This is a genomic window from Ancylothrix sp. D3o (genome assembly GCF_025370775.1).
Lineage (GTDB): Bacteria > Cyanobacteriota > Cyanobacteriia > Cyanobacteriales > Oscillatoriaceae > Ancylothrix.
The window spans coordinates 113,532-171,202 of record NZ_JAMXEX010000009.1 but is presented as its reverse complement, the minus strand read 5'-3'; the positions used below and the strand labels follow the sequence as shown (position 1 = coordinate 171,202).

The following is a 57,671-nucleotide window of genomic DNA, read 5'->3' as shown; positions in this document are numbered from 1 at the left end:
GGAGTCTGATAATGTGGCAGTTCGTCAGGGTGCAGTTTCGGCGTTACGAACAATAGGAGAGCCTGCTGTCCCAAGTTTAATCAAAGCTTTCCAGTCAAAAAATGTGCGAGTGCGATGGAGTGCGGCTGATGCTTTGGGGAGTTTCTTTAACGAACATGATCAGACAGTAATTTCTGCTTTAGCAAAATTATTGAAAGACTCCGATGTTGGAGTACGCCGGCGTGCGGCTGAGTCTTTGTCATCAAATAGTCTGTTGTGGAGTTACAAGAATAATACAGCGCCAGCCGGCTTTGAGGCCGCCATCCCCCAGTTCGTGGAAGCTCTCAAAGACTCTGATGCCGCTGTGCGTAGCAGTGCTGCTGCTGTTCTGGGAAATATCGGCACAGAAGCCAAAGTTGCCATCCCCCAGTTGGTTGAAGCTCTCAAAGACTCGGATGCCGATGTGCGTAGCAGTGCGGCTTCTGCTCTGCGATATATGGGTACAGAAGCCAAAGTTGCCATCCCCCAGTTAGTGGAACTTCTCAAAGACTCTGATGCCGCTGTGCGTAACTCTGCGGCTTCTGTTCTGGGAAATATCGCCACAGAAGCCAAAGCCGCCATCCCCCAGTTGGTGAAACTTCTCAAAGACTCTGATGCCGATGTGCGTAACTCTGCGGCTTCTGCCCTCGGAAAAATGGGTACAGAAGCCAAAGCCGCCATCCCCCAGTTGGTGGAACTTCTCAAAGACTCTGATGCCGGCGTGCGTAGCATTGCGGCTGCTGTTCTGGGAGATATGGGCACAGAAGCCAAAGCCGCCATCCCCCAGTTGGTGGAACTTCTCAAAGACTCTGATGCCGATGTCCGTAGCTATGCGGCTTCTGCTCTGGGAGATATGGGTACAGAAGCCAAGGTTGTCATCCTTCAGTTAGTGGAAGCTCTCAAAGACTCTGATAACCGTGTCCGTAGCCGAGCAAGTAATATTTTGCCAATAATCGCTCTTAATCTTCAAGATAACCGCAAAAAACTGTCTTCAACCGACTTAGAAAAAGCAATAAAAGGCTTAGAAACCGCCCTCGAAATCCTAAAAAATTCTAAAGACGCATTCCCAGCAGAAAACCTCTCCCGATTAGAAACATCCCTCAGCGAACTCAAAGACGAAAAAAACAGCCGTCTTCTCACCATAATCCTCAAAAATCCTTGGATATGCGGCATCCTCATTTACCTAATATTCTTCCCCTCCCTGTGGTTTATTTTGCTACGAATTCGTCCTCTGTGGATATTAGCAATTAATGATGCCCTTATACCCTACGAATTTAAATTCCCCGAAACCTGGGGAGGAGCACCCGTGCGAATTCGTGACTTGACCTTTTTCATATTTTTTACATACCGTCCCCGCGTACTTGATGCCTGGGTTTCCAAACATATCAAAACCGCCCGCGAAGAATTCTACAAACTCGAAACCGTCAAAAACCGCAGCACCTACGTCCCCGTCGCCATTGAAATAGACACTAAAAAAGAACCCCAAATCACCGCCGAAAACCTGCAACCAATCTTCAGCAAAAAGCGAATTTGCCTGTTAATTTGGGGTGAAGGTGGAATTGGAAAAACCAGCATCGCCTGCCAAATAGCCCTAGCAGCAATGGAACCAGACGAAACCAAACGTCTTTGCAAACATTTAATGATTCCCGTATTAATAGAACAGGAACTCGACGGACAAATCACCCAAGGTAAACATCCTTTTCTGGATACAATTCGCGGCCAGCTAAAAGCCCTCACCCACCACCCTCGCCCCATTGATGAAACCTTGCTGAAAAAACTGCTCCAACAGCGCAGAATTTTGGTAATTGTAGACCATTTTTCCGAACTTACTCAAGCCACCCAAAAGCTAATAGACCCCTATTCTGCCGAGTTTCCCGTCAATGCTTTAGCCATCACAACCAGACTCGAAAACAGTCTTGGAAAAGCCAGCAAAACCACCATCCATCCCCTACGCATAAAAGGTGGAGAACTGGCTATCTTTCTCGAAAAATATCTGGAAAAGCTAGGAAAACCGCATTTATTAACCGAAGACAAACTTTTCCACCACTGCCGTGATTTAGCGAAACTTTTAGAAGTAATCCGCGCCCAAGGAAGAAGCACAACAGTTTTATTTGCCAAACTCTATACGGATCTACTAATTGCCAAACTAGAAGGGAACAAAGAAGAGAAATTGCCGGAAAATATTCCTGATTTGATGTTATCTTATATCGACGAACTTAACTGCGCTATTGCAGAAAATCCGTTAGATATTACCGCCGTTCAACGAGATGCAAAAGCGCTGGCTTGGAAGTGTTTAAAAAGTACCTATAAGCCGGCATCGATTAAACGACAAGATGCCCTCGCTGTCTTATCTGAGTTAAACTCCCAAGATGCAGAAATTCGCCTCAAATATCTCGAAGAAAAACTCCACCTCATTGAAACCATACGCCCCGCCAAAGAAAACATCCGTTTCTCGCTAGATCCGGTGGCTGAATATCTGGCTGGATTGCATTTAGTCGGAGACAATAAGAAAAATAAAGATAAATGGAAAGTCTTTATGAGCAAAGCTAATCGTATGTCATCGGAAGAAATAAAAGGGTTTTTGTTAGCAGTCCGCGATAGCTATTTAGCCGAAGAATGGGCAAAAGACAGTGATTATCTGCCAACAGAAATAGCGGGCCGGTGTATTCCTCAAACCACGCCGTAAATATTTGTTTTAGTGGAGCAGGCATCCTGCCTGCTCATAGCGGGCAAGATGCCCGCTCCACAGATAAGAATACCGGCCCTTTTACAGCACCAAACACCGGCCCCCATAACCCCCCCTTATCTGCTTAAATAAAACCCAACAACCGAACTAAAAAAAATAATGGCAGAAGCAGATATCAGCAGCAAAAGATTAATCAGCTTAAACCCCGATGGATGGGCACAATGGGTAACACAACGCCCCGACATAAAAGCAGGTGAACTCATCGATCCACAATTTCAATGGGTAAGCAGAGAAAGCGACATTATCATCAAAGCAACCGGCCCCGAAATCGGCGAATTTCTCATTCTCAACGAGATACAATTACGCTATAAAACCCGAATGCCTAAACGAATGAGAGCCTACGCAGCCCTCGCCGAAGAAAAATATAACCTCCCCGTCTATCCCGTCCTCATAAACATCCTGCCCCCAACCCCAGAAACACCAATCCCCAACCGCTACGAATCCAACTTTTTAGGATTACAAGCAACCCAAGAATATCGAGTTATAAACCTGTGGGAAGTAGAAGCAGAAATCGCCTTTCAACCCTCATTAAAAGCCCTACTTCCCTTAGTGCCGGTGATGAAAGGAGGAAACAACGAAACAACATTTCGCCAAGCCGTCCAAATCTTCCAAGCAGACAATCAATCCCAAGACCTGCTATCAATCCTAGCAATATTTGCTACATTTGTCTACACACCCCAATTCATCCAACAACTTATGAACCTAGCAATGGAAGCCTTACAAGAATCCCCCCTCGGTAAAACTATCGCCCAACAAGCAGAACAAAGAGGGCTACAACAAGGACAAGTTGAAGGAAAGAAACAAGAAGCCCAGCGCTATTTACTAAGATTATTAAACCGGCGTTTTGGAGCAATCCCAGCACCCATTCAAACCCAAATTCAAAACCTCACAGTCGAACAACTAGAAGAACTAGGAGAAATTCTTTTAACCGCAAATTCCCTCGAAGAATTTAGCGCCGCCATCCCCTCCCCAGAAAATCCATAACAAAGATAGGAAACGGGTTTCTTCCCAGATATACTATAGACAAGCAAGTTTAAATAGAAACCCGCTTCCTTTGTGTACACACCCCAATTCGTCCAACAACTTATGAACCTAGCAATGGAAGCCTTACAAGAATCTCCCCTCGGTAAAACTATCGCCCAACAAGGACGAGAACAAGGACAATTTGAAGGAAAGAAACAAGAAGCCCAGCGCTATTTACTAAGATTACTAAACCGGCGCTTTGGAGAAATCCCAGCACCCATTCAAACCCAAATTCAAAACCTCACAGTCGAACAACTAGAAGAACTAGGAGAAATTCTTTTAACCGCAAATTCCCTCGAAGAATTCAGCGCCGCCATCCCATCCCCAGAAAACCAATGATTAGCTAATAAATATTATTGAACTATAAACCGGTTTTCTTAAACAAAATCGGTTTCTTTCCCTAAATCCCCAAACCCTAAAACCTAACATCCAAAAACCCATGACAGAATCACTACAACAACGATACGAAAACCTCATAGACAACATCGTAGAAACCACCCTCAAAGGACAAATACGCTCAAAAGAACAAGTCTATCAAATGCTTGTCAAAGGCATAGAAACCGGCACCGGCGAAATCTTTGAACGCGCCCTCAGCCAACGCCTCACCACCACAGAAACCCAACTCAAAACCGAAACCGACGAACTCAAACAAGCCAAAATAAACCGCATCCAGCGCGCCCTAAAAACCATCCAAAGCGAATGGGAACGCTACCAAAAACAAAACCAAACAACCAACACCCTCAACACCGCCACCGGCCAAATTCTCAACAGCACAGAAACCGACCGCCTCACAACATTATTTCGCATCCTTGACCCCAACCAAAAACAACCACTTACCCTCGACCAAATCCAACAAATCGCCAAAACACTGCACCAACAAATCACCCAAAACCCGAACCCAACCACCCTAGAAGATATCCAAGAAATAATCACCGGCCTCACCGCAGGAATCCAATCATGGCAACAACTCCAGCCAGACTTAATTAGCTGGATATACGAAAATCCCAACAAACTCGGATTCACCGGCCCCGAACAAAACGGCCCCTGGGTACACTGGTCAAAAAAACTCAATAGCCCCCTACCCAAAAACCTCTTCAATACCATAGCCCTCAACCAACCAATCATCGAATTTATCGCCAAACAAACCGACATTACCCCCGCCCAACTAATCGAACTTGCCATCATCTTACAATGCCAACAACGCGGACTCGTCGAATGGTTTGATAAACTCATTTACGACTCAAAAACCGGCGCCAAACTCTCCATCTCAACCTTCCTCACCTACGCCGCCATCTGGAGTTTACTAGCCACCGGCTTTCAACACTCCACCACCCTCAACCCCCGCAACAAAGACCGGCTCATCAATAGCTGCTTTCAAATCACCCTCCAAATCCTCAGAACCTTCTCTCAACAGCCCTATTTCCCCCTCTACGGCGGCATATTTGCCTCCTTTTCTGGCAATTACCTCAAAAACACCCTCGACTACCTCAGCGAACCCCTACGCGAAGTTTCAGGAACCCAAGAAAAAGCCAGAATTTTAACACTACTAGGCTACTCCCAACGCGCCCAAGGAAACTACAAACAAGCCATTTCCTATCACGAAGAAGCCCTAGAAATTGCCCGCCAAGCCCAAGATCGCCCCTGTGAAATAGCCAACCTAAACCACCTCAGCCGCACCTACGTTTCCCAGAAAAACTATGCAGAAGCCATCAATTATAGTCAACGCGCCTTAATATTATCTCGACAAAGCGGCGACAAACAAGGCGAAGCCAACGCCCTCGCCAACTTTGGCTTTAGTGAAGTATTCCAAGCGAAACAAGACAACCAAAACGAACCGGAAATTTACGAAAGCGCCATCAACTTTTTACAACAAGGAATACAACTAGCCGAAAAATTAAACGACCGGCAAAGTCTAGCCCTATGTTACAGCAGTCTTGGCATTGCTAACGTCGTATTAGACCAACCCCAAGAAGCCCTAAACCATCTTGCAAAAGGCTTAGAAGCCGCCCAATTTTCCGGCGATTTATATCTGCAAGGTTTAAACTTTACCTACATTGGTCAAGCCTATTACAACCTAATGATTTTGCAAAAAGCTATAACCTACAGTTGTTTAGGAATGTATCTTTTAGACCAAATTGGTGCCGGTGAATCTCAACAACCGGCCAATCTTCTCAGCACCATCAAACGACAACTCTCAGAAGCATTTCCCAACGTCTTACAACAATGCCGGCCAGAAATTATCCCCTACATTGGCATCGATGGTTTTGACTATCTCCCGAAACTTTTGAACTAGGCTATACCCACCCAAAACAAAAACATGGGCAAAGTCATTACAAACTCTGCCCACCCAAAAAATAAAAGGTGGGTTTTGCCCACCTTACGTTATTACAAATCTACGCCAATTTCTTCAGCCGACCGGCGCAACAAAGAACGTTGCCGGTTATGAGAAGCGCGGAGATTATCTGCCATCAAAACACGCGCTTTTTCTTGAGTATCAGAATTAGTTGTAAAAGCTGATTCACGATTTACAGATTTCATAATTTTCGCCTCTGCTTGTTGTTGTGTTTGTCAAGTTGTTTGAGGCGCGTTCCTTCGGGACTTCTCCCTACTTCCGTCTCCCTTTTTAGTTCAGGAAGATGAACGATTTACTTTCTGTATTCATTGTTACCGTTTTTTCCAGATTTGTCAAGTATTTAATAAAACTTTACAAACAATCCCCTTGACACCCCCTAGGAACCGGCCCCCAATCCCCCATCGTCAACCTTTACAGGCTTCTAGCCCTGACACTTGCAGAAAACATCTGTAAAAATTCAGTTAAAACCCACACCCTAAAACTAAAAATGAAGACACGCCCTAAACTCATCGCCTGCTTTTGCATCAGCGCCGCCCTCAGCATCGCCCTTTCTTCCAACCACGCCGTAAGCGCGAAGGAATTAAGCGGAAAACTCAACACACCCCTGCAAACCCCCGTCCAACTCGCCCAAAGACAAAGCAACATCGAGGGTATTTGGAACATCAGCGAAGGCAAAAACCCCGAAGGAGAAGAATACACCGGCACCCTAGAAATCAAAGCCACCGGCACCGTAGACAACCTCTACAACGTCACCTGGAAAACCTCAGCCGGCACCTATAACGGACTCGGCTTATACGAAGATGGCCGGTTATTTGTTGGTTGGGCGCCGGTGGGCGAAATTTACGGCCTAGTTTTGTATCGCATCAGCAAAGACGGCATATTGCAAGGCGAATGGACTTACAGCGGCGCCAGAGGCAAAGTTTGGCAAGAAACCGCCACCCCCGACAAAAAAGACGACCTTGAGGGACAATACCAAACCACCGGCAGAGACAGCGGCGGAGAATACAATGGAAGTTTAACCATCAATAAAAGCGGAGACACTTACCAACTCACATGGAAAACCGATAACGACAGCTATAGTGGCGTAGGAATTCGTACCGGCGACTGGCTGGCCGTCGGCTGGGGGCCAACAGAAGATCTCGGCGTTTTAGAATATGAAATAAACGGCAACGAAGCCAAAGGCCGGTGGGCAATTCCCAGCACATCAGAACTAGGAACCGACAACATTAACCGCAGAACAAATCAAAGGAACGAATAACAAAATATGGCAGAAAAAAAAAGCGAAGGATTTAAAATAATCAGCGACAACCGGCAAGCCAGATTTCTTTATGAAATCCTAGAAACCTACGAAGCCGGCATCGAACTAAAAGGCACAGAAGTTAAATCAATTCGGGCCGGTAGAGTCAACCTCCGCGACGGCTATGGATTAGTTAGAAACGGCGAAATGTGGCTTATTAACTCCCACATTTCCCCCTACGAAACCGCCAGCGAATACTTTAACCACGAAGCCACACGCACCCGAAAACTGCTTTTACACAAAGCAGAAATTCGTAAACTTTTAGGCAAAGTAGAACAGCAGGGACTTACCTTAGTACCCCTAAAAATGTACTTCAAAAGTGGCAAAGTGAAAGTAGAAATTGCCCTGGGCAAAGGTAAGAAACTACACGACAAACGCGAAGACATTAAACGCCGCGAAGACAAACGAGACATAGAACGCGCCATGAAACGCTATTAACGATTGGTGATGGGTGACAGGGGAATCGGGGAGACAACCTCTCCCTCCGATTATCTTGCCCAAACAATTACCCACACAGCCGGCAAAGATAAGCTTTTCTTGTACTTTTCTGCAAATTTTGGGCAAGAAAAAAGCCGGTAAATCTTAAGAGAAAGCAGGGTAAAAAATAAACAAACCCCACCCCAAAATTATAAAGAAAGCAAACAAACCAATCATAATTTCCAAAGACCAGGGAACGTCAAGCGAACCCAGAAGCGGAGTTGCAGAAATTGCCAGGAAAATAAAGAAAACAAAAAACAGCCAAAACATAAGCCTGTCATCTCCTCAATACGAGATAGATACCTATATTTAGCTTACTGCAAAGCCTCCTATTTGGCTGGAAATTTAGATAAATTTAATTTTTTTGGGCAAACAAACAATCACCCGCCGCCTGTCAAAAAACAGGAACTCAGCCCCCCTACCAGCGTCAAACCGTCCTGCAAACCTTTTTCAACCTAATTAAAATGAACATCAAACTGTCAAAAACTCTCAAAATAATGCAGAGACTTGTAAAAATTACCGCCCCCCTAGCCATTTGTTTTAACCTATTAGCAACACCCCTACTTGCCGGTGATCCCTTTCGCAACAACAACCCCCAACCCATAGGCGACAAAACCGAAGCCGCCTTTAAAGCCTTATTTGTAGAAGGTAATTATAAACAAGCCTCCGACTACATCGACGAAGCCCTATCAAGCGAACCTAACGAACCCCTAGCCTATGCCATGAAAGCCTCCTTAGCCTATCTTTTAGAAGACTGGGGAACCCTCAAAACCTATGCCACAAAAACACGAGAAATTGGTGAAAAATTAACCCAATCAAACCCCTTACGCGGCAACCTTTATACAGCAGCCGGTCACTTTTTAGAAGGCGGTGCCCTATTAACCGAAGAAGGTACCGTCAAAGCCACACCTCAAGCCTTAGCCAAACTACGCCAAGTCTTTCAATATTTAGACACAGCCGAAAAAATTTCTCCTCAAGATCCCGAACTTAACCTGCTTAAAGGATACATGGATTTAATGTTATCTATTTACCTGCCTTTTTCCGAACCATCAGAAGCCATCACCCGCCTACAAAATTATGCCGCCCCAGACTATTTAGCCAACCGAGGAATAGCCGTAGGACAACGCAACCTTAAACAATATCAACAAGCCCTACAAGCCATCGATAGCGCCCTCAAAGCAACCCCAAATAATCCAGAAGTACATTATCTCAAAGGTCAAATTTTATTTAGCCTCAAAAAATACCCAGAAGCTAAAGAAAACTTCCAAGCAGCCTTAGCCAAACCCGACCAACTCCCCAAAAACCTCGTCCAGCAAATATACTTTGAAAAATGCCGCAATTTAAACCGCATAGACAATAAACCTCGCAACTGTGACGCACTCCGCGATAAAATTACAGAAGCCGCCGGAATTTGGTCACCGGGTGAACTGCCAAGCCTAGACTAACAAATTGAAAACTATGCAAATAACATTTCGAGAATTTGATCCCTTTGATCTCTGGATTTGGGTAAGATTTACCACCGTCCCCAGCCAACAAGAAAGATATTATCTGGAAGAAGTTTTTAACTCCTGGTTTTTTCTGGGAAAACTCGGAGGATTTAATGCAGAAAATATCCAAGTTCAAGAAGTCGGTGTGGAAATTAGTTACCTGGAATATGACCAAAACACCGCCGAAAATAGCATGATGGCACTCATGCACAACATGGGAGAATTTGAATATGAGGGAATATGGGGACGTTGCTGGTTTGACTTGGGAACCAGTGACGCTATAGCCATCGATATTTTAATCAATTCTCTGCAACAACTTAGCAAAGAATATGTGACGATTGAAGAATTAATTATTGGTGGCGAAAATTCCGACTGGCCGGTGGATAGAAATACCCGCGAATCTTCTTTAGCCTACAACAATTAACCTCTACTTTTCCTTTTTTCCCCCCAGTGGCGCAGGCGTCCCGCCTGCGGTTCTACCCCAGATCGCAGGCAAGATACCTGCACCACAACAATTAACAACCCACCCAATTCTCAATCAAAATCATCAAAAATATGCACAAACCTGGAGAAATTCGAGTCCTTGCTTTGGGAGTCATTCAAGATGGCAACCGCATCTTTTTATCCCAAGGATATGACCCCGTTAAACAAGAAACTTTTTATCGCGCAATGGGTGGCGGAGTCGAATTTGGCGAAACCAGCTATGAAGCCCTCAAACGCGAATTTCAAGAAGAAATACAGGCCGAATTAACAAATATTCGATATCTGGGTTGTTTAGAAAGCTTGTTTACTTTTAACGGCAAACCTGGACACGAGATTATTCAACTCTATGCCTGTGATTTTGCCGACTCAAAGTTTTATCAACAGGAGAAAATTACTTTTGCTGAAAAAGACCGCGAAAAAACAGCCCTTTGGGTTGATCTTGAACGCTGCAAATCAGGAGAATTACGAGTTGTTCCCGAAGTCTTTTTTGAGTATTTAAACACGCAGGTTTAATGAGTTGGGTGTGGTTGTGTTGCTCAACCCTACCCACTAATTTTTCCCCACCCCCAATATCCCAATCCCCATCCTGAGCCGGCATCTGAGTTACAGTAGAAATAAAGACTTTTATCTAAACTCAGAAAACTGTGACAGAAATTGCCGCTATAAAAATTAGCCCAAAAAACCGGCAGGTTTTACAGCGTCTTAAATTGGTGCTGAGTTTGGAGTTGCGCCGCTGTATCGGAATTGCAGTTTGTGATGATTTGCCGGTGCGTGATAAATTAGCGGCTTATTTGCAAGCGGAATTTGGCTATCCGCCATCAATTAAAAAAGCTGCCGGTTTGGTGAGTTTGCGCTTAAATATGCGCCATCCCGATCCTGTGGCCCAGATCGGTCACTGGTTAGGACAACATCCGGCGGTTAAAAATGCAGGAACTTTACCGGCTTTTCAAATTTTAGGCATTGAAAATTTAATGCGAGAACAGCCGGCATTACAATGGACTTTTTTAAGTAATTTACGCGAAATTGAACGCAATTTACCTAACTTAGAAGCAAACTTGTTATTGTGGGTAACAAGACCTTGGTTACGTTCAATTCAAGATTCTGCCCCCGAATTTTGGAACTGGCGGACGGCTATTTTTGAATTTGAAGGAGAACCGAAACCCGCCACAACTTTTGAAACCCCCTCAAATACCATATCTTCCGCTACAGCTTCCCAGAAAAAAACAGCGCCACAAGTTAACCCTACCCTCAATAAAAATCCTGTTCCATCGCTTCCGCCGGCCAAACAAAAAAGCGCCGTAGAGACAGTTATAAATCTCCCAACCGATGCCGAAATAGAAGAAGAATTATCTTCTTTTATTTTGGATGATTTTACCGCTGATTTAGAACCGGCCAAAACTGAAACCAGCCAAGAAACCGAAGTTAAACAAACTTCCGAACCCGCAATACAAATATCTGCAACATCTCACCCACCTGATTTTGACCTAAAGAGTGCTTTTACAACTTTAAAACAACAATCACCCGAAATTTCTGAACTCGTCGAGCTAATCGTCGCCACCACCACCCAAGAAATCGCAGCCGGTGCCCTCAATCATAGTTATTCTCCCATTTCAACCCTGCAAGAAATTGAGCAACTTTATCAGCAAACCCCCTCAAATAATGCCCTAGCCAGCGCCTATCAAATTTTGGGAGATAACTATCGTTTCCGTATTGAACGCGGCCAAATATCCCCAGAATACTTAATTATAGCCATTCGAGCTTATGAACAAATGCTCGAATATTTAGAACCGCACTCCCCCCAATCCCCAGATATTTTAAATGACATTGCCAACCTTTACTGGATGCTATCAAGATACATTGCCAACCCCGAACAAAAACTCCCCTACTTAGACCTAGCAATTCATTGCTATAACGCCGCTTTAATGAACATCCAAGCTGCCGAAAATGCCCAATCCTATGCCTTAATTCAAAATAACTTAGGAGCAGTTTATGGAGATATAGCCCGTTACCGGCACCCCGCCCAAAACTTACAACAATCCGTTTTATCTTATCAAGAAGCCCTGAGATATCGCCGGCCCGATCCAGAAAACCCAGAAGCCACAACAACAAAACAATATGCAGCCACCTTAAACAACATAGGAACAGCCTATTGGAACCTAGCCCAACATCAACAACCCCTAGGAAACTTAAAACAATCAATATCAGCTTATAACGAAGCCCTCCGCTACTATCACCCCGAAAAACAACCCCTAGATTTTGGGATGTTGCAAAACAATTTAGGAACAGCCTATTGGAACCTAGCCCAATACGAAAACCCCCAAGAAAACCTACCCCAAGCTATCAAAGCCTACGAAATAGCCCTAACTTATCGCACCCCAGAAAATAACGCAGCCGGATGCGCCGCCACCCAAAATAATTTAGCAACCGCCTACTGGCATTTAGCAAGCCAAACCAAAGCCAACCCAAAAGAATATTCTCAATTCTTAAAAAAATCCATCACCGCTTACGAAATTGCCCTAGCCATAGCCGCAGAATTAACCAAAGGAAACCAACCCACCCGCCTAACCTTTGACATTTTTGCAGCCCATAATAACCTAGGACTAGCCCACTATCAACTCGCCACCCACCCCCAAACAGAACTACAAAAACCCCAAAAAACCCAACACCTAGAAACCGCCCTCCACCATCACCTGCAAGCCCTCCAAGGCTGGCAAAATCAACCCGACTTTTATAAAACAGCCCTTAATTTTGTCATCCAAACCATCCGCGCATCCTACACAGAAACCGGCATTTCGGGACAAAACCTAGCCCTTTCAAAACTCCCCCCCAACCTATTACCAGAAATCCTGCCAAAACTTTAAAAAACTTATTAAAAACCAGAACAATATCAAAAAACCATCCTTTCCAAACAAACCATTAACCAATAAACAAACAGATAACTCATCTGCGTTTATCTGTAGTGGGGCAGGCATCCTGCCTGCCTTAAATCTGCGGTTCAAAAAAACCCCATCCCAAAACTCAACCACCCAAAACCCCCAAAAAAACACCCAACCCAAATCAGAAAAACCTATGAGACAAAACCCAAAACCCCGAAAATCCCCAACAACCCCAGACAAAACACTACAATCAGAGAGAAAAGCAACCCCCTCAAAAACCCCGACCTTTTCTCGTGCCTACCGTGCCTCAAAACCTCCAACAGCAACAACCCGAACTCAGCGCCCTCTTTCCCTTCGAGCTTGATGAGTTTCAGCTACAAGCTATCGCAGCCCTCAACAGCGGTCGCTCAGTAGTCGTGTGTTCCCCCACCGGCTCAGGAAAAACCCTCATCGGCGAATACGCCATCCACCGAGCCCTCAACCGAGGCAAACGAGTCTTTTATACCACCCCTCTCAAAGCCCTCTCTAACCAAAAACTCCGCGACTTCCGCAGCCAATTCGGCCCCGAACTCGTAGGATTAGTCACCGGCGATGTCTCCGTCAACCGCGACGCCCCAATCTTGGTAATGACGACGGAAATTTTCCGTAATATGCTCTACGGCACCCGGATCGGAGAAGTCGGAACCAGCCTCATCGGTGTCGAAGCGGTAGTTTTAGATGAATGTCACTACATGAACGACCGGCAGCGCGGCACCGTTTGGGAAGAATCGATTATCTATTGTCCGCCAGATATTCAACTTGTCGCTCTTTCGGCTACCGTCGCCAACAGCGGCCAACTCACGGACTGGATCTCTCAAGTACACGGCCCCACAGAACGCATTTACTCAGACTTTCGCCCTGTCCCCCTAGAATTTCATTTTTGTAACCCCAAGGGCTTATTCCCCCTCCTTGATGAGTCGGGCAAAAAAATTAGCCCCCGTCTTAAACCCAAACCGGGCAAACCGGCCCGCAGTCGCCCAGAAGCCCCCAGCATGACTTATTTGCTATCCCACCTCGAACAACGGGATATGCTACCGGCAATTTATTTTATTTTTAGCCGCAAAGGCTGCGATAAAGCTGTTACAGACTGTGCCGGCCTTACCCTCGTTAACGAAGCGGAATCTGAGCAACTGCGCGAACGCATTGATGACTTTTTGGAACGCAACCCAGATGCCGGTCGTGTCGGTCAAGTGGAACCGCTACGGCGCGGCATTGCGGCCCACCATGCCGGTATTTTACCCGCTTGGAAAGGTTTAGTCGAGGAATTGTTTCAAGACGGTTTAATTAAGGTTGTTTTTGCTACGGAAACCCTGGCGGCTGGAATTAATATGCCGGCCCGGACAACGGTAATTTCTAGCTTGTCTAAACGTACAGATGACGGTCATCGCTTGCTCAAAGCTTCGGAATTTTTGCAAATGGCAGGACGGGCCGGCCGGCGAGGCATGGATAAACTCGGTCATGTCGTGACGGTGCAAACTCCTTTTGAGGGCGCAAAAGAAGCCGCTTATTTAGCAACTTCTGGGGCTGACCCCTTGGTGAGTCAGTTTGCCCCCAGCTATGGCATGGTTTTGAACTTGCTGCAAACTCACACTCTCGACGAATCAAAAGAACTGATTGAACGCAGTTTTGGGCAATATTTAGCCTCTTTGGCGTTGCGGCCTCACCACGAAGCCATTAAGGAACTAAAGAAAGAATTGGCGCACACGGAAAGCTTTCTGGCTTCGGTGGATGTGAATCAGCTTCGCAGATATGAAAAATTATCTGAGAGATTGAAAACAGAAAAACAATTATTGAAAACTTTGCAAGAACAAGCCCAACAAGTCTCGGCAAGTGAGATTGCGGTGGCTTTGCCATTTGCGGCGCCGGGTACGATTTTGCGGCTAAAAGGTAAGAATGTGCGGGTAGGTGAGCCGATGGTAGCCGTGTTGGTGGCGCGGGTGCCGGGGTCTGGATCTCTGCCTTATTTGCTTTGTTTGGGGCGCGATAACCGTTGGTATGTGTGCGCCGGTGCCGATGTGGTGGGCTTATATCCAGAGTTGCCGCGATTGCAAGGTTTGGAGAGTTTGGAAGGCCCACCGGCGGATATGCCGATGAAGTTAGGGGCTGTGCGCGGCGGCTCGGAGGCGACGGCGGTGTTGGCGAAGAAGATGCCGGTGCCGGTCAAGGAGGGAGAGGCTCCAGAGGTGATTGAGCAAATGCACCGGGTGATTGCTGTGCAAGCGCAAATGGAGGCACACCCGATTCACAAATGGGGTGATCCGGGTTCTTTGTTGAAACGCCACCGACGTGCTGAAACGATGCGGGGTGAAATTGCCCGCTATGAGGCGCGGTTGCAGCAACAGTCTCAGCGTCACTGGCAGGAGTTTTTGGATTTAATTGATATTTTGCAAAATTTTGGCGGTTTGGAGAATTTGAAGCCAACTCGTTTAGGGGAGGCTGCGGCGGCAATTCGGGGAGATAATGAGTTGTGGTTGGGTCTGGCTTTGTATTCGGGTGAGTTGGATCACCTTGATCCGCATCATTTGGCGGCGGCTTGTGCGGCTCTGGTGACGGAGGTTTCTCGTCCGGGCAGTTGGGCCGGTTATGATTTGTCGCCGGAGGTTGAGGAGGCTTTGGGGACTTTGCGATCTGCGCGGCGGACTTTGTTTCAAATGCAGCGCCGCTATCGGGTGGCTTTGCCGGTGTGGTTGGAGGTGGATTTGATTAGTTTGGTTGAGCACTGGGCTTTGGGTGTGGAGTGGATGCCTTTATGTGGGAATACGAGTTTGGATGAGGGCGATGTGGTGCGAATTTTGCGCCGGACTTTGGATTTTCTTTCTCAAATTCCTCATGTTCCTCATGTTTCCCAGGCGTTAAAAATTAATGCTTATCGGGCAATGCAGTTGATTGACCGGTTCCCTGTGAATGAGGCTATGGATTAGAGGAAATGGCGGATGGGGAGTGCGGGTTTACAATTAAAGTCAGAAGTGTGTTTGCCTGAAGTTTAGGCAAGATTATGGCTTATAAATTTAACACCGGCACCGGCCAACAAGTTTTTATCGACAATCAAGGTACCCAAACTTTGATTACTTTGATGAGTTCTTCTGGTACGCAACAACAATCGTCTTCCACCGGCTTTACAACGGGTACCTGGATTTCTGTGCCGGTTGCTTTTGCAACGGCGGCGGGTTTTGTTTTGGAATTGACTACTGCACAAGGTAAGCATTTTGTCAATATCCAAGGTAATGTTATTAGTTCCCAAAATGAAGCGCCGGCTGTGGAGGGGAAGGTTTTATGTTTGGAGGAGGCTGTGGTGCCTGGGATGCAGCCTATGCAGCCTATGCAGCCTATGCAGCCTATGCAGCCTATGGAACCGATGCAGCCTCTGAAAATGGGGAATATGGAAATGCGTCTTGGGGGAATGCAGATGAGTATGGGTAATGATGTGTCGAGTTCAAAGGGAAAAAATTTTTGTTCGCAATGTGGTTCGCCTTTGCAACCGGCTGATCGTTTTTGTTCTCATTGTGGGCATAAGTTAATTTAAGAAATTGGCAATCAGGGAGGAGGGATTTGGGAATTGCTATGATAGTGTGTCCCAATTTCTAATCACTGATCAGTAATTCCCCAAATGACTAAAGTTGTTTTAAGGCATGAAACTCGTTATCAATATGACCGGCCTGTGCGTTTGGGGCCCCATTTTGTGCGACTGCGACCGGCACCCCATTGTCCTCTGCCTATTTCGGGGTATTTGTTGAAAATTTTAGGGGTTGAACATTCTCTGCATTGGCTACAAGATCCTTACGGAAATTTTCAGGCGCGGGTGACGTTTGCTGAACCCACTAATGAGTTAAATATTGAGGTTGAGTTAGGGGCGGAAATTAGGCCGGTGAATCCGTTTAATTTTTTTGTGGAAGCTTATGCTGATAAGTATCCGTTTAGTTATGATTCGGCGCTTGAAAAGGAATTAGGCTTGTTTTTAGAATGCACTGAATCGGGAGATTTGTTGCTAGAATATTTGGATAAGTTTGTTAAGAAAGATGTTTATATTACGGATTTTTTATGTTCGCTGAATCAAAATTTAAGGGAGGTTGTGGACTATTCAGCGCGTTTGGAGGAGGGTATTCAAACTTGTGAGGAAACTTTGGCAAAAAAGGTGGGTTCTTGTCGGGATACTACCTGGCTTTTGGTGCAAATGTTGCGGCATTATGGTTTGGCGGCGCGGTTTGTTTCGGGATATTTGATTCAGTTAGTTTCGGAAAGTTCGCCGGATGGGGTAAAAAAAGATTCGGCTGATTTGCACGCCTGGGCTGAGGTTTATTTGCCTGGGGCTGGATGGATTGGTTTAGATCCTACTTCGGCTTTATTGACTGCGGAAGGGCATATTCCGCTGGCTTGTACGGCGACTCCCGAAAGGGCTGCGCCGGTGAGTGGTTCGAGGGAGGTTTCTGATTGCCGGCTTGATTTTTCTTTGCAAGTTTCACGCCTAAATATGTAGGGGTTACTTCCACCAAAATCTCTGATAATAATCAAAATTTTAGGAAAAAACGCCCTGAAAATCGGGTTTCTAAAATGAGAACCTTGGTTTCTGACATAAACCTTTGTTCTCCATATTAAAACTTTTTTCGGATTTTCGTAAAGTTTGCCGAGGTGAAATCTATCGAAAGTAAGATTTTGGCTGGAAGCAAATTACAGTATAAGATAAAAGAATCCGTAAATTTTTTTTCAGGGGAGATAAAGTGGAAGTATGCGCTTAATGATTGCAGGAATAATTCTGAGTTTGGGGTTGTCTGCGTTGCCGGTACAGGCGCAAATTACGGATGCTAAAGTTGGTGCTTTGGTGGAAGCTTTGCGACAAGCGGCACCGAAAACCGGCACTGAAAATGACGGACTTTATAGCGAGTGGCAAATTAAACCAGACAATATTAAAAGGTGGTCGAGACTTTGCACCGGCAAAGAGTTAACGCCGGTACAATTTGAGAGAAGCCCCCAAACAGCTAGAGGAATTTTAGTTTGCGTGATGCGAGATATTTTAAAGGATGAATATAAGGCGGGGGGAAATAATGAAGACATGGCTGTGCGCCGTGCTGCGGCTTGGTGGATGACGGGAGATCCGACTCAGTATGGCAGGGAAAATATTGCGGGTTATACACAACAAGTTTTAAAGATTTATCAACAGCAACGCTCTACAGGTTCGGGTTCATCCAAATAAAGATGGTGGAAAATTTTCACGATTTTTAGGCATCTCTTAAAGGCGGATGAAATAAAAAGTCAGCGAAAGTAGGCTAAGTAAATTTGCGGATATTTACTTAAGTAAATTTGCGGATATTGCGAGGCGAGGAGTTTTGGACTTGACATCTATGGGTTGTAGAGCCAAAATCGTTAGTATTAGCTAAAAATTTTGCTGAAAAAAAACTGGAGATAAAATGACGGTGACAATTTCAGGCTATAACGTTGTGGCTAAACCGGTTCACGAAGGAATCAAAACAATTATTTATCGAGCCACAAACCAGTCATCTCAAAGCTCTGCCATCGTCAAAACGTTGAAATCGGAATATCCCAGCTTGGAAGAAATCACCCGATTAAGACACGAATATAAAATCTTGCAACATCTGCAAATCGATGGGGTGATTAGGACGTTGGGGTTAGAAAATAATCAAAACGGTTTAGCGCTGATATTAGAAGATTTTGGCGGAAGTTCACTCAAAGAATTTTGTACGGATAAAGAGATTTCGCTGAAATTATTTTTAAATATTGCTCTAATACTTGCTTCAGCGTTGGGAGAATTACACCAAAAAAATATTATTCACAAAGATATTAAACCTCACAATATTCTGATTAAACCTCAAACGTTTGAAGTCAAACTTATTGATTTTAGTATTGCCACGCGCCTGTCGAGAGAAACCGCAGCAACGAGCAATCCTAACTTATTAGAAGGTACGCTGGCTTATATGTCGCCAGAACAAACGGGACGGATGAATCGCTCAATTGATTACCGGACTGATTTTTATTCTTTGGGGGTGACTTTTTATGAAATGTTGGCCGGTAAATTGCCTTTTGAGGCGACCGATCCAATGGAATTAGTACACTGTCATATTGCTAAACAACCGCTGACGCTAGAGGAAATTAGGCCAGAAATTCCGCAGGCGATTTCGGCAATTGTGATGAAACTTTTAGAAAAAAATGCTGAAGATCGCTATCAAAGTGCATTTGGGTTAAAAGCGGATTTAGAAAGATGTTTAAAGGCGCTGGAAAGTACGGGAAAAATTGAAAACTTTAACCCCGGAGAGCGGGATAAATCAGGACAATTTTTGATTCCGCAAAAGCTTTACGGAAGGGAAAAAGAAGTCGAAATTTTACTAGATGCTTTTGAGCGCGTAGGGGCCGGTAAAAGCGAAATAATGCTAGTTTCTGGCTATTCGGGAATTGGCAAAACTTCGGTGGTAAATGAAGTGCATAAGCCCATTGTCCGGCAACGCGGATATTTTATTTCTGGCAAATTTGACCAATTTAAACGCAATATTCCCTACGCCGCAATCATTCAGGCTTTCCAAGAACTTATCCGCCAATTGCTAACAGAAAATTGCCAAAATCTTGCTCTGTGGAAAGAGAAGTTATTATCTGCATTAGGGCAAAATGCACAAGTGATTATTGATGTGATACCTGAAGTGGAATTAATTACAGGCAAGCAGCCAGCAGTTCCTCAATTAGGGCCGGCAGAATCACAAAATCGCTTTAACCGGCTTTTCAAAGAATTTATCCACGTTTTCACGAATAAAGAGCATCCCCTGGTTGTGTTTTTAGACGATTTACAGTGGGCTGATAGCGCATCTTTAAAGCTAATTCAAATGCTTGTTAGCGATGCAGAAAGTCAATATTTATTGATGATTGGAGCCTATCGAGATAACGAAGTTAGCCCCACCCATCCCCTCATTATAACCCTTGACGAAATTGAAAAATCCGACGTTATTATTAATAACATTATCTTGGAATCATTAAATAGAATCACCATCAATCAATTGGTAGCCGAAACATTAAATAAAGCAGAAAAATCCCAATTTTTGGCAGAATTAGTTTTTAATAAAACTCAGGGTAATCCTTTCTTCTTAACGCAACTTTTGCAAACCCTCAATGCAGAAAAACTTTTGCAATTTGATTTTAATGAGGGGTGTTGGGTTTGGGATCTTAAGCAAATTCAAGCCATTGGCATCACTGATTACAACGTGGTGGAACTGGTGGCGAGAAATATTCAAAAACTCTCTGATGAAACCGTGCAGGTTTTAAAATTAGCCGCTTGTATTGGCAATTCTTTTAACTTGGATGTTTTGGCAATAGTTAATGAAAAATCTGTGTTTAGTACCGCAGATGCTTTGTGGGAAGCACTGCAAGCCGGTTTGATTTTACCCCTCAGTAATGCTTACAAAATTCCTCTCTTTTTTGATCAAGAAAAACACGGCACTTTAATTATTGAAGATGTGCGCGTGGCGTATAAATTTTTACATGACCGCGTGCAACAAGCCGCCTACTCGCTAATTCCCGAAGAGGAAAAGAAAGCAACTCACCTAAAAATCGGGAACCTGTTGTTAGAAAAAATCCCCCCAGAAGCACTGGAAGAAAATATTTTTGATGTCGTTAACCAGCTAAATATGGGGGTGGAATTAATAACCAGCCAAGCTGAAAAAGATCAACTCGCTAAGTTAAATTTAATTGCCGGGAAAAAAGCAAAATCTGCCACCGCTTATGAAGCTGCTGTGCGATATTTGAATCTGGGGATGAGTTTACTGGCAGAAAATAGCTGGCAGACTCAGTACGATTTAAGTTTTAATGTTTATATTGAAGTCATAGAAGCTGAATATTTAAATACCAATTTTCCGATAGCAGCGAAGTTAGCTGAAATCGTTTTAGAACAGGCAAAAACTCCGCTAGAGCGCATTGAAGTCGAGCATCTAAAAATTCAGTTTTATATGGCTCAAAACCAAATGCAACTCGCTATAGATACCGGCTTGCAGGCGCTTGAATTACTGGGGGTGAGTTTAGACAATACCAGCTTGTCAGAATTGCCGGTTTTGCCAAAAATGGAAGATTTAGAAAATATCCCCGAACTTACAGATCCTTACAAACTAGCAGCCTTAAAATTACTACTTTCTTTAATTGCACCGGCCTATGTAATGAAACCTGAACTGTTGCCGGTCGTGATTTTAACCATCATCAATTTCTGCATCGAAAACGGACATTCTCCTCTCGCAGCTTACGCTTATGCTTGGTATGGTTTATTGCTGACCGGCGCTTTCGGAGATATCAACACAGGATATTATTCCGGTCAACTTGCTTTGCACTTATTAGAACAATTTAACTCCCAATCTTTTAAATGTAAAGTATATGACTTATTTTACAGCGGAATTTCCCCTTGGAAACAACATATCAAAGAAAGTTTGCCAGGTTTTCAAGAAGGCGTTCAAAGCGGTTTAGAAACCGGCGATATTGAATGGACAAGTTATAATTCTATGTTTTATTGCGCCTACCTCTTATTGATAGGCGAAGAACTGGAAACAATCGAAAAAAACCAAAGCGTATATATAAACTTACTTTTAAAACTCAAACAAGAAGCCGCAATTGCTTATGCAAAAGTCTGGAAGCAGTTAACTTTAAATTTGCTAGGCAAATCTACAAACAAAACCCACTTGATAGGCGAAAGTTTTGATGAAACCATCATGCTGAGCCAGTTAAAACAAACCAATAACGGCCTAGCCATTTTTGCAGCTTATCAAGCAAAATTGATGCTATTATACTTGTATAAAGATTACCCCCAGGCAATTGCAGCATCAAATTTAGCCGCAGAATATGCCGGTGCTGCCACAGGATTAGCAACAGTTACCACTTACAATTTTTACAGTTCTTTAGCCCTACTCGCTCACTATTCAAGCGTCAACCCAGACGAACAAAAAAACTACCTCCAGCAAATAGAAGCCAATCAAGAAAAAATGAAAATATGGGCCTCTCATGCGCCCATGAACTACCAGCATAAATATGATTTAGTTGCAGCAGAAAAAGCCCGAATTTTTGGGGATGTTTTAGAAGCAATTGATCTATATGAGATCGCTATTAGAGGGGCAAAAGAAAACGGCTATATTCAAGAAGAAGCCCTCGCTAACGAACTTGCAGCCGAATTTTATCTCGGTTTGGGTAAAGAAAAAATTGCCAAAATTTACATGACTGATGCCTATTATGGCTATATTCGCTGGGGGGCAATTGCTAAATTTAAAGACCTCGAAGAACGCTATCCGAAATTAATTATCCGCACACCTCGCACCGAAATTTCCGACCTCGAAATTACCCGCATCACCCACTCTACTACCGGCGGTTATTCGCAATGGTTGGATCTGACAACCGTTGTCAAAGCCTCGCAAGCACTTTCAGGGGAAATAGTCCTCGAAAATTTGCTAGAAAAATTAATGAATATTGTTTTAGAAAATGCCGGTGCTCGTAAAGGTTGTTTGCTTACTTTTCAAGACGATCAATGGTTGATTTCCGCAGAATGCAACCTCGATCAAGAAAATGTTGAAGTTTTGCAGTCTCTTTCGCTTCATGCCAAACAAAATCTGCCGATCTCCGTTATAAACTTTGTAGAAAAAACGAAAGAAACACTTGTGATAAACGATGCCACAAACGAACAACCTTTTGCCCGCGATGCCTATATTTCAGAGAAAAAACCTAAATCAATTTTAGGGCTGCCGGTGATTTATCACGGCAAACTCACCGGCATTCTTTATTTAGAAAATAACCTTACTTCCGCAGTTTTTACCGCCGAACGAGTCGAAATTTTAAAAGTTTTAACTTCTCAACTTGCCATCTCCATAGAAAACGCCCGTCTTTATCAACAAGAACGCGAAAAAACCCAAGCTTTAGAACAATCTCTGCAAAAACTACAGCAAACCCAATCTCAACTTGTCCACACAGAAAAAATCTCAAGTTTAGGTCAACTTGTGGCCGGTATTGCCCACGAAGTTAATAACCCCGTCAGCTTTATTTCTGGCAACCTCCACCACGCCACCGAATATCTCGAAAACTTGCTTGTTCACCTCAAACTTTATCAAGAACACCTCCCCAACCCCCCGGCAGAAATACAGGAAAATGCCGAAGATATTGATTTAGAATTTTTGCTTGAAGATTTGCCAAAAATGCTATCTTCAATGAAAGTAGGCACAGATCGCATCAGCGAGATTATGCAGTCATTGCGAAACTTTTCCCGCGTTGATGAAACCTTACCCAAACCGACAGATATTCACAGCGGTATTGATAGCACTTTAATGATTCTCCAACACCGACTTAAAGCAAAACCCGAACGTCCCGCCATTGAAGTTATTAAAAATTATGGCAATTTACCTTTGGTTGAATGTTATGCCGGCCAGCTTAACCAAGTTTACATGAACCTGATCGCCAACGCCATTGATGCAATAGATATGGTAACAAATGATGGGGCATTAGACCCCAGCAAAAAATTGCCTAAAATTCCTCAAATTATCATCCAAACCGGCCTAGAAAATAACCATGTTTTTATCAAAATCAAAGATAACGGCCCCGGCATGACAGAAGCAGTTCGTATGCGTTTATTTGAAGCTTTTTATACCACTAAATCTGTGGGCAAAGGCACAGGCTTGGGGTTATCTATTAGCTATCAAATAATCACCGAAAAACACGGCGGAAACCTCAAATGTATTTCAGCCCCCGGAGAAGGCGCTGAGTTTATTATCGAACTTCCTTTGTGCCCGTAGAGATATGGCAACGACAATCAAAAATCTCTATTCTTCGATTTAAAATCACCTTGCCTCTGGATTCTCGCTCCAAATAATGACAAAATGATTAATCTAACACTCCACAAAACTCGAAAAAAACTATGACCATCCCTACAACTCTCCAACGTGCCCTCGAAGCCGGCAACGCCCTCAAAATTATCAGCGGTTTGACAAATTTTGATGCCAACCGCGTCGCCTCTGTTGTTCGCGCTGCTGAACTTGGCGGTGCAACTTTTGTCGATATCGCCGCTGATCCCAATTTGGTGAAATTAGCCAAAAGCTTGACAAATTTACCAGTTTGTGTATCTGCCGTTGACCCACAGAAATTTGTCGAAGCTGTAGAGGCCGGTGCAGACTTGATCGAAATCGGGAACTATGACGCCTTTTACGCCGAAGGACGCCGGTTTGAAGCCGCAGAAGTCTTGCAAATCACCCGCGAAACCCGCGCCTTGTTGCCAGAAATCACTTTATCCGTGACCGTTCCCCACATTTTGGCCCTCGATGAACAAGTGAAACTGGCCGAAGAATTGGTCAAGGCCGGTGCAGACATCATCCAAACCGAAGGCGGCACCAGCAGCAACCCCAAAGCCGCCGGCAGCCTTGGTTTAATCGAAAAAGCCGCACCCACCCTCGCCGCCGCCTATGAAATTTCTCGTGCTGTGAGTGTGCCGGTTTTGTGCGCTTCTGGCATTTCCAGTGTCACCGCTCCTCTGGCCATTGCTGCCGGTGCTGCCGGTGTTGGCGTCGGTTCTGCCATCAACCGTCTTGACAGCGAAATTGCAATGATTGCAGCCGTTCGCAGTATTGTTGAAGCGCTTTCTACAGTTAGCGCCTCTGTTGCCAATGTTTAATTTTTAACCGCAGATAAACGCTGATAAACGCAGATAGGTTATGTGTGTCCATCTGTGGGGCGGGCATCCTGCCTGCCTTATATCTGCGGTTAATTTCAAAACTTTAAACCTTTTACTTTTATGCAAATTAAAAACATATTAACTTTCGGAATCCTCGTTTTACTAAACTTCAGCGTGCCGGCCCAAGCACAAAATGCACAACCAACTCAACGGCAAATGAAAGCCGATGAAGCAGGGGCAACAAGAGCAGAAGTTTCCTATGAAGAACAAGATTTTTATATCAATAACGTCCGTTTGTTCATTTTACGAGACGGTAAACCTATCTTAGAACAACCTATCGTCGTTAAACAAATTGATCCAAAAACAAACGCTGTCGAAGAAATTACCCAATTTTTAGGAGTCTCAGAACCCAAAGTTATTGATTTAGATCAAGATAATTATCGAGAAATTGCCCTTTCTCTTAGCACTCGTGGTGCTCATTGTTGTTCCTACACATTGATTTATACCTATAATCCAGCAAACGATAGCTACAACCGGCTACAAGTTGATTGGGGTAACTTTCCTAGCGCCGGCAAATTAGAAGATATCGACGAAAATGGCACCCAAGAATTTATTGCCAGAGATGACAGATTTTCTGGAGAATTTGCCGGTTATGCCGGTTCATTTCGTCCCATCCAAATTTGGCAATACCGCAACGGCAAAATGCTAGATGTCACCCGCAACTATCCCAAAATTGTCTATAACGACGCCTATCAATTTTGGCAATTTTATAACACCGAACTGCGCCGACAACCTAACCCTAACCTGCCGCAAATTCAATCCGTCTTCGCCGCCTATTTAGCCAACAAATACCTCCTCAATCAACAAGCAGACGGCTGGAAACGCATTAGAGAACTATATAATTTCAGTGACCGGCAACAATATTTTACCCGCCTCGAAAAATTCCTCAAAGATGCCGGTTACAGCCCCTAAACACCCTCAACCAAACCTACAAACCCTCACTTACCCAAACTTTTAACCAATTTTTTATCCGCGAAATTTGATAATGGAAAACACAAATCATCACCGTATAAATAAACAAAACCTGAGCCGCTAAAATCTGCCAAAACTCCCCAAATCCAACATAATAATAGCCAAAATAAAAATAAAAAACCAACATCCCCAAAACACCAACAAGCTGAACTGTAATCAACCGAAACGATAAATTAATCACCGTCCCCTCCCCACGACTCTCAATCGTTCCCCGCGTAATCAAAGTCCACTCCTTATGACCAAACGGGCCGGTTAACTCAAAAACATTGCTAGAAAAAAAGCCCGTAAAACGCTTTTTAGACCAACCCCGAAAACCCTCCCGCAACTCAATTTCACCCGTCTTTAACTTGTAGGACAAACTGCGGGAAACCAGACGAGGTTTTAAATCAAAATAAATCTCAGATTCCGCAACAGGAAAAATATATGAAACCCAATTTTTTAAATTCATAATCCTAATTATGCCCACCGGCCTCTAAAAAGGTAAACATAGCCCACCCTACATCATTAAACATTTCCAAAAACCTATGTGGGGCAGGCAGGATGCCTGCCTTTAATAAGCTTTTTTGGAGATATCTATTACTTAGCCGCCTTCGCCTCCAAAGACTCCAACCGGCTCTTTAACTCCTGATTTTCCTTCTTAAGCTCATCCACCTCCTCGCGTAACTGCTTGACCGCCTTATCAGCACCGGCATTTTTTTGCACCTTAGCAATCGCCTCCTCAGCAATCCGCTGCACTCGACCATCAGCCGTTTGATCCGCCAAAAACTGCAAAATTCCGATAGCCTTAATCGTTTCCATTTGCCCAAGTGCCACAACCACCGAAACCTGAGTTAAGAAAAACGACTCCCGCGCCAACACACTTAAACGCTCCAAAATGCGCTGCAAATTAACAGCATCCTGCCCAGTAGAAATCGCCCCCAAAGCACGAATCGCCGCCAAACGTAGAGGCTGCGGAACACCCAAATCCGTATAATTTAAAATCAAATCCAACGCCTCCTCCGACGTTTTCATTTGACTCAAACCCCCCATCGCACCGGCCCGCACAATCTCATTCCAACCGGCCCGATTTTCCAGCACCCATTTTAACAACTTCAAAACCTTTTCTTCCTTCGGCTTCTCCTTCAACTTAGCCCCAGCAATTCCCCCAATCGCACGACAAGCAGCAGCCTCCACATAATAACTAGCATCCCCCTCATCCACCAAAGGTTTCAAAGCCTTATAACTCTCATGCGTCTTAATAGTAGCCAAAGCCTCCACCACAGCAAAACGCACATCAGCACTCTTATCCTTTAACCCCTTTATCAAAGCATCAAAAGCCTGATCCAACTTAATTTCACCTAACAGCTTAGCCACCTCTGCACGCACACCCCAAAAACCATCATTTTGCAGAGCCTTAGACAAAGCCTTCACCGCCTCCAAACCACCTTTTTTTGCCAAAGCTTCCGCCGCAAAAATTCGAGAAAGCGGATCAGAATCATACTTTAACTGAGCCTTCAACTCCGGCACCGGATACTCCAGCGCCACAGTTTTTAACAAATTATTCCCCGCATCAAAACTAATAAACTGCGGCTTATCTGCCAACGGAAAATAAAAACTTTGTTCCCGTTCATGCACCCGCACCGTAAACGTTTTCAAACTCACCTTTTCCGATTTTTCTTCAACATAACCAAAACCAATCGGAAGCTTTAAATCAAACAAATCCTTACTATTACCATCCTTTGCCTGAGTTTGAGTAACAGTAACTTTCGCCAATTTACTATCCCCATCCCAAGCATAAGCCACCTTATAATCAGGATGACCACCGCGATAAACAAACTGGTCAAACAAAAACAGCAAATTGCGTCCCGAAGCCTTTTCAATAGCCCGCAACAAATCCACCGTTTCCACCGTTGCATGAGCATTATCTTGGACGAAAGTTTGCATCGCCTTAAAAAACAACTCATCGCCCAATTCAGCCCGGATCATGTGATAAACACAAGCACCTTTTTCATACAAATGCCGGTCATATAACTCAATCGCTTCGCGGTAAACATGAGTCACAATTGGGCGCCGATACCGGCCACTATCTTCTGCCAAATAATTGCGAGCTTCCTTAAGCCGGTAATAAGCCGCCTCCTGAGCCCCATACTCAACATCAGTCCACAAAACCTCAGAATAAGAAGCCATACCCTCCTTAATCCAAGCATGAGACCAATGCTTAATCACCACCAAATCCCCAAACCATTGATGCGCCAATTCATGCGCCACCAAACTTTCCGTAGAACGATTATCTAAAGCCGCCCTTTCATCTAACAAACAACGGTCAGTCAACAAAGTTGTAGAAGTATTTTCCATCCCCCCAAAAATAAAATCATCCACACAAACTTGCGCGTATTTCGGGAAAGGATAAGGATAACCGAAAATTTTACTAAAATACTCAATCATCTGCGGAGTTTTGCCCATACTCCGCAAAGCATCATCAGCCCGCCGTTTCTCCACATAATAAGTAACCGGCTTACCATTCCAACTATCAGAAAACTCCGCAAAATCACCCACCGCCAGAGTCATCAAATAAGTAGGGTGAACTTCTTTCTGTAACCAGTGATAAATTTTATCCGCACCGGCCTCCTCACAAGAAATCAACTCCCCATTAGAAATAGCCAAAAACTGCTTAGGAACCCGCACCCGAATTTCCGAAGTAGCCAACTGACCTGGATAATCAAAACAAGGAAACCAGAAACGAGAATCCTCATCCTCACCCTGAGTCCAAACCTGCACCGGCTTATCCGGGTAATGCTTAGTAGGGCCAACAAAATAAAGACCGCGCTGAGGATTTTCTACCCCATAAACAATATCCAAAGTAATAGAATCCCCCGCCACCGTAGACGAAGATAACTTAATTTCTAACTTTTCCCCATCATAATCAAACTGTTGTTCATCACCAGCCAACTTTACCGAATTTATCTGCAAATTCACCGCATCCAAAGTCAAAAAATCAATACCACTTCGCACCGGCTTCAAACGAATACTGCAAACTCCCTCAAAACTTTTCTCAGGAATATTCAAAATCAAATCTAAAAAAATATGCTCAACCTGTCCGGGCCGGTCAGGGTTATAATGCGGACGAGCACCCGGTAACTCAAAAGACTTGTGACCATTAGACTCAACATCAAAGTATGACTGCAACATGAGAAACTTACCCGCCTACAATAAACTCGAATAAAGCCAAATTACTTAAACATTTAACAGAATTCGTTATTTTACCAGAATAGCGCGAACCGGCCAAACCTTGCACCCCTCCAGCACCACACCTCACAAAACCGTATACAAGACGCCCAAAAAACATCTGTGGGGCGGGCATCTTGCCTGCCTAACATCTGCGGTTTATTTTATATTCCCCCTATACAAAACCCAAACCACATAAAAAAATAATCCTTATCATAGGAAAATGGACAAGCACCACTGAATGTAATAAAAGACCACCACAAAAAAACCAAAATGCCCGAACAAAAAAGACCCCTAATCATCGCCGCCGCAACCGCCGCACTTCTAGCCGGCACAGTAGCAGCCTACCTGTACATCAAACAAAACCTAGACAAACAAACAACCCCCTTAGAAAGCGCCAACCTAGTGCCCCAAGAAGCCCTAATGGCCGGCTTCATTAGCACCGACAACCAAACCTGGGCAAAACTACAACAATTTGGCACACCACAAGCCCAACAAATAGCCGCCGGCATCCTACAAAACCTCCAAACCCAAATCTTAACCGACAGTAACATTAACTTTGAAAAAGACATCAAACCTTGGATGGGAGGAATAATGTTTGCCCTCATGCCCCAACCAACCCAAACCACAGAACCAAACTTATTACTTATAATTGGCATTAAAAATAAAGTAGCCGCCCTAAACTTTGCCAACCGGCTAAAAACACAAAACCAAGCCACCCTCCAAGAAAAACAACATCAAAACATCACCTACACAAATATCACAGAAAAAGCCGGTAGCACTTACAATACCGCCGTTGTTGGCGAACATTTACTAATAGCATTTCAAGAAAAAACCCTCCTCAGCGCCATCGACACCTTCAAAGGAAAACCCTCCTTTGCCAAGAACACAACAGCCGCCCCACTATTAGCAAAAGGTGCCGGTTTAGCAAACCCCATAGCCCAATTTTACCTAACCGACTATAGCCAATTAATCAAACAATATTATCTCAACCAACCCGACGCCCCCAAAGTTTCCCCCCTAGCCCTCAAACAACTCGAACAAGTAAAAGCAGTTGTAGGCGGAATTGGCAGCGACTCAGAAGGCTTACGTTTCAAAGCCAACGCCCTCTTTAACCCCCAAACCGTCAAAAACGAATTTAAGCCCAGCCCCGGAAAAATCATCAACCAATTTCCCCCCCAAACCTTCGCCGTAATTACAGGTTCAGGGCTTAATAAATATTGGAGTGACCTCGTGCAAGAATCTCAAACCACTCCCGAAATTAAAGAATCTTTAGATGGCCTAAGAGAAAGCTTAAAAAATACTGTAAACCTCGATGCCGACAAAGAAGTTTTTAACTGGATAGATGGAGAATTTGCCTTTGGTTTTATTGCCTCAAACCAAGGAATATTATCACAATTTGGCTTTGGCAGTGCCTTAATTTTAGAAACCAGTAACCGCCAAGCTGCCGAAGCCAGTCTCAACAAATTGCAAACAATTCTGCGGCAAAACGTCCCCTTTCTTAGCAGCAGTCAAAGAAAACTCAACGGCCAAGAAATTACCGAATGGACAATCCCTCAAGGCACAGTTTTAACTCAAGGTTGGTTAAATGATAAATCAGTATTTCTCACCCTTGGCCCCTTAGCAGATACCTTGATGTCTGGCGGTAATTCTCTACAAACAAGCCAAACCTTTAAAACCACCACCGGCACTCTACCCAAACCCAATCAAGGATACTTTTACATGGACATGGAAAAAACTTCAACAGTCGTAAATAACCTCACCCAAACCGCCGGCGCCCCCCTTCCGCCAGAAACAAGCGCTATCTTAAACTCCCTCAAAGGAATTGGCGCCACCGCTAACTGGCCAGACAAAACAACATCTCAGGTAGAAATTTTATTTTCTCTCAAGAAAAAGTCCTAAAGCCCAAAACCCAGCGCCTCAAGAAGCCCCTCAAAAACAACCAAAACCTTCTTGAACCCTAAAGGAATATGACACTTTCTAGGTCAGCAAGATAAGATAACCATAAAGGTCGTTATTGGAGGGGCCAGCAACCTGGTCAAAAGCTCTATCGAAACTATCTACGGAAACTTACAAGGACTCAAAGCCAGCCAACTCAAACAACTAGAACGCCTCTATCACCAGCGCCTCCCAGGAGATCAAATTACAACAACCGAATTTGCCCAAAGACTCGCCGCCATCAGCACAGAAATTGACGAGCCGGTTTGTATTTACATTAACCGGCGCGGACAAGTGATCCGCGTTGGCGTTGGTACACCCCGTCAAACCCAAATTCCCCCTCTGGAGTTACCCCGTTATGGTGCAGGCCGGCTAAGCGGCATTCGCTGTATTGCCACCCACCTGAAATCAGAACCTCCCGGCGAAGCTGCTCTCACTTCAATGGCGCTACAGAGACTCGATGCCTTAGTATGGCTGACACTCACTGGGGCCGGTTTTGAAAGACGCGGCGGTGGCGCCACCGGCTACATTAAAGAAACCTATCTTGCCCATCTAATCCCTCTCTCAGACGAGGCCGAAAATGGCGCTGCTGATAATGCAATTAAAAATACATTTGTTTCAGCAGAACAAAGTTTAGAGAGCATTGCCAATCAAGATTTTTTAGAATTAGTCGATTCCTTAGAAGCAGAATTTGAGCGCGAATTTGTTGCTCAACAAGTCAGCGCCGATCAAGACCGTGTTTTGTTAGTAGGAGTAATGACTGACCATACAAGTCGTCAACAATTTGAGGATGGTTTAGCAGAGGTGGCGAGGTTAGTTGATACCGCCGGTGGAATTGTTTTACAAACCATGCAGCAGCGCCGATCACATCCTCATCCTCAAACCGTTGTCGGCGAAGGAAAAGTCCAAGAAATTGCCCTGGCGGCGCAAACAGTTGGCGCGAATTTAATTGTTTTTGACCGCGATTTATCACCGGCCCAAGTCCGCAATTTAGAAACCCAAATTGGCATTCGAGTTGTAGACCGGACTGAGGTAATTTTAGATATTTTTGCTCAACGCGCCGGCAGTGGGGCTGGGAAATTACAAGTTGAATTAGCCCAACTTGAATATATGTTGCCCAGGCTCACCGGCAGAGGTCAAGCCATGTCTCGTCTCGGTGGCGGTATTGGTACCAGAGGGCCGGGGGAAACAAAACTAGAAACAGAACGCCGTGCTATTGCTAAACGCATTGCTCGTCTGCAAGAAGAAGTTAATCAGTTACAGGCCCACCGGTCGCGTCTTCGCAACCGCCGGCAACATCAAGAAGTGGCTTCCATTGCTATTGTCGGTTATACAAACGCCGGCAAATCAACGCTGTTAAATGCTCTCACTAATTCTGCGGTTTATACAGCAGATCAATTGTTTGCCACCCTTGACCCCACCAGCCGCCGGTTGACCATTCCTGATGCAAACACCGGCGAACCTCACTCAATTGTATTAACAGATACAGTCGGATTTATTCACGAATTACCCCCTGCTTTAGTAGATGCTTTTCGGGCAACTTTAGAAGAAGTCACAGAAGCAGATGCTCTACTACATTTGGTAGATTTATCCCACCCCGCTTGGCAAAGTCAAATTCGTTCAGTAATGACAATTTTGTCAGAAATGCCCCTGGCTCCAGGGCCGGCTTTGGTGGCATTTAATAAAATTGATCAAGTAGACGGAGAAACTTTAGCGGTAGCACGCGAAGAATTTCCCAATGCTGTGTTTATTTCTGCCTCTAACGCCCTTGGATTGGAAACTTTACGCCTGCGTTTAGGTCAGTTGATCCACTTCGCCGTCTCCGGTGGCTAAAGAAATTTTCTCAGGTTGATGGGTGATCAGTTGGGAGTTTCTTCTGTCAAAAGAATTAAATATTCCTTCAGACAAGGGCCGGTGAAAAATCTTTCTGGGGCGGGATTCTTTTTCGTTACAAATCTTTTAATGTATGTATTAAGAACTTGGAGCAGTTTAGCCACCACACCGCCCCCTTGCATCAATGGTCATCCTTGATACCATTCTCCAAAAAAAAGCTAGAAACATAAGTCTTGAAACCCTTGTGGTCAAAGCACTTATCGCCCTCTAAACTCAAATCAGCGCATGGTATAAAATCACCCCCCTGATGCCAACGTCCACACCCCAACAACCAAGGTACTGACACCCACCCTTAATAAATTCAGCCAACTTTATGAAGATTTCAAAAAGCTTTGAGGAAGCTATAGACAGCAAGCGAACGGAAAAAGTAAAGTAGAGAAGGGGTAAGACCCTCACCCCATGTTGGTGGCTTTTTGCGATTTCACGTTCTCTCTGCCGGGTTATACAAAGTGTGGCTCCCACGCTACAAAGACCCTCAGCGGTTCCTGTGCATCCCATTTGTCCATCCAAACGCTCTATCAGTAGTCAACGGTTCAAAACAATGTTTAGGTCATCCTTACAACTCACCCTTGCTTCTGCTGTACTCGCAACAGCGGGAATTTGGGCCTTGGCTGCTTCTACCCCCGCGTCAGCCTTTAACTTTAACGGCAGTCGCGTTCGAGTGGATGCTACCGACGTCGGTCAGACGTTTAAAGCAACGTTTGACGGCAAAGTAGGGGAAAACCAAGTTCAAGGTCTTTCTTCGGAAGCAACCTTTAAGTTTCTGGGTTTGACAACCTTGGCTGACACAACTGAGGCAAACTTTGAAATCACCATGCTTAACAATTCCAGCGGTAACATTTTATCAAGAACGACCGCCCTGGGATTTAATCTGACAGATTGGCAAGGCAATAAACTTGACTTGGTTGGAGTTGGCAACGCTGGTGGCAACCCCAGCGGCACTACTCGTTCTCAAGGGCAAATTTTTAGAAGAGACTTCAGCGGCCAAATGCCTAATGTTGGCGCTGTCGATGTTTGTTTTACTGATGCCAATGCCTGTAATGCTAACACCGCTAATGGCGTAGATAATGATTCCAGAACCAGGCTAAGTAACCAAGCAACTTTTACAGCAACAGTGGCTTTTACGGGTGCGGTTAAGCAGTTTGCTTTGAGTAATTTTGGTGTTCGCTACGAAAATATTAATGGCGAAGGTTATGTGGGTGCAAGCGGGGCCGGAGAGTTTAAAATTCCAACTCAACAAAAACAGGCAATTCCTGAACCGGCCACAGTGGGGGCAGTTTTACTGGTGGGTATGCTTATGCTCAGTCGTCGCCGGTTTCAACCCAACTCATCGGCCCCTTAAATTCTTGATGGCTTCTAAAAAAAACAAACCCGGTTTCTAGCATAGACCGGGTTTTTCGCATTTTTACAAATTACTTTCTGCCCTAGAGTTTAAAATTAAAGTTATAAAACTTAATGTAGGAGAAAACAATGGCCGCTACAGTAGAAATTTATACCTGGCAAACTTGCCCGTTTTGCATTAGGGCCAAAAATTTGCTCAAAACCAAGGGCGTAGAGTTTACAGAATACAGCATTGATGGTGATGAACCGGCCCGCGCCAAAATGGCCGTCCGCGCCAATGGCCGCCGGTCTGTTCCCCAAATTTTTATCAACGACCAACACATCGGCGGTTGTGATGATATTCACGCCCTAGAGGCTGCCGGTAAGCTTGACCCTCTGCTTGCCTAACAGCAAACACCAATGGGAAGGGGTTTTTCCCTTCCTAGAAGCCGGTAAAAAAAACTAAAATAACCCGATCTAAAAACTCAAATTCAATTTCCCGCTCCGTGATATTTCGGAACCAAAAAATAGTAAAATCTAAAATCTAAAATCTAATTTGGGAGAGTTGCTGTGAAATTTGCCTTTATTCTTGACCCAATTGAGAGCCTTGATCCGGGCCATGATAGCACCGTAGCAATGATGGAAGCAGCCCAACAATTAGGTCACGAAGTTTTAATCTGCCAACCCCAGCATTTAAGCGTAGTGGAAGGCAAAGCACAAGCAACATTACAAAGCGTTAAATTAACTCCTTTAGAACTAGGCGAACAAGGCTGGCTTAGAATTCCAAACTGGTATGAAATTGGCGAACGTCAGCCATTTTTCCTAGAAGAAATGGATGCAATTTTTATGCGAAAAGACCCGCCGGTGAATGTTCCTTATCTTTATTCAACCTACATTTTAGATTATATTGATCCGACAAAAACTTTGGTGATGAATGCCCCCCAAGGACTGCGGGCCGCCAATGAAAAAATGTATGCTTTACAGTTTAAAAATGTCATCCCTGAAACCATTGTTAGTCACAGTAAAACAGTAATTCGGCACTTTTTAGAAGCCAAAGGAAAAGCCGTTTTAAAACCCTTGGGAGGAAAAGCCGGCGAGGGAATTTTATTTTTACAAGACGGCGATCCAAACTTTAACTCCATCATCGAAATTAGCACCCAAAATAGTTTAGTGCCGGTGATGGTACAAGAATATTTACCGGCAGCCAAAGAAGGAGATAAACGCATTATTTTGCTAGACGGACAACCCCTCGGTGCCATTAATCGCATTCCCACCGGCAGCGAATTTCGCGGCAATATGGCAGTAGGTGGTCGAGTTGCGGCAACAGAAATCACCGAAAGAGAGTATCAAATTTGTGCCGAAGTTGCCCCGAAACTCCGCGAAGATGGCTTATATTTTGTCGGTTTAGATGTCATCGGCGGCTACCTCACAGAAGTGAATGTAACTAGCCCCACCGGCATCCGCGAAATTGACAGATTTAGCAATACTCGTTTAGGAGTTCAAGTCATAGAATGGGTAGAAAAAAATGCCCCTTCTAAAAACTAAAAAATCTCCAATGCAATCAATTAATCCCATCACCAATACCCAATTATGACCAATACAATAGGCGTCGCAATTGTTGGCACCGGCTTCGGTCAAAAAGTCCACCTGCCGGCTTTTCAAGAACATCCCCGCACCCAAGTTCTAGCAATTTATAACCGCAATTTAGAAAAAGCAAAAACTATCGCAGCCACGAATAACATCCCCCACGCCTGCGATAGCATTGAAGCAATTGTTAATTTGCCAGAAGTTAACGCCGTTAGCATTTCCACACCGCCATTTTTGCATTATGAAATGGCGAAAAAAGTCATCGAAGCCGGCAAACATTTACTCCTAGAAAAACCCACAACTTTAACAGCCAATGAAGCACGGGAACTCTACAAAAGAGCCAAAGCTAAAGGCGTAATTGCTGCAATGGATTTTGAGTTTCGATTTGTACCGCAATGGCTACATTTTGCTGAGTTATTATCACAGGGATATGTAGGCAAAAAACGGTTAATTAAAATTGATTGGATGGTGTCAAGTCGAGCAGATGAAAGCCGGTCTTGGAATTGGTATGCTCAAAAAGAAAAAGGCGGTGGAGTTTTAGGCGCCACAGGTTCTCATGCTTTTGATTATATCCGCTGGTTATTTGGGCCGGTGGGCCGGCTTTGTGCATTATTAAGTACAGCAATTCCTGCCCGTCCAGATCCAAATGAGGGAGGAAAATTAAAGCCGGTGGATGCAGATGATACTTGCACTTTGATGGTGGAATTAGCAGATGGTACACCTTGTCAAGTGTGTTTAAGTTCAGTTACATATCAAGGAAGAGGACATTGGATAGAAGTTTATGGAGATAAAGGAACCCTGGTTTTAGGAAGTGATAATCAGCAAGATTATGTACATGGGTTTCGGGTTTGGGGTTCTCAGAAAGGTCAAGCTTTAGCCGAAATAAAAACTCCCGAAAATTTAGAATTTCCCTGTGTTTTTCCAGATGGCAGAATTGCCCCAATTATCCGAGTAATTGAGCAATGGGTAAATGCAATAGATGAAGGAAAACAGCCGGTTTCGGGGTTATATGAGGGCGTTTATTCGCAGTTGTTGATGGATTTAACCCAAGAATCTCATGCAACTGGAACTTGGGTGAAAGTGCCAGATTTTGAGGATTTTATTAAAGGCCGGTGATTTACGTTTCTTGACAGTGGCGCAGCCGTCTCCCCTGCGCCACTCGCAATAATCGATTTTCCCCTGTCATCTTTGCCTAATGGCCGGTTGACAAATTACCCGGAATATGCCACAAATAAAGCCTACATTCTTCTTCAGCCGTTGCAATCATAATCGATTTTTCAGGCAACCAATCACCCATATCAAAATCCCGCGAAACAATCCGAGAATTAGGCTTTAGTTGTTGTAATAATTGCGGTTTTAATTTTAAATTTAGATGCGGCAAAAGATATAAAAAAACCACCGTAGCTTCTGAAAAATTGCAGGTAAATAAATCATCTAAACGAAACTCCACCAAATTGCTAACTTTCGCCTGCAAAGCATTTTCCTGAGCTTCTTTAATTCGTTGGGGATCGATATCAATTCCCACCGCCTGAGTGCCAAACTGTAACGCTGCGGAAATTGCAACTCTTCCATCCCCACAACCTAAATCATAAATAACATCACTGGGGGTAATATTTGCCAAAGCAAAAGCCGCCTGAATCATTTCAGGTTCGGTAGGAATAAAACCAATATCAGGCCGGCGATTTTTAAGCATTTTTTTAGGTAATTCAAAACAAATAAGCGAAAATTATCAACCTCATAGCAATTTTAACTGATTTGAACAACGAACACCAGACAAGCCGCCTTTCTTTAAAAAATCCGCTTTTGCGCGCCGCAATTTTTTCAAATTAATTAAAAAATCTATATACTCAAATGCCCCATAAATAGGATACTCAAACCAAACGCAAAAAATCTAAACAGCCAAAATGACCAGCACACCCAAAATCATCGTACTTGACGACGACCCCACCGGCTCCCAAACCGTCCACAGTTGTCTCCTCCTCACCCGCTGGGATATCGACACCCTACGGCTTGGTTTACGCGATGAGTCGCCCATTTTCTTCATCCTCACCAACACCCGCGCACTCACCCCGGAAGAAGCCAGCAACATCACCCGCGAAGTCTGTCACAACCTCAAAACAGCCATCGCCCAAGAAAACATCCAAGACTTCCTGATCGTCAGCCGTTCCGACTCCACCCTACGCGGACACTACCCCATCGAAACAACCGTCATCGCCGAAGAACTTGGCCCCTTTGACGCCCACTTTCTCATCCCCGCCTTTTTTGAAGGAGGGCGCATCACCCGCGACAGCATCCATTACCTGATAATTAACAACAAACCCACCCCCGTCGCCGAAACAGAATTCGCCAAAGATTCCGTTTTCAGCTATCATCACAGCTACCTACCCGACTATGTAGAAGAAAAAACCCAAGGTCAAATTAAAGCCGGCGAAGTTGAACGCTTTTTACTATCAGATATTCGTCAAAATTCTCTGGAACGCTTATTAAAATTAACCGGCAATACTTGCTGCTGTGTTGATGGCGAAACTCAAACTGACCTCGACAAATTTGCCACCGATATTTTAACCGCCGCCGGCCAAGGAAAACGCTATTTATTTCGCAGCGCCGCCAGCATTTTAACTTCCCTGGCTAACCTCGGCCCGCAGCCGGTGGCACCCGAAAACATGGCACAATATGTCCGTAAACAAAAACCTGGTGCTGTTATTGTTGGTTCCCACGTCAAAAAAACCACTCAACAACTAGAACAACTACTCAAACAACCAGGAATTACCGGCATCGAAATAGACGTTTCTCTCTTACTCCAAGACTCCCCCACTCAACGCCAAGAACTCCTCAATCAAACTCTCGAAAAAATCCACAACCTCCATAACACCGGCCAAACACCAGTCATCTACACAAGCCGTCAAGAACTAACCTTTGACGACGTAGAAACCAGGCTAAAATTTGGCACTGATGTCTCCGCCTTACTGATGGATATAGTACGCGGACTGCCCAAAGATATCGGCTTTTTAATCAGCAAAGGCGGTATCACCTCCAACGACGTTTTAAGCACCGGCCTCTCCCTAACCGCCGCCCGCTTACTAGGTCAAATATTAGCAGGAGTTTCAATGGTTAAAACAAGCGCCGAACATCCCCTTTTCCCAGACTTGCCGGTGGTATTATTTCCTGGAAACGTCGGAGATGAAAACGCCCTTGCCACAGCCTATCAACGCCTCAAAAGTTAATTAATTATTAGCCCATCAACAGCAAACATTCCAGCAACAACCAGGCCGGCCTCCCCGACACCGGCCCTTTCCTCAACTTTGGTATTTTCTGACAAAAAATATCTGGTTTGCCCCTTGACAAAATCAGCAATTTCTCTTAAAAACAAAGCAGACAGAAACTCAAAAAAATGCCAATTTACCCACAAAACTTAAGCCTAAAAAAAACATTATGAAATCCAAACATCTAGCCCTAGCAACTTTTCTAACAATCCTCAGCCTCACCCCACCCCTTGCAGCCCTAGATAACGAAGTCGTCGGTCAACTTCTCACCACCAAAAGATGTGTGAGGTGTGTTTTAAACAACCTGCAACTTTTGACCAGAGACATGACCAACTCCCAACTCCTCGAAGCCTCCTTAGAAAACGCCATGTTAGACGGCGTAGACTTTCGTGGTAGCAACCTGATGGGCGCAAACCTCAAAAACGCCAAACTCCGAGGAGCCATCCTCAGAGGTGTTAATTTAAGAGATGCAAACTTAAACGGAGCCGACCTCTCTGGCGCTGACCTCACCGACGCCAACCTCACCGGCGCTTCCATGATTGGAGCCACATTAAATAATAGCTGTCTGCGGACAAATGCCTTTATTGACGTCAACCTCAAAGACGCCAACCTCACCGGCGCAGACCTCAGCCGCAATACCCTTTACCGTGTCAAACTAGACGGCGCCATTCTCACAAACGCCAACCTAAGTTACACCGTCCTCAGAGACAGCAGCATAGACGCAACCACAAACCTGATCCAAACCAACTTAAACAACACCGTAGTCAGAAACCCAAACGCCCAACAAGCAGCCATTTACGGCCCCTCAATTCAACCGCGAGGCGGAATGGGAGTCTGCCAAAAAGCGCCCCAAGTACAATAAATAGTGAGACGGGGAAACCAGGACGTTAACTTGAAATGCCATAAAATCAAACATTGAACCTTTCCCCATCGATCAGCAGCATGATGTCAGAAACCACGCCATCCCCCATCCCAACAGAACCCGAAGCCTTAGCCGAACCCTCAACCGAAACCTTAGCCGAACCCTCAACCGAAACCTTAGCCGAACCCTCAACCGAAACCTTAGCCGAACCCTCAACCGAAACCGACCGAAACCAGCAAGTCTTACTCAAAAGCGAAGACGGAAAACTTTACATCATCTTACCGAGAGAAGCAGATACCACCGGCCCTCAAAACCCTGGTGCCACAAACTGGAATGACCTCTGGCAACAAATCAAACAACGCCTCAACGCCGGAGAGAGATTTTGGCAACCGAACACCGAAGTCTATCTTAAAGCTAATAACCGGCTCCTAGATAGCAGACAACTGCAAGCCATCGCAGACGCCCTCAGCGACATTAAACTGCAACTCGTGCGAGTCTACACCAGTAGACGGCAAACCGCCATCACCGCCGCCGGTAGCGGTTACAGCGTCGAACAACTCTCAAGCGCACCCCCCCTCAACCAAACAAAAACCCGCGCCTTCGCCGACCCCCTATACCTCGAAACAACCATTCGTTCCGGTACAGAAATAAGACACCCCGGCACCGTCATAGTCATGGGAGACGTCAACCCAGGCGGAAGCATCATCGCCGACGGAGACATTTTGATCTGGGGAAAACTGCGCGGAGTTGTCCATGCAGGGGCCGGTGGCAAAACCGACTGCATCATCATGGCTTTGGAAATGGAACCCACCCAAATACGCATCGCCGACATCGTAGCACGCGCCCCAGAACCGCCCAGCCAATACTATCCCGAAGTCGCCCACATCAGTGCCGGCGGAATTCGCATCACCCCAGCCGCCGGCTTTTACCGTGAGTCCAGCAGCGAAAAATCCAAATAAATTACAGCAAACTACACTTGCCACGCTCAGACTGTGGTAAATTTAATCCTCTGCCGGTAGACCCGAATCAACCGGGACAAACCCAAGTCAAAGCGGAAAACAAAACACAGGCGATCTGGTTGAGCGTCAAAGCCAAATCTGTCTTAATAACCAGTCAGTTCGTAAGTTCTACAGTACATGAGTCGCATAATCGTCATCACGTCTGGTAAAGGAGGGGTGGGCAAAACCACCTGTACCGCTAATCTGGGAATGGCTCTAGCAAAACTAGGTCGCCAGGTGGCTGTAGTCGATGCAGATTTCGGACTAAGAAACCTCGACTTACTATTAGGTTTAGAAAACCGCATCGTGTACACCGCCGTCGAAGTTTTAGCCGGAGAATGTCGGCTTGAACAAGCCTTAGTTAAAGACAAACGCCAACCCCGTTTAGTCTTATTACCGGCAGCCCAAAACCGCATGAAAGATGTCGTCAGCCCCGACCAAATGAACACCTTGGTCAGCGAACTGGCAACAAAGTATGACTATATCCTGATTGACAGTCCCGCCGGCATCGAACAAGGCTTTCAAAACGCTATCGCCGGTGCAAAAGAAGCCCTGATCGTCAGCACCCCAGAAATTGCCTCTGTGCGAGATGCTGACCGCGTAGTAGGCTTACTCGAAGCCAACGGCATCAAACGCATCAGATTGATTGTCAACCGGCTTAGACCTGCAATGGTACAAGCCAACGATATGATGTCAGTACAAGATGTCCAAGAAATTTTAGCAATTCCCCTCATCGGAGTCATTCCCGATGATGAAAAAGTTATCGTTTCCACCAACCGGGGAGAACCCTTAGTTTTAAGCGAAACCACCTCCCTCGCTGGTACCGCCTTCGATCATATTGCCCGCCGGTTAGAAGGTCAAAAAATCGAATTTCTTGACCTCAATGGACAACAAGATGGCTTTTTTTCCTGGTTCCGTAAACTTTTCTCTAAAAACTAATCGCTTTCTATTCGATACCCCTAAACGCCATGCTCAGCGAACTTCTGGACAGAATTTTATTTCGCGCCGGCACTGATACCAGTCGTGAAGAAGTCAAGCGTCGCCTCAAATTGGTGATTGCCCATGACCGCGCCGCCCTCTCTCCAGAGATGGTACAGTCCATGCAGAAAGAAATCCTAGAAGTCGTTTCCCGCTATGTCGAAATCGATACCGAAGCCTTAGAATTTTCCCTCGAAAGCAATCAGCGAGCTACCGCCCTCATCGCCAATTTACCGATCCGCCGAGTTCGGGCAAATCCTGAGCCTGAAGTTATTCCCGACACCCCCATCGAACCTTAACCGGCCTCTTTTTTCCCTAAAAACTACACAAATTCAATAAATTTCGCGCCTAAATCAACACAGAGCAAGGCTTGGCCTTTTGTGGTTATAGCTATAGCGCTTTTCTGCTACATGAAGTAAACAAAGCAATTCTAAAAACCCGGTTTCTTGATGGGAGACCGGGTTTTTCTGTTCCCTAATCATAAAAAACCGTATATACACTCGTTTTCAAGCCCGACAAAACATAATTCTCATCATCTCCTGCGGAAAACACGGGCTCGACCGTGCAATTTCTTTAAATTTTATTAAAGTTTGTAAAAATTTTCCTTAAAGTTAAGACCGTTTTACTCGGTTGTGGCAAGCTAGACACAAGCCTGATTTTTTAGCAAGCGTAGAAATAGGTAACTTCACACCTCTAACCCGCTTTTCCGCTAACCCAAAGATAGGCATACAATTACAGCATCTACGACCCGACCGGGGCAAGGGAACCATGAAATACATCACCGGCACAACGGCCCTATTAGCCTTTGCAGCGATCACCAGCCTTACCACACTTCCGGTAAAGGCATTTACCCTGACCCAAAACAGCAACACCACTACCTTACTTAACTCGCTTTTGGGCAACACCACCGGCCTGAGCAACTTCTCAGTTTCAACCACCGGCTCTCCCGAAGCCTTTGGCCTTTTTGAAAATGACCCCTTTGGTTTAGGCTCAGGCATCGCCCTCAGCACCGGCAGTATGGCCGACATTGCAGGGCAAAATACAGAAGACGGACAACGTTTTGATTTCGCCACCGACCTCAGCAACGACTTCGACATCGAAGGCACCACCGGCGATGACATCTCGCTCAACATCAGCTTTGATGCCAACAACTCAGTCAACGAATTATTCTTTGAATACGTTTTTGGCTCAGAAGAATTTGCCGAGTTTGGCGGCGAGCCAGACTTCAACGACTCATTTCAACTTCTCCTCAACGGCGTCAACCTCGCCAAACTCAGCGATGGCTCAGATGTCACCATCAGCAACCTAGTTGCTAACCCCGCCGGCCCCTATCACCCAGACTATATCAACAACCCCGCCGCACCCAACACCCTTACCAAATTGGACGGCTATACCAAAACCCTAACCTTTCAAGGACTCCTCAACCGCAGCGCTCGCAACACCCTCACCATCAACCTCAAAGATAGCGGTGACGGCCTCATGGATTCTGTTGTTTTTCTCAAAAACGGTTCCCTCTCCACCTTACCCCCAGCAGAAAGCGTCCCCGAACCTCAGCAACTTTTTGGCTTATTTGCTTTGGCAGGAATTGCCCTTTTTTCGCAGAGAAAACACAGAAAAACTCTTCTTGCCAATAAATGGGTGAAAGCTTCCCAAACAAACTGATACTAAAAGCATTTAGTTTTGGCTGGCATACTCTAACCTCTCCCCCCCTACCCATAACGTAAGGGTGGGGAAAAATTGCTGAACATCCCTATAAGAAAAAGGCGGTAAAAGCTTAGGTTCTTATTATCATAATTCCTGCAAAAAAGCAACCCCTAGCAGTGATTATTGCCAGCCTCTCCGACACACAAAAACAGACAAATTCGCAGATATTTCTTAATCAATATGCCAACTCCCAAAAACAAAAATATCTCTATAGCTAAAAATCTCCCATTTTTTTAATCTTTAAATATTCCCCAGCCAGGAAAACCTTAAATTTCTGAATAATTAATTTTTCCAAAAATCTCAAGGCGGTGCCGGTGGGCACTTGTTACAAACCAAAAGACAAACGAACTTATACACCAAAACCTAGACCCCAACTAGAATAGAACCGCAACTCAAGAACTGCGCCAAAAGCCTACGGGCCACCCTCAAAAATTGTCAGCCTCAAAAAAACTCTCCCCAAAAATAAACGTTTCCCTACTAGACAAAGGGGGTAAAAAAATGATAAAAACAATTTCTCAGATAAAAAAAATATCTGGCTACAGATGGGTATCGGGTGCAATACAAAACACGGGCAAACCAAAACAAAGCAGAAACCGGGGATCTCCCTCCGGCTGGCTTGGAAACAAACTTGTCCAACCCCACCGACGGCGTGTACCTTCAGGAAGCATCTACATAATCCCTTGAGTATTTTTGCTTTTACAGGAAAATTTTCTGTAGCTAACGAAACTTTTTTGCCAAAAAATTAGTTAACGTCTAGCGCGTAAAAATCCTCTTTTTAGACCAGCTTATTCTTATAACGTGTTGTTTATTCCCAAAACAACACACAAAATTTTATTGCCTAAAAATAACTAAATTTATCTTCTCGGAGTATTTGGCAGTGACAAAAGAAAATCAACCACCCCAAAAAGCTCAAAAAGCCAAAAACAAAAAACTATCGCCTCGTTTCAAACCCGCTAACCTCCCTTTCTGGCAAAACCAACAACATCAGGAAAATTCCCAACAAATTGAAAAAAAAAATAACCCAAGCAACGGCTTAATTGCCCTCATTTTGTTGCCTTTGACAATTTTAATAATGTCAAAACTCACCCTAGCCCAACTCACCCCCGCCGGTACCCGCATCGAAAACGAAGCCACCGGCACTTTTCAAGATCCAACCACCGGCCAAACCAACTCCGTCACCTCCAACAAAGTCTTTATCACCGTAGCCGAAGTTGCCGGCATCACCGTCACACCAAGCGGCATTACAGAAGTAGACGGTAACAGCGACGTCGAACCAGGCGACCTCCTTTACTTCGACTTCACCGTAACCAACGTTGGTAACGATCCCACCCGTTTCCGCATCCCCAACGCCGCCAACATCACCGGCCCCGGCACTGTCACAGGCAACCTCCAAATTAGTACCGACGGCGGCCAAACCTGGATAGAGATCACGGCTGCCGAATTCTTCACCGCCTCTATTCCCCAACAAGGCTCAATTCGAGTCCGCGTTCCTGTCACCGTAAACGCCGATGCCAGTGACGGCAACAGTCTCAGCGTCAAACTTGGCAACACCCCCAATAACAGCCAAAATCAACCGCGTACACCCGAAGACACCGACATTTTCACTGTTGATAACCCGGATGCTGGCATCAACGGCGAAGCTAACGGCAACCCCATCAATGGCAGCCGCGAAGCCAGCGCCAGCCAAAGCATCACCATCGGTGCCCCACCCCAAGCATTGCCGGCCTTATATAAAACCTTGGCGGCGAGTAATGTTGGCAACCCTGCCGACCCAACAGACGACCGCCTCACCTATAACCTTGCTCTCGAAGTCCGTAACCAAACCCCTGCCGGTAGCAGCACAAACATCATCCCCGCCGATCTCACCGGCACCCCGATCACTCTCAACAACAGCCAAGTAACACGCATTTTAATATCGGATGTCATCCCCACCGGCACCGTCCTCACCGCCATTCCCACACCGCCGGCGGGGTGGCAAGTGGTATTTACCCGCGACGATCCCACCACCGTTAACGCCTTACAAGCACAATGGTTCACCAACCCCAACAACCAACCGATCAGCGGACTCGCCAACGTAACCCGCATTGGCTTTATCTTTGAGGGCACCATTGCCAAAGGTACCATCGTTACCGGCTTTAGTTTTACTGTCATTACCTCCGCCATCACCAACAGCACAACTATCGCCAATATCTCACAAGTGTTTGGCGCTACCCCAGGAATTGCCAACAAAGCTGTTTATGACGAGTCGGGCGACCAAAGCCCTGCTAATTTCAACGATGATGGTACACCACCTCCGGTCGATAGCACCGGCAACCCGATCATCCCCAACGGCATCGCCAACACTGCTATTACCGGCATTGATACTGGCAACAATAACACCGGCATCGGCCCCGGCGGCGAATCAACAATTTATACAGTTACCGCTGCTACGGGTGCTCTGGCGAATGGCCCTCAAGGTAATAGCGCTGTAGTGGGGCCGAGTCAAAATAATGATGATTTTGCCAATAAATCAGCCCCTATTCCCCCTGGAATTGACCCAGCTTTGCCGGTTGATCCTCCGAGTGTCGATTTCATAAATACGGTACAAAATACTTCGGCTTCGCCTATTAATATTACTCTTTTACCAACTCCACCGGCCAACATTAATAGTATTCCGGCGGGAACACAAGTCACGATTAATTATGGTGGCAGAAGCGTTGTTTATACCTACAATCCCACAAGCGGTTTTACATCTGCTGAACCGCCGATTGTGATTCCCAATGTGGCGCCAAATCAAAGTATCGATTACAACGTCAATATTGATTTACCTTCGGTGCCACAATTGACGGGATTTCCGGTGCCAATTACTACTTTTGTTGATAGTAATGGTGATGGGGTTCCTGGGGCCGGTGAACCGAGTAATACGGTGATTAATCGGGTTTATACCGGCTTTTTGAAAGTTACAAAAGAAACGCGAATTTTGCAAGGCACCGGCCCTGCGGTTCCTGCGGGTCAAGATGTCTTTAGCAATGATACAAAAAATCCCTCACCGGGTAATTTAATTGAGTTTCGGATTACTTATACCAATATTTCCGAAACCGGGCCGGTGGGAAATCTAATTTTAACTGCTAATAATATTACGGTGGTTGAAGATGGGACGACTTTTGATTCAGCGAGTAATCCTAATGGCAATAGTTGGGCGTTGGATAATGATAATGCGGATCAAGATAATAACGCGACGACAGGAATTGATACGAGTAATGTGCCGGGTTCGGCTGTGGATTCAACGGGGGGAATTATTCGATTTTTTAATGGCAGGCCGGCTAATAATTCGGTTGGGGATATCACCGGCATCAGTTTAGATACTGATGTGACTAAATATATTTTACAAGTCAGAAATCCTGTCCAGCCAACACAATCGGGGACTTTTATTTTTCAAAGGAGGGTTAATTAAAATTGGCGGATTCAAAATTGATAATTTTTTCCTAATTTCAAGCACAAATCACCACTAATTAATGACAAAGCTATGAAAAATTTATTTGGTTTTAAAGTTGGAATTTTGGCAATTTTTGCGGCAAGTTTAGCCGGTTTAATTGGTACGGCTGGGGTATTGAGTCAAGCGCCAAACTTCCGAGGTGCGGAGGTTCGCAATCAATTAAAGCTAATTTTAAATGCACAAAAACAGGTAATTGTCAAGGATGAAAATGGCAAAAATAAGGTAAGTTGGCAAGCATTAGGAGAAACGGCAGTAGTGCAACCCGGAGACATTCTTCTTTATACGGTGAGGGGAGAGGAAAGTCAAAAAATGCCGGTGAATAATTTTGTCGTCACCCAATTAATTCCAGCCCAGACAATGTATGTATTAAATTCGGCGGAGGTGGCGGGAATGGGTACGGCAAAAATGAGGATTATTTACAGTATTGATGGCGGGAATACTTTTACAGAAAATCCAACTATTCAAGTGACTTTACCAAACGGAAAAGTTGAAACTCAACCGGCACCAGCAGATGTTTATACGCATATTCGTTATGTGTTTGATAGTCCTGTTGTGCCAGAAAGTTTTAGGGCAAGTTATCAAGTAAAAGTTAGGTAATTGAGGGTGGACAAGAGATGTTTAACTTATTTATGAAAAATCGAAAATGAATAAATTAATAAATTTTACACTTTCTACGTCTGCTGTGGTTTTGCCTTTGTCGTTTGGGGTGGCGATGCCGGCTTTTTCGCAAGAACAACCGCAGTGTTTAATTCAAAACCAAGCGGGAGTTAGTTATAGCGATGGGGTGAATGCTAGTCCGATTAATGTGTTATCAAATGCAACTTTATTAGGATTTGTGGGAAATGGCACTGCAACGGTGACACCGGGGGGAATTGTTGATGGTAATAATAATTTAGCAGTGGGTGCTTTTAGTGGGGCGTTGGCAGATGAATTAGTTAAACTTGGTTTTACACAACCGGAAGCAACAAAAGCGGTAATTGCTGCTACGATTGCTTTAGCAGGACAACCAACTTCGGCAACATTTGGAACTTTGGCAACAGTGGCGAGGGATGCCATTGTGCAGGCGGTTCCTACTAAGGCAAATCTTATTCAAAATTTGGATAGAAATATAGCGGAACAAGTTGGAGTTTCGGTATTTGCAAATTTGGTAAAAGCGCAATTAGTTTCGGGGGGTTTGAGTGTTGGTGAGGCGGAAACTGCAACTCAGCAAGCAATTGCGTCTCTTAGTGCGAGTAATCGAAATACTCCGGCAAATACGGCTTTTGATGCAGCTTTTCAGGCGATGACGGCGGCGGTGCCAAATCAAACGGAACTTTTAACACAATTGCGTCAAGATTTTGCGCGGGAAGTAAATAGTATTCGGACGGGTATTAATAGTCAGCAAGGTAATGTTTTAAGGTTCGAGTTTGTGGTAACAAATCCTGGGCAAACGGCTTTAAGATTTCAAGTTCCTGATACAAATAGTATTCAAAGAAATGGCATTTTTGGGTCAGGAATTGTGACGGGTGTGCAATACAGTGTGACGAATGCGGGAAACGCAAATCAGCAAATCACCGGCTGTCCGACACCGATACCGAGACCGATACCGATACCGATACCAGAACCAGAACCAGAACCAGAACCGCAACCACAACCAGAACCGCAACCACAACCGCAACCGCAACCGCAACCGCAACCAGAACCGCAACCGCAACCGCAACCACAACCAGAACCGCAACCAACGCCGCCGGTACCGGTGACGACACCAACGCCGGTGATTATTCCGCCGGGGGGGACGGTGACGGTGGGGGTGGATGTGCAGGTGACGCCAACGCCAACAACCGGGACGTCGGTAACGGTGACGGTGGGGACACAGGATGTGCCGGTGTCGCAAACGTTGATTATTCCGCCGGTGGTGGTGAGAAACGCGCTAACTTCGCCGTTGGGAAGAATTACGGGATGTGCTGGGGAATTATTGCCAGATTACACCGGCTTTCGGGTGGCGCTTTATGAGGCGGATGGCAATGATCCGACGGGCACAGGTTTAGGAAGATTGGTTAGTTTAAGAGAAACCGAGTTTCCTGATAATTCTAATAATGATATTCCGGTGGGGAGTTCACCAAATGAAGAAAACAGTAATCCCTTTTTCTTAACAAATGGTGATCAGGGTGGTTATAATTTCTTGCTTGATTTTGGTAGCGGTCAACTTGAGGCGGGAAGGAGGTATATTTTGGTGGTAATTCCGCCGCCAGATTCTAATTATAGTGAAAGAAGAATTCGGATTGATGTAGGCAGAAATGAGAATGGAGTGATTAATTATACGGCGACTGCTTTGGATGGCCGGTCTATTAATGCGACGTCGGGAAATACAAGTTCAACCGGCACGATTAATCTGCAAGATCCGAATACAAGACGGTTAGATTTAGCAGCGTTTGATTTAGCGACGGCGGTTTGTGAGGCGCAGGAAATTCAAGTTATTAAAACCGCTGATCGGATGGCGGCGGAACCGGGGGATACAGTGATTTATCGGTTGACTGTGAGAAACTTGTCATCGGTGCCGGTGAATAACTTAAATATTACGGATCAATTGCCGTTAGGGTTAGCATTTTTGGGAGATTCGGCGCGAGGAGAATTGGAAAATGGGCCGGTGCAAATTACGGCAAAAAATAACGGCAGAGAAATTACATTTACTGCACCGGCAAGCTTTTCGTTACCAGCGAGGGGGGTTTTAAATATTGCTTATGCGGCGCGTTTGACACCAGATGCGATGCGAGGAAATGGGCGAAATTTAGCTTTTGTAAATGGGAGACGTAGTGATAATAATGGGGAGGTGAAAGATGGGCCGGCGAGTCATTTATTAGCAATTCGCCCCGGAATTGTAGCTGATTGCGGTACGTTAATTGGACGAGTTTTCGTAGATAAAAACTTTGATGGAGAACAACAAGATGGAGAACCGGGAATGCCAAATGCCGTAATTTTCTTAGATGACGGAAACCGCATTACAACAGATGCAAATGGCCTATTTTCAGTAGCGAATGTTTTACCTGGTTATCGAACCGGAGTTTTAGATTTAACCAGCGTACCTGGTTACACATTTGCGCCAAACAATTATTTTATCGAACGTAACTCTCAATCAAGATTAGTACGTTTAGAACCCGGAGGATTAGTTCGCATGAACTTCGCCGTAACCCCCGCCTTTCAACCAGAAGGAAACTCACTGTTAAAACCCCAACCTTAAACTCCAAAAACCCCAACAAAAAACCTATCCCCATTCATCTGCGTTCATCTGCGGTTAAAAAACCAAAACCCAATATGTTGATACTAAAAAATTATAAATTTCTAGTTCTGATGTCCTTTTTAGGGACACTTTCTCTGGTTTCCCGTCCAGCCAAGGCGACTACGCATACCACATCTAGCGAAAATTTGCAAGAGCATACTCAGTATAATTTTGTTTTAGAGCAAAACTTGACTAATTTTCAAGATTCTGGTAATTTAACGGGGTACATTGGGCAAACTACGTCAAAAAACAGAGCTATTTCAGGCGGTACAAATTCGCTGGAAGCCCTACCCCATAAAGATTCTACCCCTTCAAATTCCGTAAATTTAAAGACAGGAAATAATGACAGTTTGGTAGACGCCCTGTTATCAAATCCTGACCAAATTGGCACAATAGCTGGCACTTTTTCAAGAATTAATGACATAACTGGCATAAAAAGCGGCACAAGTGAGAACACATTAAATAGGCCGGTGGCGGAGGGAAATCGAGTTTTAATTGCCCAAGAAAATAGCCCTCAAACACAACAGAATTCAGCACCATTTGTAAAGATTATTTCTCCAACACCGGCAGCGGTTTTAGACATACCGGCAACAACGGTAATTTTGCAATATTCAGCAGGATTAGAAATAGAATTGCGGGTAAATGGAGTGCCGGTGGATACGAGTTTAATTGGCAGAACCGAAACCGATGAAAACAGCAACATTACAACCCAGACTTGGTATGGTGTGCCATTAAAAGAAGGAGAAAACACCCTAGAAATAGCGATTAAAAATCCTCCTCCAAACAGCAATTTTCAACCCCCCATTACCATTTCCGTAAGAGGAAACGTAGCGCAATTAAAAATCAGGACACAAGAAACAAGAATCCCTGCGGATGGACGTTCAACAGCAACAATTATCGGGGAAATTTTAGACGAAAAAGGCAATCGGTCAAACAGGGATGCAATTATTACCTTAGCCGCCAGCGCCGGCAGATTTATTAGTACAGATTATGATACTGATCAACCGGGATTTCAAGTCAAAGCAATTAACGGCGAATTTACAGCCACATTGCAATCTGGAATCGCAGCACAATTAGTAAGAATTCGCGCCGTTACCCTCAAGTCGGACACCCCCCTAGAAATAGAAAACAATGGCATTGCTAACGAAGGGCAAAAACCAGAATTAGAAGCTTTTACCCAAATACAATTTGAAACCAATTTAAGACCAAGTTTAATGACCGGCGTAGTAGATTTCAGATTTGGACGTGGGGGAACCGATTATTGGGGAAGATTCCGAGATTTTTTACCTTATGGAAGCGATAACAGCTATCAATTTGATGCCAGAGGCGCAGCATTTGCCACCGGCACCTTTGGAGAGTGGTTATTTACAGGTGCTTTTAATAGTTATCGTACCTTAAACGAAACCTGCGGAAGTCAAGACCGCTTATTTAGAGACACGCAATTTTACGAACAAAATTATCCTACCTACGGCGATAACTGTACACGCGAAACTGTCACCCCATCCAGAGATAGTTTGTATTTGCGATTTGAAAGATCCCCTAACATTATGGGTGCAAATCCCGATTATTTTATGTGGGGAGATTATGGCTTAGCCGAATTTTCCACCCAATCACAACAATTCACCGCTATTACCAGACAATTACACGGATTTAAAGGAAATTACAATCTCGGAGATTTACAACTTAGCGGATTTTTTAGCGGCGATGTAGAGGGATTTCAACGAGATACTATTGTCCCCGATGGAACGAGTGGATTTTACTTTTTATCCCGGCGTTTAGTCTTACCCGGAAGCGAAAATATTTTCTTAGAAGTCGAAGAATTAGAAAGACCAGGAACCGTACTTTATCGCAAACAATTAACGCGGGGAACAGATTACGAAATTGATTATGACAGGGGGACAGTTTTATTTCGCCGGCCTATTTTGCGCGTAGAAGTTGACCCCTTGGGAAGTGTTTTAGTGCGGCGAATTGTGGGAACTTATCAATATGAAAATCGGGATGGTAGTACAAGTGTAATGGGAGGCCGGTTACAGTACAATATTTCACGAGATTTAGGACGGCCTTCATGGATTGGCGCCACTTATTTAAGAGAAGATCGCGGCGCAAGAGATTTTGAACTTTATGGCGCAGATGGCATTCTTTCTTTTGGCAGAAATCAGTTAATTGCTGAATATGCACACTCAAGCAATGATTCAGAATTTCAAGGCCGAGTAAGCGGTTCTGCCTATCGCCTAGAATTAACTGGTAGACTCGGACAAGGTGCAGCTTTATTTGGCAACACAGAAATTTTTACTACCCCAGGAGTAGAGAATAATTCTAATAGTTCTCCGATTAACTACCGCTTATATTATCGTTCAACGGATGCCGGATTTAGTAATAATGCAACTACCTCTTTTGTGGCCGGTCAAACGCGCTACGGCGGACAAGTTTCGGCAAATATTACATCAACAACTCAACTGAGATTTAACGCCGATCACGAAAAAAATCAAGGCATAGCCCCACGTTCCCTTAACTCCTATGCAGATTTATTTGAACCGCGCTTAGAATTTGTGCCAGGAACCCAACAAGATAACTCTTTAACTACCCTTTCTGCCGGTTTATTACAACGCTTAGGAAATGATGCCACCTTTGAGTTAGATTGGGTTAGCCGGAATCGAGAAGATGTGCGCGAAAATAGCCCTCTTAACAGCACATCTTCGCAACTGCGATCACGTTTAACTTATCGCTTTGCCGAAAACTTAGTATTTCGTGCCCAAAACGAATTAGGATTAACTTCACAACAAGATTATATCTATCCAGACAGGACAATTTTAGCCCTTGATTGGACAGCCTACCCAGGGATTACAGTTCGTTTAAGTCATATATTTTTCACTGGCGGACAATTTGAAAACAATTCGATTACCAGTTTAGACTTTTTGGGAGATTATAAATTGGGAGAAGATACAACAATTACAGGCCGATTTGGGTTTGTAGATGCTCAAGCAATGACCGGTGCCGTCGGGATACGTCAAGGCTGGACAATCGCCCCAGGATTGCGAATAGACGGCAGCTATGAACATATTTTTGGCGACTTATTTGGCAGGAGAGGAACAGGTGTACAATACGCCCAACCCTACGCTTATGGAGGTGGTGCTTCTGCATTAGGAGTTAGTGGTGGAGACTCGTATAGTCTGGGAATTCAATATACAAATAACCCCGATTTTCAAGCCTCCGCCCGTTACGAACATCGAAACTCAAGTGCAGGAAGTAACACTGTAATTGCCGCTACAGCTAATGGAAAAATTTCGCGGTCAATTATGGCTTTATTTCGCTATCAACAGGCATCAAGTTCTAACCAACTTCTCGAAGCTTTGGGAGATAGCAAAAATTTACGATTAGGTCTAGCTTATCGAGATCCAGAAAATGATCAATTTAATGCCTTATTACGCTATGAATATCGCCAAAATCCCTCTATAATTCCAGATACTCTCTTTTTTGGCACCGGCACCGGCGGAACCGATCACACATTTGCCTTAGAAGCCATTTATGCCCCTAATTGGCAATGGGAATTTTACGGCAAAACGGCATTGCGTCAGAGTACCTCTTATCTAGCAAGTGATTTAATTGGCAGTGGCACAACATACCTTAATCAACTGCGAACAACTTACCGTTTTGCCTATCAGTGGGATCTCGTGGGGGAGGTACGCTGGATTACCCAACCGGCAGATAATTATAGTGAAACTGGTTTGGTCGTAGAAACCGGCTATTATCTAACTCCAAATTTACGCCTTGCTGCCGGTTATGTATTTGGAGAAATATCAGATCGTGACTTTGACGCTTCCCGTTCCGCCAGCGGGCCTTATATTGGTTTAACCGTAAAATTAAACGAATTATTCAGCGGTTTTGGTTTACAAAAACCCACCCCACCACCCCCACGCCAACCCGAAACAACCGAAGCCAAAAAATCGCCAGACTTAGCCCTAGGCAAATAAAACATCCGCGTTTATCCGCGTTTATCTGCGGTTAAAAAAAAAGCTGAGAAACGAGAATTTGAACAAAATCATGCTTAAAACAAAACTGATTGTATCTTGGACATTGCCCCCCACCATCACCACCATCACCCTTTTAATGTTGGCTATAAATCCAACCCCTGCCCAATCCTATTTTCGCTTAAGTGTCAATAGCAATTTAGATGGAGAAATTACACCCGATGGCAACTTAACCTTACGCGAAGCTATCGAAATTGTTAATGGAAATTTGCCTGTATCTCAGCTTAGCTTGGCAGAAAAAGCACAAATTGTACCTCAGACTGACAACGAAAAAACCGCCAACTTAATTACATTTAACTTACCTGAAAACGCGACAACAATAAAATTAATAAAAGAACTGCCGGCAATTCAAGCACCGGCCATTATTGACGGCACAACTCAACCGGGTTATATCGAAAACTCAAGCAACTCACCCATAGCTGTTTCCCAAATATGCCAAAATCAACAAACAAACTTTAACGCAAAAATTCCCCAGCCGCTTGTTACCCTTACCCCCGCTGCTGACGTAGAAGTTTTGCGAGGATTAACGATAGTTTCTGGGGATGTAACTGTGAGGGGATTGAATTTTTATGGATTTAATAGCCGGTATCAAAATCGGGAAACTGCTATTGCATCTGTATTGCCGGCCAGTATCTTAATTAGCGATAAATTACCCGCAGAATCTCTTAACCAAATCTCCAATGAAACTTTTAAGCAACCTTTACAAATTCCTCGAAATGTGGTAATAGAAAAAAACCAATTTGGGGCCGGTGCGTCGTCTTCTGCCTTTGGAATTTTGATATTTAAAAGTCAAGGCACAATTATTCAGCAAAATCAAATAGTTAACCACACCGGCAGCGGAATTATTACCGGCAGCATTGCAGAAAACACCCAAATTATCGGAAATATTATCGCCAACAATGGTTATTCAGGAATGGCGAACGGCCTTCATTTTGAAGGCAAAATTACTAACAGCGAAATCAGCGAAAACATGATTTGTCAAAATGCAGGAAGCGCTATATTTTTCTTTAAAACCCAAGGCGCAACCAAAATCATAAAAAACGACCTTGTTATGAATGGAAGAGAAAGAAAAACCGCCGCAATTTATTTAATGGGAGAGGGACATCAAGTGATAGAAAATCAAATCAGCGAACAAAATGGGCCGGGGGTTGCCGTTGCAGCTTATCCGCACAGTTATAGAAATAAAATAACCGCTAACTCTTTTTCAACCTTAGACGGATTAAGTATAGACCTGACAAATCAGTTAAATGAAAGCAGTTTAGCTTATTTAATAGGAGATGGGCCTAACACGCTGAGAAACTCTTATTACCGCCGAGAAGAAACCGGCAACAAAGCCATTAATCCCCCGCAATTTTTGGCAAAAGAATTTTTAATTTTAGGAGACAAAGTAAACATAGATGGAAAAGCAGATGTAGGAACAATTATTGAAATTTATCGAGTTAAAACCCAGCCAAAAAACTCTGCCAATCTCCCCTACGGGCCCTTAAGCGAATTAATAGCCACCGTGCAAACCGATAAAGAAGGCCGGTTTGGAATTAGCTTAAAAACATTAAAAACCGGTGATGTGATCAGCGCCATTGCTACCGATCCAGAATTTGGAACCTCCGAACCGGCCCTAAATGCAGCAATTATTAAACAATAATCCTAGAGAAAACTAACTATGAAAACCTTATTCCCCTATTTTTTAAATAATAATGCCAAAATTTCTTTACTGGCTGGTGGAGTTGTGATGGTGGCCGGTGTTTTTGGGTTTTCCCAAAGCGCCAAAGCACAGGTAAGATTACCTTCAATTCCTTCGTTAAACTTCCAAACCAGCGGTCTTGGTCGTTGCGCCAGTGTGGGAGACTGGTACACCACAGATAACCTGGGTACAATCCCACCAAACTGTAATCCCAATGGCGGGATTCCAAGCAGCAATACCGATAGACTTCACCGCTTTTTTATTGACATTACCCAAGATATGCTTAATGCCAGTGGTGGATCGCTGGTTATTACCGTCAACGATGCAGAAAGCAACGGTCTATTAGATGAAATTGGCAGTGGTACCGTCCCTATTGGCGGTGTAGGCGTAGTTAGCTGTCCCCCAAATACAAATTGTGACCCGACTCGGTTTGAGCTAATTTCACCTACCGGCGAAATTTTAGATACACAAACTATCGCCAGCGGTACTCCTAACGGTGCAATTATTAATTTTACTGTTAGCACAGCCGGCGTTTATACTATCACCAGCGAAACCGGTGCCGGCCCTATTTTTAACGACAACACCCTCAGCCTTAATGATGATGACAATACCTTTTCAATTAGCGTCCCAACTGTCGTAGGAAGTTCATCACAAGCATTAATTGGACAATTCCAAGGTACCGTTCAACAAAATAGCGGCTTACCTCTCGACCTTCCCTTTTACTTCTTAGTGGGTCCTGGTGCCTCTAATCTTGGATTACGCAACTTTGACCTTAACGAAAATCTCGGCGCTGGCACGAATATTGTCACCTACACAAGACCTTCTGGGGCAATAGTTAACGGGACTTCTGGAGTTAATGGGGTGTGGAATGGAGGTGGTACTCTCAACGCAGGTGAAGATGCTATTCCCCTTACAGGCACTACCTCCGTCGGTACAGGTGTTGGGGATGCAGGAGTCTGGAACCTGACAATTAATCAATTTTCTAACAACAACCAAAGTCTTGTAGAAGCAAACGCGGATGGCCGACGCTTAATTGTTTTTGACCAATCCCCATCTCGCGCCGGCAACTTTACTATCACCGATAGCACCACTTTAAGCACCACCATTGGCACCCAAGTTTGCCACATTTTTACCGTTACAAATAACTTTTTTACCAATGATATCATTAACTTAACTTTGGCCGGTTCTAACCCAAATTACACTGTCGTCTTGCGCGATGAAGCTAACACAGTCAACCTCACAGATACAGATGGAGATGGTGCATTAGACACTGGCATTTTAACCCCCGGACAAAGCATTCGTTTAAACCTCTGCGCCACCCCAAATCCTGGGGCCACCACCAACGATGTCACCACTATTAGTGGCACATCTTTTATGGATCGAAAAGTTCAGCCGCTAACTTATCAAACCCGTGCTCAATCGGTTATCAAAACAACCCTTATTCCCGCAGACCTCACGATTAGCAAAACAGATAACCTTACTACCGTTAATCCGGGTAATCCCATCACCTATACCGTCACAGTGACAAATAACGGCCCTTTAAACGTGGCCGGTGCGTCTGTCACTGACACCATCCCCGCCGAAATTACCGGAGTCAACTGGACTTGTGCGGTGACTTCTGGCACCGGCACTTGTGGGGCAGCCAATGGCACCGGCAACAATATCAACACCACTGTCAACCTTAATAGTGGTGCCAGCGCCACCTATACCATCATTGGCACTGTTTCCCCGACAGCCACCGGCACCCTAACTAATACTGCCACTGTTTCGCCACCGGCCGGTGTAACTGACCCCAACCCCGCAAACAACACCGCCACCGACACCACCACCGTTACCCCCCCTACCACTGCTGACCTTGCCATTGCCAAAACCGATAACCTGAGCACAATTAACCCTGGTGGTACCAGTTCCTACGTTATTACTGTGACAAATAACGGCCCCTCTACTGTTAACAGCCTCACCGTTGCCGATACTCTGCCGACCGGCTTCACACCCACCAGCTACACCCCGTCTACCGGCACATTCGACTCAGC

The 57,671-nt window shown here is 44.7% G+C and carries 39 protein-coding genes and 1 riboswitch (1 of these 40 only partly in view); of the genes, 35 read left to right on the top strand and 4 right to left on the bottom strand.

Going from position 1 to position 57,671, the window contains the following annotated elements:
- From NG798_RS16545 to NG798_RS16530, 4 genes are all read left to right on the top strand, one after another.
- Window positions 1-2,704 carry the 3' portion of a HEAT repeat domain-containing protein gene (locus NG798_RS16545; protein WP_261224790.1) on the top strand. 245 nt of this gene lie to the left of the window's left edge, so only the last 2,704 of its 2,949 coding nucleotides appear in the window; the start codon falls outside the window, past its left edge; the stop codon is at window positions 2,702-2,704.
- A 159-nt stretch (window positions 2,705-2,863) separates the two neighbouring features.
- The gene (locus tag NG798_RS16540) at window positions 2,864-3,748 is read left to right on the top strand and encodes a DUF4351 domain-containing protein (RefSeq protein WP_261224789.1); all 885 of its coding nucleotides are present in this window, start codon (window positions 2,864-2,866) and stop codon (window positions 3,746-3,748) included.
- 72 nt (window positions 3,749-3,820) lie between these two features.
- Window positions 3,821-4,126, top strand: coding sequence for a DUF4351 domain-containing protein (locus tag NG798_RS16535; RefSeq protein WP_261224788.1), 306 nt, complete (start codon window positions 3,821-3,823; stop codon window positions 4,124-4,126).
- A gap of 100 nt (window positions 4,127-4,226) precedes the next feature.
- A complete protein-coding gene (locus tag NG798_RS16530) occupies window positions 4,227-6,080 on the top strand; it encodes a tetratricopeptide repeat protein (RefSeq protein WP_261224787.1) in 1,854 nt (617 codons plus the stop codon).
- Window positions 6,081-6,172: 92 nt separating this feature from the next.
- On the opposite strand, the gene NG798_RS16525 is transcribed toward NG798_RS16530, so the two are convergent.
- On the bottom strand, window positions 6,173-6,325 hold the full coding sequence (locus tag NG798_RS16525) for a hypothetical protein (RefSeq protein WP_261224786.1): 153 nt from the start codon (window positions 6,323-6,325) through the stop codon (window positions 6,173-6,175).
- Between the two features lie 43 nt (window positions 6,326-6,368).
- A riboswitch (Glutamine riboswitch) is annotated at window positions 6,369-6,432 on the bottom strand.
- A gap of 195 nt (window positions 6,433-6,627) precedes the next feature.
- Between NG798_RS16525 and NG798_RS16520 the strand changes: the two genes are divergently transcribed.
- The 13 genes from NG798_RS16520 (at window position 6,628) to NG798_RS16460 (ending at window position 25,391) form a co-directional block, all read left to right on the top strand.
- On the top strand, window positions 6,628-7,398 hold the full coding sequence (locus NG798_RS16520; protein WP_261224785.1) for a hypothetical protein: 771 nt from the start codon (window positions 6,628-6,630) through the stop codon (window positions 7,396-7,398).
- Between the two features lie 6 nt (window positions 7,399-7,404).
- Window positions 7,405-7,875, top strand: a complete 471-nt coding sequence (gene smpB, locus NG798_RS16515; protein ID WP_261224784.1) for an SsrA-binding protein SmpB — start codon at window positions 7,405-7,407, stop codon at window positions 7,873-7,875.
- A gap of 536 nt (window positions 7,876-8,411) precedes the next feature.
- On the top strand, window positions 8,412-9,359 hold the full coding sequence (locus NG798_RS16510; RefSeq protein WP_261224783.1) for a Sll0314/Alr1548 family TPR repeat-containing protein: 948 nt from the start codon (window positions 8,412-8,414) through the stop codon (window positions 9,357-9,359).
- Between the two features lie 13 nt (window positions 9,360-9,372).
- Window positions 9,373-9,825, top strand: coding sequence for a DUF3531 family protein (locus NG798_RS16505; protein ID WP_261224782.1), 453 nt, complete (start codon window positions 9,373-9,375; stop codon window positions 9,823-9,825).
- Window positions 9,826-9,956: 131 nt separating this feature from the next.
- Window positions 9,957-10,397: an NUDIX hydrolase gene (locus NG798_RS16500; RefSeq protein ID WP_261224781.1), complete on the top strand. Its 441-nt coding sequence runs from the start codon at window positions 9,957-9,959 to the stop codon at window positions 10,395-10,397.
- Window positions 10,398-10,528: 131 nt separating this feature from the next.
- Window positions 10,529-12,745 (top strand): tetratricopeptide repeat protein, encoded by a 2,217-nt coding sequence (locus tag NG798_RS16495; RefSeq protein ID WP_261224780.1) that lies wholly within the window; start codon window positions 10,529-10,531, stop codon window positions 12,743-12,745.
- Between the two features lie 308 nt (window positions 12,746-13,053).
- Window positions 13,054-15,720, top strand: coding sequence for an RNA helicase (locus NG798_RS16490; RefSeq protein ID WP_261224779.1), 2,667 nt, complete (start codon window positions 13,054-13,056; stop codon window positions 15,718-15,720).
- A 74-nt stretch (window positions 15,721-15,794) separates the two neighbouring features.
- Window positions 15,795-16,322, top strand: coding sequence for a zinc ribbon domain-containing protein (locus NG798_RS16485; RefSeq protein ID WP_261224778.1), 528 nt, complete (start codon window positions 15,795-15,797; stop codon window positions 16,320-16,322).
- A gap of 84 nt (window positions 16,323-16,406) precedes the next feature.
- Complete coding sequence (locus NG798_RS16480) at window positions 16,407-17,273, top strand: transglutaminase family protein (RefSeq protein ID WP_261224777.1); 867 nt, start codon at window positions 16,407-16,409, stop codon at window positions 17,271-17,273.
- 258 nt (window positions 17,274-17,531) lie between these two features.
- Window positions 17,532-17,987: a hypothetical protein gene (locus NG798_RS16475; RefSeq protein WP_317619608.1), complete on the top strand. Its 456-nt coding sequence runs from the start codon at window positions 17,532-17,534 to the stop codon at window positions 17,985-17,987.
- Between the two features lie 214 nt (window positions 17,988-18,201).
- Window positions 18,202-23,547 (top strand): AAA family ATPase, encoded by a 5,346-nt coding sequence (locus NG798_RS16470; RefSeq protein ID WP_261224775.1) that lies wholly within the window; start codon window positions 18,202-18,204, stop codon window positions 23,545-23,547.
- Between the two features lie 122 nt (window positions 23,548-23,669).
- A complete protein-coding gene (locus NG798_RS16465) occupies window positions 23,670-24,419 on the top strand; it encodes a DUF561 domain-containing protein (protein ID WP_261224774.1) in 750 nt (249 codons plus the stop codon).
- A 120-nt stretch (window positions 24,420-24,539) separates the two neighbouring features.
- Window positions 24,540-25,391, top strand: a complete 852-nt coding sequence (locus tag NG798_RS16460; protein ID WP_261224773.1) for a hypothetical protein — start codon at window positions 24,540-24,542, stop codon at window positions 25,389-25,391.
- Window positions 25,392-25,407: 16 nt separating this feature from the next.
- Here NG798_RS16460 and NG798_RS16455 read toward each other — a convergent pair whose 3' ends face one another.
- Together NG798_RS16455 and NG798_RS16450 are read right to left on the bottom strand one after the other, a co-directional pair.
- Complete coding sequence (locus NG798_RS16455; RefSeq protein WP_261224772.1) at window positions 25,408-25,899, bottom strand: hypothetical protein; 492 nt, start codon at window positions 25,897-25,899, stop codon at window positions 25,408-25,410.
- A gap of 128 nt (window positions 25,900-26,027) precedes the next feature.
- The gene (locus tag NG798_RS16450) at window positions 26,028-28,619 is read right to left on the bottom strand and encodes a M1 family metallopeptidase (protein ID WP_261224771.1); all 2,592 of its coding nucleotides are present in this window, start codon (window positions 28,617-28,619) and stop codon (window positions 26,028-26,030) included.
- Window positions 28,620-28,928: 309 nt separating this feature from the next.
- Between NG798_RS16450 and NG798_RS16445 the strand changes: the two genes are divergently transcribed.
- The 6 genes from NG798_RS16445 (at window position 28,929) to NG798_RS16420 (ending at window position 36,509) form a co-directional block, all read left to right on the top strand.
- Complete coding sequence (locus tag NG798_RS16445) at window positions 28,929-30,557, top strand: DUF3352 domain-containing protein (protein ID WP_261224770.1); 1,629 nt, start codon at window positions 28,929-28,931, stop codon at window positions 30,555-30,557.
- A 147-nt stretch (window positions 30,558-30,704) separates the two neighbouring features.
- On the top strand, window positions 30,705-32,426 hold the full coding sequence (gene hflX / locus NG798_RS16440; protein ID WP_261224851.1) for a GTPase HflX: 1,722 nt from the start codon (window positions 30,705-30,707) through the stop codon (window positions 32,424-32,426).
- Window positions 32,427-33,027: 601 nt separating this feature from the next.
- The gene (locus NG798_RS16435; RefSeq protein WP_261224769.1) at window positions 33,028-33,828 is read left to right on the top strand and encodes a cistern family PEP-CTERM protein; all 801 of its coding nucleotides are present in this window, start codon (window positions 33,028-33,030) and stop codon (window positions 33,826-33,828) included.
- 128 nt (window positions 33,829-33,956) lie between these two features.
- Window positions 33,957-34,214: a glutaredoxin 3 gene (gene grxC / locus NG798_RS16430; RefSeq protein WP_261224768.1), complete on the top strand. Its 258-nt coding sequence runs from the start codon at window positions 33,957-33,959 to the stop codon at window positions 34,212-34,214.
- 162 nt (window positions 34,215-34,376) lie between these two features.
- A complete protein-coding gene (gshB, locus tag NG798_RS16425; RefSeq protein WP_261224767.1) occupies window positions 34,377-35,351 on the top strand; it encodes a glutathione synthase in 975 nt (324 codons plus the stop codon).
- Window positions 35,352-35,396: 45 nt separating this feature from the next.
- Window positions 35,397-36,509: a Gfo/Idh/MocA family protein gene (locus tag NG798_RS16420; protein ID WP_261224766.1), complete on the top strand. Its 1,113-nt coding sequence runs from the start codon at window positions 35,397-35,399 to the stop codon at window positions 36,507-36,509.
- A 76-nt stretch (window positions 36,510-36,585) separates the two neighbouring features.
- Here the strand turns inward: NG798_RS16420 and NG798_RS16415 are convergent, their stop codons facing one another.
- Complete coding sequence (locus tag NG798_RS16415; RefSeq protein WP_261224765.1) at window positions 36,586-37,086, bottom strand: class I SAM-dependent methyltransferase; 501 nt, start codon at window positions 37,084-37,086, stop codon at window positions 36,586-36,588.
- A 211-nt stretch (window positions 37,087-37,297) separates the two neighbouring features.
- Here NG798_RS16415 and NG798_RS16410 point away from each other — a divergent pair, with 211 nt between their 5' ends.
- The 12 genes from NG798_RS16410 to NG798_RS16355 form a co-directional block, all read left to right on the top strand.
- Window positions 37,298-38,617: a four-carbon acid sugar kinase family protein gene (locus tag NG798_RS16410; protein WP_261224764.1), complete on the top strand. Its 1,320-nt coding sequence runs from the start codon at window positions 37,298-37,300 to the stop codon at window positions 38,615-38,617.
- 208 nt (window positions 38,618-38,825) lie between these two features.
- Window positions 38,826-39,518, top strand: a complete 693-nt coding sequence (locus tag NG798_RS16405) for a pentapeptide repeat-containing protein (RefSeq protein ID WP_261224763.1) — start codon at window positions 38,826-38,828, stop codon at window positions 39,516-39,518.
- Between the two features lie 80 nt (window positions 39,519-39,598).
- Window positions 39,599-40,477 carry a septum site-determining protein MinC gene (minC, locus tag NG798_RS16400; RefSeq protein ID WP_261224762.1) on the top strand — a complete coding sequence of 293 codons (879 nt, stop codon included), beginning with the start codon at window positions 39,599-39,601 and terminating at the stop codon, window positions 40,475-40,477.
- A 177-nt stretch (window positions 40,478-40,654) separates the two neighbouring features.
- A complete protein-coding gene (gene minD / locus NG798_RS16395) occupies window positions 40,655-41,455 on the top strand; it encodes a septum site-determining protein MinD (protein ID WP_261224761.1) in 801 nt (266 codons plus the stop codon).
- Between the two features lie 29 nt (window positions 41,456-41,484).
- Window positions 41,485-41,793 carry a cell division topological specificity factor MinE gene (minE, locus tag NG798_RS16390; protein WP_261224760.1) on the top strand — a complete coding sequence of 103 codons (309 nt, stop codon included), beginning with the start codon at window positions 41,485-41,487 and terminating at the stop codon, window positions 41,791-41,793.
- Between the two features lie 469 nt (window positions 41,794-42,262).
- Window positions 42,263-43,156 carry a choice-of-anchor L domain-containing protein gene (locus tag NG798_RS16385; protein WP_261224759.1) on the top strand — a complete coding sequence of 298 codons (894 nt, stop codon included), beginning with the start codon at window positions 42,263-42,265 and terminating at the stop codon, window positions 43,154-43,156.
- A 919-nt stretch (window positions 43,157-44,075) separates the two neighbouring features.
- A complete protein-coding gene (locus NG798_RS16380; RefSeq protein ID WP_261224758.1) occupies window positions 44,076-46,631 on the top strand; it encodes a hypothetical protein in 2,556 nt (851 codons plus the stop codon).
- 72 nt (window positions 46,632-46,703) lie between these two features.
- The gene (locus NG798_RS16375) at window positions 46,704-47,270 is read left to right on the top strand and encodes a hypothetical protein (protein ID WP_261224757.1); all 567 of its coding nucleotides are present in this window, start codon (window positions 46,704-46,706) and stop codon (window positions 47,268-47,270) included.
- A gap of 46 nt (window positions 47,271-47,316) precedes the next feature.
- Window positions 47,317-49,890, top strand: a complete 2,574-nt coding sequence (locus tag NG798_RS16370) for a hypothetical protein (RefSeq protein WP_261224756.1) — start codon at window positions 47,317-47,319, stop codon at window positions 49,888-49,890.
- A gap of 74 nt (window positions 49,891-49,964) precedes the next feature.
- On the top strand, window positions 49,965-53,900 hold the full coding sequence (locus tag NG798_RS16365) for a TonB-dependent receptor (protein ID WP_261224755.1): 3,936 nt from the start codon (window positions 49,965-49,967) through the stop codon (window positions 53,898-53,900).
- A 70-nt stretch (window positions 53,901-53,970) separates the two neighbouring features.
- Window positions 53,971-55,599: a right-handed parallel beta-helix repeat-containing protein gene (locus NG798_RS16360; protein ID WP_261224754.1), complete on the top strand. Its 1,629-nt coding sequence runs from the start codon at window positions 53,971-53,973 to the stop codon at window positions 55,597-55,599.
- An 18-nt stretch (window positions 55,600-55,617) separates the two neighbouring features.
- Window positions 55,618-57,671: DUF11 domain-containing protein (locus tag NG798_RS16355; protein WP_261224753.1), on the top strand; the 2,054-nt coding region annotated here is incomplete at its 3' end.

Excerpts from the sequence above, each read along its gene's own strand:
- grxC (WP_261224768.1), top strand. The coding sequence starts at position 33,957 with ATGGCCGCTACAGTAGAAATTTATACCTGGCAAACTTGCCCGTTTTGC.
- minD (WP_261224761.1), top strand. The coding sequence starts at position 40,655 with ATGAGTCGCATAATCGTCATCACGTCTGGTAAAGGAGGGGTGGGCAAA.
- NG798_RS16500 (WP_261224781.1), top strand. The coding sequence starts at position 9,957 with ATGCACAAACCTGGAGAAATTCGAGTCCTTGCTTTGGGAGTCATTCAA.
- NG798_RS16475 (WP_317619608.1), top strand. The coding sequence starts at position 17,532 with ATGATTGCAGGAATAATTCTGAGTTTGGGGTTGTCTGCGTTGCCGGTA.
- NG798_RS16530 (WP_261224787.1), top strand. The coding sequence starts at position 4,227 with ATGACAGAATCACTACAACAACGATACGAAAACCTCATAGACAACATC.
- NG798_RS16505 (WP_261224782.1), top strand. The coding sequence starts at position 9,373 with ATGCAAATAACATTTCGAGAATTTGATCCCTTTGATCTCTGGATTTGG.
- NG798_RS16525 (WP_261224786.1), bottom strand. The coding sequence starts at position 6,325 with ATGAAATCTGTAAATCGTGAATCAGCTTTTACAACTAATTCTGATACT.
- smpB (WP_261224784.1), top strand. The coding sequence starts at position 7,405 with ATGGCAGAAAAAAAAAGCGAAGGATTTAAAATAATCAGCGACAACCGG.
- NG798_RS16405 (WP_261224763.1), top strand. The coding sequence starts at position 38,826 with ATGAAATCCAAACATCTAGCCCTAGCAACTTTTCTAACAATCCTCAGC.
- NG798_RS16485 (WP_261224778.1), top strand. The coding sequence starts at position 15,795 with ATGGCTTATAAATTTAACACCGGCACCGGCCAACAAGTTTTTATCGAC.
- NG798_RS16385 (WP_261224759.1), top strand. The coding sequence starts at position 42,263 with ATGAAATACATCACCGGCACAACGGCCCTATTAGCCTTTGCAGCGATC.
- NG798_RS16375 (WP_261224757.1), top strand. The coding sequence starts at position 46,704 with ATGAAAAATTTATTTGGTTTTAAAGTTGGAATTTTGGCAATTTTTGCG.
- NG798_RS16480 (WP_261224777.1), top strand. The coding sequence starts at position 16,407 with ATGACTAAAGTTGTTTTAAGGCATGAAACTCGTTATCAATATGACCGG.
- NG798_RS16435 (WP_261224769.1), top strand. The coding sequence starts at position 33,028 with ATGTTTAGGTCATCCTTACAACTCACCCTTGCTTCTGCTGTACTCGCA.
- NG798_RS16365 (WP_261224755.1), top strand. The coding sequence starts at position 49,965 with ATGTTGATACTAAAAAATTATAAATTTCTAGTTCTGATGTCCTTTTTA.
- NG798_RS16465 (WP_261224774.1), top strand. The coding sequence starts at position 23,670 with ATGACCATCCCTACAACTCTCCAACGTGCCCTCGAAGCCGGCAACGCC.
- NG798_RS16370 (WP_261224756.1), top strand. The coding sequence starts at position 47,317 with ATGAATAAATTAATAAATTTTACACTTTCTACGTCTGCTGTGGTTTTG.
- NG798_RS16470 (WP_261224775.1), top strand. The coding sequence starts at position 18,202 with ATGACGGTGACAATTTCAGGCTATAACGTTGTGGCTAAACCGGTTCAC.
- NG798_RS16420 (WP_261224766.1), top strand. The coding sequence starts at position 35,397 with ATGACCAATACAATAGGCGTCGCAATTGTTGGCACCGGCTTCGGTCAA.
- NG798_RS16455 (WP_261224772.1), bottom strand. The coding sequence starts at position 25,899 with ATGAATTTAAAAAATTGGGTTTCATATATTTTTCCTGTTGCGGAATCT.
- NG798_RS16415 (WP_261224765.1), bottom strand. The coding sequence starts at position 37,086 with ATGCTTAAAAATCGCCGGCCTGATATTGGTTTTATTCCTACCGAACCT.
- NG798_RS16410 (WP_261224764.1), top strand. The coding sequence starts at position 37,298 with ATGACCAGCACACCCAAAATCATCGTACTTGACGACGACCCCACCGGC.
- minC (WP_261224762.1), top strand. The coding sequence starts at position 39,599 with ATGATGTCAGAAACCACGCCATCCCCCATCCCAACAGAACCCGAAGCC.
- NG798_RS16460 (WP_261224773.1), top strand. The coding sequence starts at position 24,540 with ATGCAAATTAAAAACATATTAACTTTCGGAATCCTCGTTTTACTAAAC.
- NG798_RS16520 (WP_261224785.1), top strand. The coding sequence starts at position 6,628 with ATGAAGACACGCCCTAAACTCATCGCCTGCTTTTGCATCAGCGCCGCC.
- NG798_RS16445 (WP_261224770.1), top strand. The coding sequence starts at position 28,929 with ATGCCCGAACAAAAAAGACCCCTAATCATCGCCGCCGCAACCGCCGCA.
- NG798_RS16450 (WP_261224771.1), bottom strand. The coding sequence starts at position 28,619 with ATGTTGCAGTCATACTTTGATGTTGAGTCTAATGGTCACAAGTCTTTT.
- NG798_RS16540 (WP_261224789.1), top strand. The coding sequence starts at position 2,864 with ATGGCAGAAGCAGATATCAGCAGCAAAAGATTAATCAGCTTAAACCCC.
- NG798_RS16360 (WP_261224754.1), top strand. The coding sequence starts at position 53,971 with ATGCTTAAAACAAAACTGATTGTATCTTGGACATTGCCCCCCACCATC.
- minE (WP_261224760.1), top strand. The coding sequence starts at position 41,485 with ATGCTCAGCGAACTTCTGGACAGAATTTTATTTCGCGCCGGCACTGAT.
- NG798_RS16510 (WP_261224783.1), top strand. The coding sequence starts at position 8,412 with ATGCAGAGACTTGTAAAAATTACCGCCCCCCTAGCCATTTGTTTTAAC.